Raw genomic sequence first — 56,449 nt, forward strand, 5'->3', positions numbered from 1 at the left:
GTCCCTCCTGTAGTGATTTCTACTACTTATGGATAAGAAAAAATTTCAAAAAGAAGAGAAAGCGGATGAAAGACCCGGAAATCGGAGAAGTAGAAGTATAATTTAGAAAATCGAAATAGACTTAAAAACGCGGAGTGTTTTTATTCCCTTCAAAACAAATATGCAAAAAGAAAATTCAATCAACATAAGAATTGCCAGCCGTTCCGATCTAGAAGAACTTTCGGAATTATTCGATCTTTATCGTAAATTTTACGAATTACCTTCGGATCTTACGGGAGCTAAAAAGTTTTTAGAAGATAGACTTTTACATAAAGATTCCGTTTTGATCGTTGCAGAAGATGGAGGGAGATTACTCGGTTTCGCACAACTTTACCCGATCTTCTCCTCTTTATCCATGAGAAGGGACTATATTCTCAACGATCTGTATATTAGAGAAACGGAACGTAGAAGAGGGACCGCTAAAAAAATCCTGGACGGAGCCGCAAATCATGTAATCGAACACGGCGGCAAGGGAATGGGATTAGAAACTCATCCTGATAATCGCCACGCGAGACATTTATACGAACGTTTCGGATTTAAATTAAACGAGGAATATTTACACTATTATTGGGAGATCCCTAAGCAGAAGTAGGGGTGAAGATTCTTTATCTCTATTTTTTTTGAGCTTTTCTTGGGAGGGCTTTTTTTAATATATTCTGATTTATTTGGAATCTATTTGAGCTGATTTCAGTAATTAATTCTAATCTTAATAATTCCTGAATATCTCGATCAATTGTCTTATCTGACAGGTCTTTATATATTAAGATAAGTTCTCTAGACAATAGTGTCATCTCTTCTACAGATACAGGCCGATCATACGGCATGGATAATACCAGATTTCTTCTTCTTTTATTTACATTTTCATTTTTCGCAGTCAAGGGGCCATGACTAAAGGTATCATGAATATAACCACGCCAAAATATTTCGACTTGGGACTTATTGATAGTTGCCATAACTTTTTTAAGCCCGTCTAAATAACCTTTCACTGCATAAGCTATAAATTCTGATAAGTCTCCGGTCCTAGTGGATTTATCTAAATGCGCATAATATTCCGGTCTTGTTTCATTATAAAAATTTGACAAGATATGAGAGGCGAAATCCGGATTCCCGGCTCTCAATAAGATAAAAAATTCCAATAATCTTGCTGTCCGTCCATTTCCGTCTCCAAATGGATGAATCCATGCAATGTATACATGTGAAACTATAGATTGAATTACAGTTTCAGCAAAACTTTGCCCTTTTTCAAAATGAAAGTAACTTTTCATCCAGTGACAGAGCTCATTTAGTAACGATTCTACATTTTGATAGTCGGGGGGTCTATATTTACCTACGACTACATTTTCTTTCCGAAATTGTCCCGGTATAGCGCGAAAGATTTCGCCTAAATTTTTTCCAACCTTGGTATGTAATTCTTTAATTAGATCAAGTGATAATAATGGCCGATCACCATCGACTACTTGCGTAAGAATGTTATTAAAAGCTTCTAATATGTTTTTTACTTCTTGTGCTTGGTATTCTTTGCTAGGGGAGAGTTCTTTTCCTTCTATCAATTCATTTATTTCTTCTTCGGAAAGTGTATTTCCTTCGATTGCAGTTGTAGATTGAGCTCCTTTGACTAGAGAAACATGTAATAGTTGGCGCCTATAATTGGGGAAGATCGGTGTCTCTGATAATGTCAGAATTAGGGCTTCACATTGTCCCAATTCATAGATTGTTTTCTCACCTATAGTCCATATCGGCTTAAAAGAAATGTGATTATAACTGGACATAAGATTAAGAAAATTATCTCCCCAAAAGATTGGACAAAAATGATACTAATTTTGTCCAAAAAGATGTCCAGTCTTTTGTCTGATTATGAGCCCAGCTTCGTCCATACAACTGGACAGACAAAAAATAATGAGAATATACATTCTGTGAGGAAGGCTAAATTATTATACCTTGTCCCTATTTAAAAATCAGACATAACTCAGGAGTTTAAGAGAATCAACCCTTAGGCGGCAGAGGTCCCAGTTTATCCAACAACATCTGGTTCACTAAATTAGGATCCGCTTTTCCTTTGGAGACTTTCATCACATAACCTACGATCGCGCCGAGGGCCCTGTCCTTACCTGATTTGTATTTTTGGACAGCGTCTTCGTTTGCGGCGATTGCTTCGTCTACGATCCTTTCGATCTCTTTGTCGTCACGAACTACGATCAGATTTTTTTCGGTTACGATTGTTTCCGGATCTTTATCAGTTCCGAGCATTTCTTCGAATACGGTTTTACCGATTTTACCTGAAATTTTTCCGTCAGCGATGAGTTTTACTAGGCCGCCTATTCTTTCAGGTCCAACTTTGAATTCGGAGATAGTAATACTTTCTTTATTAACAATTCCTAATACTTCGTCTTTGACCCAATTGGAGGTTCTTTTCGCGTCCCCGGAAACTTTAAGAGCACTTTCGTAATAGTCTGCGATCTCTCTTTCTGCGGTTAGAACTTCTGCATCGTATTTAGGGAGTCCCAGTTTTTCTACGAATCTGTCCCTTCTTGCGTCAGGAAGTTCAGGAAGGGATTTGCGGATATCTTCGACGGTTTCTTTGGTAAGAATTACAGGAGGAAGGTCCGGATCCGGGAAATATCTATAGTCATGGCTCATCTCTTTGGTTCTCATTGTGAGAGTCACATTGGATGCCGAGTCCCAAAGTTTTGTTTGTTGAGGGAAAGTTTTTCCCTGAGTGTACATATCTTTTTGCCATTCTACTTCGTAATCGATGGCTGCCTTAACTGCCTTGAATGAGTTCAGGTTTTTGATCTCTACTCTTGTTCCGAATTTATCGGAACCTTTAGGACGAATGGAAACGTTCGCATCACAGCGGAGTGAACCTTCTTCCATATTACAATCGGAAACTCTAATATATCTAAGAACGGATTTAAGAGCTAAAAGATAATAGTATGCTTCGTCTGAAGAACGCATGTCCGGTTCAGAAACGATCTCTATCAAAGGAGTTCCTGCACGATTCAAGTCCACATAAGACTGAGGGATTTTAGGATCTGCGGAGTGTATTAATTTTCCGGCATCTTCTTCTATATGAATACGTGTGAGGTTTACGGATCTAGGTTTATCTTCTCCCTTTACCGTAAAATAGATCTTTCCACCTTCGCAGATCGGTCTGTCGAATTGTGAAATTTGGTAACCCTTTGGAAGGTCAGGATAAAAATAATTTTTTCTATCGAACTTAGTATGAAGAGTGATATTGGAACCGAATGCTAGACCTGCCATGATTGCCTTGGTCAAAGCTTCTTCGTTTAAAACAGGCAAAGAGCCTGGAAGTCCCAAACAAACGGAGGAAACCTGGGAATTAGGAGCGGCTCCGAATTTGGAAGGGCTATCGGAGAAAACTTTGGAATCCGTGTTTAATTGAGCATGTACTTCCAAACCGATGATTACTTCGTATTCCATTAGGGCTCCCTTGCCTCTGTTCCGGAAAGACTAGGATTTTTTTCCTTGTCCTTGAAATTTTAGAGGCCTATGGAGTTATTCTTCCAAGAGGACCAGTACCGGCAACGGATTTTTGAATGAAACAAACTCTTTGTATAGCCAATCAAAAAGGGGGAGTGGGCAAAACCACTACGTCCGTCCATCTTGCTGTGGGTCTTGCCAGAAAGGGAGAAAGGGTTTTGTTGATAGACCTGGATGCCCAGAGCAATGCGAGTTCCGTGTTTTCGGAATCTTCTTCCAAAAATGGGTTGGACTCTTTTTTACTTTTTAGTGAGAAGGTCCCTATTCGTGAACTGATCACTCCTACCAGGATCGACGGTTTAAGTTTACTACCTGCTTCTTCTAAACTTTCTCAAATCGATGTTTTACTTTCCGGGAAAATGGACGGATTTTTTGTTCTGAAAGAAGCTTTGGAAACTGTCTCAAATGATTTTGATTGGGTAGTGATAGATTGTCCGCCTAGTCTTTCTTTGATCACCATGAATGCGTTTGTTGCGGCGACCGGACTTATTGTTCCATTGCAGATCTCTAAGTTTTCATTGGATGGGATAGAAGCGATCTTAGAAGCCAAAAACCATACGGTAAAAAGGTTTAATCCTGATCTGAAAATTTTGGGAGCATTATTGACCTTATTCCAACAAAGGACCACGATGTCTCAAACGGTGGTTCCTATGATAGAAGAACATCTTCGTCTATTCGAATCTAAAATTCCTCCTTCCGTTGCAGTAGAAGAGGCGCATCTTTTGAACCAGTCTTTGTACGAATACCAACCCAAAAACAAAACGACCAAAGCCTACCAACAATTCACAGACGAGGTCTATTCTTTTGGCGGGTAAGAAGGACTTACTAAAAAAAGCGGCAGGGGCAGCCGTCAAAAAAACATTAGGGGGAGAAGTTTCAAAAGAAGAAGGTCCCAAGGTTACAACTCCGGAGCAAGATCCCAAACCTGCGGTTGCAGAGCAAATTTCCCAGTCTGCGGCTGCAGGATCAATTCCTGAGACTCCAACTTCTTCCCGATCGTCTCATTCTGTTCCTGAACAAAATCCTAAGTCGGAGACTTATTCCGCTTCTTCAGAAGCGGCCGAAAGCCGGGAAAAACAATTGCCCAAAAAAGAGCCCATTTTCAAGGTAAACAACGGTATGAGGATAGAAGAATACACACAAACGGGACTCCGTGATTCCAGCGGAAATAAAAAGTGGATCCGCATTCTCGGTGTCTTCTTGGTTTTGATCTTTGTTTGGTGGATCTGGCCTTCTAAACACGAGATCTATATGGACGTGGATAAGATGACCCCGGACAAGGTTTCAGGAATGGGTTCCGAAAAAGAATATCATTTCACTCACGGACAGGACTTTTTCATTTATTATAAAAGAGGCGGTTGGTTCTCCCCGGACAAGATCAAACTTACGATCTATAAAGTGGACGAATCCAAGGAAGAGATCAGCGTCCAAGAAAAAGAATTCAAACGCAGATTCGATAAATTCCAAACCTATTATGATGATTCTTTCTTCGACGACGAAGGTTCTTACGAAGCGGAGATCAAAGACGAGAATGGGGAAATTCTCGTATCCAAAAAGTTCACCATCGACTAGATGAAATTTTCAAAATTTATAATATTCTTCGTTTGCCTATTTACGTTCTTTTGTGAATCCGCGGAAAGACCTCAGGGGCTGCCCGCAGGAGCAAAATACGACAAAAACATGAACGCTTATATTTTGAATGAGCCGGGGCTCTCCAGAATATATTACGATAATGGAAAGTTATATTTCGAATGTCCCTTAGACGAGAATAAGCTCTATCACGGGCTGTGCAAATCCTATCTCAGATCCGAAGAAGGGATCTCTTCTATCGGAAAATACGAACATGGTTCTAAGGTAGGTGACTGGGTTTGGTATTTTGCGGACGGCAAACCTTATATCAAACAAAGATTCGGAAGCCAGATCAAAGATGAATTCGCCCAAATTAACGGGGACGAAGGAAATGAAGAAGGTCCGTACGAGAGATATTATCCGGAAGGAACTCTAGAAGTAAAAGGCAATTATAAGAACGGACAAAAATCCGACTTCTGGCAGAAATACTTCAAAGACGGAGAACTGGAATATTCAGGTTATTATTCCAAAGGAAGAAAGATCCGCACTTGGTTCTATTACTTCCCGAACAGACAAACTGAATCTGTCGAAGTTTTCGACGAGAATGGAGAATTCTTATCTAGAACTATCTTTTCGCCCACTGGAAAAGTTCTCTGCGAAGTTCAGAAAAAAGAATCTCGCTGCGGATAATCTTAAATGGATCCTAGGCATCTCAAACTGGAGAAGTTTGCCGCCTGCGGATTTTTTATCATTACAGTCTACTTAAGTGTGTATCTCACATTGAATCATTATGCGGGAGAAGGTTTTATACTTTCTCTGATCGTAACTCATCTAGGAATATTTATCGCATTCAGAAGAGTATTAGATAGATTAAGCTATTCCGGTTTAGCTTTTTCTCATATTATTCTTTGTTATTGGCTGGGAAAGAACGCTTTAGAGATTCTGTCTACTATCGATGGATGGAAACAGGGATTCTAATATTCCAAAGTTGATCGTAAGTAAGTTAAATAAGAAAAGAATAAATACAACAACCAATATCAGGACCAAAAGTATCATCAAAGCGATCCTGATAAATCTAACCTGTAAATAGCTGATCCCTAAAGCCAAGTTTTGATAAGTGCTTAGTTCGGGACTTCTTCCGAATTTAAGATAATTTCGGATATAAAACGCAGAAACGGCAATTACCGCTCCTGCTATTAAGATCCCGAAAGGTTCGGAATAATTTTTTTGGAGAACGAATAGCGGAATATAAACAATATTTCCGATCAAAGTTCCCAATGCCACAATCCCTAAAAAGTGGAGAAGTGCAGTAGCAAAAGAATTGTTCCGATTACTTTCGGATCTAAATTCAGATTCGTCTTCTCTCAGATTTTTAAGAGAATAAAAACGATCCGCATCATCTTTAGAAAAAAGTTTTCCGATGGTGAACATCAGATAAACCATTCCGATGATCCATGCGAATGCCAAGAACAAGGATGGTATCACCCAAAAAAGGTCTTCCGCTTTTCCTGAACTTGCACCTGCCAACGCGATATTCGGCATACTGAAAAGTCCGTGAATAAAACCGAAAAAGTATAAAACCCTATTTAAGAACGCGTAGAAGAACGCTTTGAAATAAAGAGAAAGAAAAGAAGTCAGGGAAAGAACTGCTAAGAATACATAAAAGAAGATCTGTAATCTTTGTCCGAGTAAAACTCTTCCCAATCTGTTTTTGATCTCTTCCGGTTGAGAATCACTCGGAAGACTTGGATCTTCTATCTCTTTTAAGATATTTTCAGTCAGAAGCATCTGAGAGATCGCACCACCCTGGAAATAAAATCCGGAGATTGGTTCTCTTGCAGTCCCATCTAATAACGCTTCCATAGTAGAAGTGTCGTTTGTATTCAGAAATGTAGGCTGTAGGAAAAGTTGAAATCCACTGACCAGTAGAAGAACAAAAGGGATAATGTAAGTGATGGTCAATTTAATGCGAGATTTCATACCTTAATCCGTCGATAGGGCTATGATTTTACTTAGCTGGATTCTCTCCATCCAAAAAGTTACGAGAGAATACCTGACTTAAAGTAAGAATACAAAAATCGCGATCATTCCGATTCCTACAACTCCCAAAGCGATGAGTACAGTCAGAAGTAGACTGGATTCTCCCGCTTCTAAAGAAGCGCTGGAAGCTGTAGAAGTGTTTGAGCCGCTAGATTTAGAAACCGGTTTTTCTCCGGTATAAAGACGGACTTTGATAGAATTTTCTTCTTCGTAAATTTTGCCAAAGACATCATTACCTATTTTGACTATGGTTTCGTTCTCCACACCTTTATTCTCTGTGGCAACAACCGTGGCCGGAATAGGTTTAATACTTCCGTCTTCCGTTTTAAGTTTCATAGAATCTATGATCCCCATAGTAGTAGGATCACTTCCTGTGAGTTGTACTACAATTTGGTCACCAGGTTTGAGCTGATTGACCGGAATTCCGGAAACAGGAGAAAGAATAAATTTGAACTGAACTCTTGCAGCAGTCGGCGGGATAGAAGCATCTATCCCAGTTGGGACTCCGATTGGAATTACGGGAGTTTCCTCCGGTGCTGAATCTTCTTGAGATTCTTCGGAATCCAAAGTCTCGAAGGCAGATTTTCCGGAACCTGCTTCATCGATCTTGTCACGATCGATCAAAGAATACCAAAGGCTGATATCCGGTTTGGAATTTCCCATGGCTTGGTTTTGGATCTGGTTGACCAGATATTTGATCTTATCATCTTCACGTTTATTGATATAATGGATAAGCTGCTCCATAAAATCGTCGGAGCGTCCGCTGTTTGAGAATAATTCCTGAAGTTTATTGGTAAGATTTTTAAGCTGTTTGCCTTCGTATTTGATCTTTTGGCAGACATTGGTGACATCTTTGAAGGTGGTTCCGGATAACGGAATATTGATCAACTCGCTGTTTCCTACGGCGACTACTTCGAATCTATCGATCCGACTGGAAACCGGATCCACGATTCCCCCAAATAAGATGTAAAGAGAGGAAGCCCCGTCCCTAGACTGAAATAATAAGGAATATACTTGTTCGGATGGCATAAAATTTCGAATGAAACACCGATACTACTATGAGGCCAAATCGGTATCGACTTTTTTTTGACATCCTGCATCGGAATCTGATAATTGTCAAACTAAGGAAATTTGCGGATTTGTTTAATTTCAACCGCCCAACTGATGAATTTCTTCTTTCATAGATCCCCCCTAATCCTACTTCTCACTTCTCGCTATATTCGAGGATCCAGAGTCACAGGATTGCTTTCGATCAAGTCCAGGATTTCGTTCATTGTCATGGCTGTCGGAGTCGCCCTTCTGATCGTAGTACTTTCTATCTTTAACGGATTCCAAAGGCAACTTAAGGAATCCTTGTGGCAGGGCGGGGAACATATTACAATTGAAAGCAGTTCCAATGGCGGGGAAATCCGAGATTACCAAAAGATCATCAAATATATACAAAACGATCCGGACCTAAAAGACCGTATCATTTCCGTAGAAGGTGGGATCCAAAGTCATGGGCTCATCCAAAGATATAACGTATTTTATCCGGTTCTTATCAAGGCAGTCGCCGTTCCGAGTGTGGATGAATTGATAGAACATAAACTTCATAATTTCCCGAGAATAGTTCATTACGATAGAGAAGAGCTAAGTCACCTGAATCGAGAGAGCTATATCATTCTAGGAAAAGAGATGGAGGACCTTTACAATTTCAGTTTGGGCAAACAACTTACTTTAGCGGTTCCCGGGGGAAGGTTCTCTCTCGGAAAAGGAGTCGAAGTAAGCGTTCAAAACTTCAGAGTATCCGGATTTTTTAAAACAGGGAATTACAAGTTCGATTCCAGCTTTGTTTACATGTCCTTACCTGTTGCTCAGAAATTTTTCAAAATGAAAGATTCCGTAAATCAGATCACTATCAAAGCAAAGTCATTGGATGATCTTGCGATCAGTAAACGTAAATTGTACAGACTATTTAATAGTTTAGAATTTGAACAAGAAATCGATGCAGCTTCTTCTTTATCCGTTAGAACGATTGCAGAAGAGCAGGAAAATCTTTTGGCAGCACTGCAGTTGGAAAAGACGATCATCTCTATTATCGTTTTCTTATTTATTATCTTGGCAGCACTCGGGATGGTCGCTTCCGTATATTCTCTAGTGAGAGCAAAACGTAAGTCTATCGGAGTTTTAAAAGCGCTCGGACTTCCTGCTTCCGATATTCTTTTGATCTTTACATTGAATGCGATGCTTGTGGGGATCTTAGCTTCTTTGACCGGCGGAGTTGGAGGAGTATTCTTAGCAAACTCACTCGATACTATTATAGGTTATATAGAAGAGATCATCAATCTTTTGGGGCCTTCTTTCACCGGTTCCGATTGGACACCTGTGGAGTTAGTTCCTAAACGAATTTATTATTTCGATAAGCTGCCGGTGGATATCAATATACCTTTTATTTTTATGGTAACTACCGCAGCTACTATACTTTCCGGGATCGCAGGATACTTCCCAGCAAGATGGGCCGCGAGCCTGAATCCTGTCGACACCATAAGGAACGACTAACGTGAGCATCATTAAGATCCGAAATCTGGTCAAAAAGTATCATATCCTGGAAAAGGAATTTTCCGTACTAGATGGATTGGATATGGATGTGGAAGAAGGTGAGATCTTCTCCATCGAAGGAAAATCCGGGATCGGAAAATCCACACTACTGAATATTCTAGGAGCCATGGATAGTTTCGATTCGGGTGAGATCGAGATCTGCGGTATCAATCTAAACAATTTAGATGAGAAAGGAAAAGAAAATTTCCGCGCTGAAAAGATCGCATTCATCTTCCAACATCATCTTCTTCTTCCTGACTTCTCCGCTCTGGAGAATGTGAGCATTCCACTTTTGATCAAAGGTTATTCCACTTCTAAAGCGGAGAAGGAAGCGATCTCCATGCTGGAGAAAGTAGGACTGAAAGAAAGGATTCATTCTCATCCTTCTCAATTGTCCGGAGGAGAAAGTGCAAGAGTCGGTGTGGCAAGGGCATTAGTCGCCGGAAAAAAACTCATACTTGCAGATGAACCTACCGGGAATTTGGACAGAGAAAATTCTAGAAATCTAATGAGTCTGATCCAAGAACTACAAAAGGATCTTAAATTCAGTCTAATACTAGTGACCCACGATATGGAACTGGCAGCACTTGCTCATAAAAGAAACCAGATCTTCCAAGGAAAACTCAAACCCGCAGTGGTCCCACAAACGGTATAAACATTTATGGATGGCTGTATTTATTGCGGCTTATCCCTTCTCGACTGGAAAAATCGGGGAAAGATAGGATGCGCTCACTGCATCCAATTTTTGGGAGAAGAATACACTAAGTTTATTCCGATCCAGGCGCCTTCCGAATGGGAACCACCTTCTCATTTTACTGCAATTGGACTTTGGGAAAAATTCAGAAAAACAAATTGGGAAGAAGGTCTGTCCTATCTAGATTCTCACCGTTTACCTTTCACATATAGGTTTCGTATCGCCAGAAATCCGAAACATTCTACGTATACCAAACGTACCGAAAAAACGGACCAATTCCTAAATTCATTTTTAGAAGAGACTGATTCCCAAACCGAAGATCTAAATTCTGGAAAAAAACATCCGATCCTAGAATTAAAGCAAAGAATTCCCTGGAATTCAGGGACATTAGTGATGGGAGACGAGGATCATATTCGTTGGGAATATGTGACTGATTCCCTGCTTGAGTTAAACTCTGTCCTAAAATCCGATTTTTTAAAGAAATTCGAGGCGGAAGATAAGTTTGATTTTCAAAAAGGGATCGGATTCATCAATTCCTGTCCTACGAACTCCGGTTTTGGAGACAAACTTTCTGTTTCTATTCCGGCAAGACTTGCGGACTCGGGAGAATTAAGGGATTTCAGGCTGCCTACAGACTGGGGCTTCTATCGGGAAGAATTGAAGGGCAGATTGGTCTTTTTCCGAAAAAATTTCGGTCCAAATCGAAAAAATTCCTTTTTCAATTTGGTTTCGTATTTAGCCTTACTGGTAATAAGCGGAAAAGACGGGACAAAAGCCTCATTTGCCCCGTAATCCTTTTTGGTTAACTAGTCCGATATATTCTTTAAGGGAGATTCCGGCTCCCAGTTGGAAATTGGATGCGAATACAGTCTAACCTACAGAACCCATCAGGAAGGGCGTGCAATTATGTTGGAATTTACTAAAAGAGCAAAACGAGTAATCAACGAGATCGCGCAAGACGAAGCAAAACGTCTTGGTAGCGAATTTATCGGCCCTGAGCATATCTTATTAGGATTGTTAAAGGAAGAAGATTCGGTCGCGATAAAAATACTGAATAACCTGAACATCAACCTGAACGAACTTCGTAAAGAAGTAGAGCGCAGGACCAGGGAGAACTCCGGCACATTGTTGATGGACATGGCCCAAGGACAGGATCGATACCAAAAAATTATCGAACTATCTAAGGAAGAAGCCAAACGTCTGAAACACAACTATGTTGGAACCGAACATATCCTTCTAGCGTTATTAAGAGATAATAATAATATCGCAGGCGGAGCGTTATACTCCTTTAGCGTGAATTATAATGTGATCAAGGGAGAGATCTTACGTTTGTTAGGAGCTCCTCCTACAAGCACAGTAGGTGTATCCAGCCAGCCGACCGCTCAACCTGGAACTCCTCGTGCTGAAAAAACGAAAACTCCAATCTTGGATGAGTTCGCAAGAGATCTTACTCAACTAGCCAGAGATAAAAAACTGGATCCGGTTGTGGGGAGGTCCAACGAGATCCAAAGGGTGATCCAAATCCTTTCTCGTAAAACTAAGAATAACCCAGTATTAGTTGGAGAGTCCGGAGTTGGTAAAACAGCAATCGTAGAAGGACTCGCGCTTGCGATCGTAGAGAAGAATGTTCCGGACCTTCTATTCGATAAACGTGTACTTTCCTTGGATCTAGCAAGCTTGATCGCAGGAACCAAGTATCGCGGAGAATTCGAAGAAAGATTAAAGAAGATCATGAAAGAAATTTCTTCTTCTAATAATATCATCATATTTATCGATGAGTTGCATACTCTGATCGGAGCTGGTGCGGCAGAAGGAGCGGTAGACGCAGCAAATATCCTGAAACCTGCACTTGCAAGAGGGGAATTGCAATGTATCGGAGCTACTACCAGCACAGAATACCGCAAGTATATAGAGCGTGATTCTGCATTGGAAAGAAGGTTCCAAGTAGTAAAAGTTGCAGAACCTTCCGTAGACGATGCTATCCAAATCCTTACAGGACTCAAAAAAGCATACGAAGCTCACCACAAGGTGCGCTACTCTGATCGTGCTTTGGAACAATCCGTTAAGTTATCACATAGATATATCAATGATAGATATTTACCTGACAAGGCGATCGACATCATAGACGAAGCGGGTGCAAAAGCAAGACTTGCAAATTGCGCTCGTCCTCAAGCGGTAAAAGACTTGGAAGAAGAGATCAAATCACTTTCTCAAAAGAAAGAAGATCTGGTCCGTTCTCAAGAGTATGAAAAAGCTGCTGGAGTTCGCGACGAAGTAAATCGTAAGAAACAAGTTCTGGAAGAAAAGATCAGATCTTGGCAGGAGAAACTGGACGATTTCGCGGTTTCTATCGACGAAGACGATATTCTTTCGGTGGTTTCTCAGTGGACCGGAATTCCATTACAAAGAATGGAAGAGAACGAATCTTCTAGACTACTTCGTTTGGAAGAAGAGCTTAAACTAAGAGTTGTCGGTCAGGACGAAGCTATCGAGAAGATCGCAAAATCCGTTCGTAGAGCACGCACTGGATTCAAAGCAGAGCGTAGACCTACCGGATCCTTTATCTTCCTCGGACCTACCGGTGTAGGTAAAACCGAGTTAGCGAAAGCGCTTGCTGAGTTCTTATTCGGAGACCAAGATGCTATGCTTCGTGTGGATATGTCCGAGTATATGGAACCGCATGCAGTTAGTAGATTGATCGGTGCTCCTCCAGGTTATGTTGGTTATGATGATGGCGGACAATTGACTGAGTTCGTTCGTAAAAAACCGTATTCTATCATCTTGTTGGATGAGATCGAAAAAGCTCACCATGATATTTTCAACGTTCTTCTCCAAGTAATGGAAGAAGGGAACCTGACCGATACAAAAGGTCGTAAGGTAAACTTTAGAGACGCGATCATCATCATGACTTCTAACATCGGTGCTAAGGAAATTTCCAGCACAGTTCGTTTAGGATTCGAAGATCGTTCCGGAGAGACCGACAAGTACAAGTCTGACCAAGCTCGTGAGCAGTTGAAAAAACATTTCAACCCAGAGTTCTTGAACAGGGTGGATGAGGTCGTTTACTTCAAACCTCTCAGAAAAGAAGAGCTTATGGCGATTATGGATATCATGATCAGAGACACCAATAAGCGATTATTGGATAAAAAGATCAAGATAGACCTGACTCAAGAAGCGAAGGATCACTTCATGGATATAGGCTACGACGAGAAGTTCGGAGCACGTCCATTACGCAGAGTATTCCAACGCGAGTTAGAAGATTATATGGCAGTTCAAACTTTGAAAGGCGCTTACAAAGAGCCTACCAAGATCACAGTTGCCTTCAAAGAGGGTAAACTGGACTTCTTGGAAGAAGTTTGGACAGATTATAAACCTGCAGATCAAGGTTCCGACGGAGGAAATTCTCCGAACAATCCGGAGCGTTCCGAAGAACCTGCGCTAGTGTAAAAGATCTTTGCCCCCTGCCGGAAACGAAAAGGGGGCTTTTGATCTAAAAAGGGAGACTTTATTGGAGAGGGTCTATGCCGTACCTGATTCCCATTATATTTGTGCTCCTTTACCTTCTGGTCCGTAAGGTATGGTTCCATTTACGCAAGATCAGAACCGTAGCAGGGATCGAAAAAATTTCCCTATGTGTTTTCCAGCCTGATTTATTTCTTCCCGAGGTACGCGTCCTCTACAAATACTACTTCCAAGGCGGGGTCTACTTCGGATCCGGTTATATGCTGTTGACTGATTTCCTCGACCAAGAGGAATACGAGATCTACAGAAACTTGGACGGTTTACCTGTTTTGGAAACCGGGGATTTTCAGATCGTATCTGAGGAAAGAATAGAACATTTCCTTTCCATACGATATCCGAGTATAATCGTTTTCATCGACCCGGTGGAGCCATTTCATTCCTTAATTGATTGTCTAAATACAAAATCAATGGGGGTCCCCACCTAAAATTTTTCCCGCCTATAAAAAGTGACCAAAAGATGCACAAAGGAAAATTACTCCTACTTACACTGATACTATTTGTTTTTTCCGCGGGGAATAGTTTCGCTCAGAGCGAACCGGATTATCAAACAGCATTAGCGGAATTCCAAAAAGGAAATTCAGAAAAAGCTCTAGAGATCATTCGTGTACTTCACGAACAGGGAAAAAGATCTTACGATACTCATTATTTAGCCGCCTTCTGTCATTATAATGCGGGAAGAAATAAATCCGCAGCCACTCATTGGTCCGAAGCATTAAAACTAAAACCTGGAGATCCCGCCGTAAGTGTGGATTTTGCCAGATATCTGATCCAAGCAGGTAGGAATTCCGACGCATTAGAGATCATTTATAATTCTTACCAAACGAATCCTAAAAATAGAGAAGTAAGATTATTATACGCGACTGCCTTATTATATAATAATAAAGCTCGAGAAGCATTATATATTATCGAAAAACTAAAAGCGGAAGATGGGAACGATTACCGTCCTTTAGTTTTAGAAGCTCAGGTGTACTTCTATTTAGGAAGTGCGGAAAAAGCGGAAGTCAGTTTGAAATGGGCTCAGTCCTTAGTTCCTAATAATCCGAATGTATTGAACAACCTTGGATTAGTTTATGAAAAAGCAGGAAACCAAGAAGCAAAAAGAGGGAATATCAAAAAGGCTCTCGAACAATTAAGAAATGCAAAAGAACAATTGGAATCCGCGCTTAAGTTAAAACCTGACGATGAAAAAATAAAAGGTAATATCAGAAGAATAGAGGCAAGGATCAATGCCCTTTCCGCCGGCTGAAAAAAAGGTATTATTCCATACCTTAGGTTGTAGGCTCAATTTTTTTGAGTCTGACGGTTTATTCTCTTCTTTGAGTAAACACGGATATTCCGTGGCCGCAGGGGAAGATATCCCTGATGTGGTGGTGGTTAATACTTGCACTGTCACAAATAAAGCAGATTCAAGAAATCGTAATATTATTCGAAATGCGATCAAAAGATATCCAGGCGCTCAGGTCTGGGTAACAGGTTGTTACGCGCAAACCGATAAAGAATCTATAGAATCAATCCCTGGTATCGCAGGTGTGATCGGCAACGAGAACAAATCCGATCTGCCTAGGTTGATCTTAGAAAAAGAAGGCGCAGATCCTTCTCATATCCAAACAGTTTCAGATAGATTTGCATATTCGGATGTTCTCCCCAACGGACATACCAGAGCTTATTTAAAGATCCAAGACGGCTGCGATCGCCAATGCTCTTATTGTAAAATTCCCCAAGCGAGAGGAAAAGGTGTCTCTCGAAATTGGACGGATGTGCTAGATCAGGTTTCCTTCTTACAAGACAATGGAGTAGGAGAGATCATACTTACAGGTGTGAACCTTGGCTGGTATAGAGATGGAGAAGGCAGAAAGGCATTTCCAAAGATGCTTGAGGCAATCTTGAATAAGTTGGAATATTCCAGACTTAGACTTTCTTCCATCGAGCCGCCTGATGTAGGTGTGGAACTTGCCGAATTATTAACTCATCCTAGATTTACTCCATTCTTACATGTTCCTTTACAAAGCGGAAGTAAAGAGATCCTGAAAAAAATGAAACGCAGTTATACTCCTGAAACTTTCCGTAAAAGGATAGAACTTGCCAAGTCCAAAGTCCCCGATCTGTTCTTAGGAACCGATGTAATCGTAGGTTTTCCTGGAGAAACGGAAACTGACTTTGCGGATTCCACTTCTATTTTGGAAGAATTAGGTTTTTCTAAAATACATGCGTTTCCTTTTTCTGTTCGTAAAAATACTTCTGCGGAGCAATTCCCGGAAACTGTTTCGAAAGAAACTAAAAAGGAAAGAGTTCATTCTCTCATGGATCTTTCCCAAAGGTTACATCGTAAATATGCAGAAAGCCAATTTTCTAAAAAGAGAGAGGCGGTTTTGGAAGGTGGCGGGATTGCAGTTACCGATAATTATCTGAAAGCGGTTATCCCGGAAAACGATCTGAAAAGTTTAAGCCCAGGGCAATTTTTGACTGTAGAGATCGGAGAATATATCCCGGATGCTTCCGACAAAGAAGGCAAGGTTTCCGCGAGAATATTGGCCGCGATCGGTTGATCCGGATAAAGAATATTTCGATTTTATAAAATTCTAACCTATATTTATAATGTGCCGAAGCCCTGAAAAACGGGAAATTTTATTGCCTTAGTGATCCTGTATAAAAATGTTTCTCAAACGTTAGTATACCTTTCCCTTTTTCGGGTAGGTCTGCCCCTAAATGAGTTAGGTTTTTATTTGGATGAAATTAAAATTCTTAGTATTCTTTTTCTTTCTAACACTGGTTTCCTGTATCACTATTCCGGTTCAGGTTTCCTTAAGTGACCCACCGGATCAAAAACAACCTCTCCCATTAACCGTCTTTATCGAAAGAGTGAGTCTACCTTCCGGAATTAATTCGGTGCAGACTAAAGAAGATAATTTGACTCTTGCAGTTATCGAATATGCTCGAAAAGCGAATTATTTTCAAAGGGTATCTTACGTTAGTTATAAAGAACCTTCCGATAAGAATTATAAAATTTTTAATATTTCCTGCTCCAGTTTCGAGGAAATTAGAAAACCTCATCCTGCTTATTTCCCTTTAGCGATTTTGACTTTCACAATTTATATTTGGGCGGGAGGCGCAATTGCAACGGATTCGGCAAGCTATGATTGCGATTTAACCGTTAAAAATCCTAATAATAAGGTTCTATTCAGGAATGTTAAGAAATTATTAAATACTCGCGACGTAAATCTTTACAGTAAATATTATGTGTTCCCGAGCGGGATCGAGGATAGGACCGAAGTAATATCCTCATTGATCGACTCATATTATAACGCCCATCGATTCATATTAAAACATAGTAATGGAGACAAAAATAAATGAAAAAAATAGGATTGGTTATAGCTTCTTGTGCAGTAATTGGACTGTTCAATTGCGCTACTTTCACTAAGTATCCGGAAGGATTTCAAAATCCGACTTACCAAAAGCCTGAAAAAGCTTCTAATAAGACTATATCAGTGACTTATACTCAGAAATCATTTTCTGACAGCGGACAATCGTTAGAGGTAAATGCCAACGCTCTGGAAGCAATGCAGAAAGAGTTTGAAAAACATATTTCGGAATCCGGTTACTTTAAAGGTACTACAACCGCATTACAGCCTTCTGACTTGAAATTACAGATTGAAGGAGTTGACCAAGGTGGCGGCGGCGGTCAGGCCCTTGCTTTTATCAGCGGTTTGACTCTTACTGTTCTACCTGCTTGGGCGAAGGATGATTTTACGATTACGTATACTTTTAAAGATAAAAAAGATAAAGTAGTGAAGCAGTACATTAGAAACGTTACATTCAACACTTGGATCCAGCTTTTACTTATTTTCGCGTTCCCTTTCAAATCTCCCGGTTCGGAAATTTCAGCGGGTTTCAAAACCACTACTTATTCCGTATTAGAAGAAGCTTCTAAAGACGGGATTTATAATTTAAAATAGACCATATGAGCGATTTTAAGGGTATGTCCCTTAAAATCGTTTCTTTAAGATCTGATCAATTCTTCCGAATAAGTTTCTTCTTCTCTTAGATCATAATAACCATATTCGAATTCAGGACCGGATTGGATCTCTAAGCCGTATACGTTCTCACTGATACGAACGGTTTTAATGATCTCTAATTTATATTGTTCCGCTAAGAACTTCATCTTATCTAAAGAGATCTTATCATTGATCCTAGGCCCGACAGGATATTCGTTTTTGACCCAGTCTAGAACGATCAATTTGCCACCCTTCTTCATGGAACGAATTAGTCCGTCCATTGCTTGCCCAGGGTCGGCAAAAGTAGAAAGTACTAAAGAAGCAAAGATGACTTCGGGTACAGGGATCCATTCCGGCAATAAGGGGCGATCCGCCTTCTCCATATAAAATGGCGTAAATCTTTGGATATCTTCTCTGTTTTTCCAATGTAATACTTCGTCCAAGAAGTCTTGGTTACATTCTGCACCCCAAACCCATCCCTCTTTATGGATGGATTTCAGAAGAGTTTCCGTCCAGAAACCTAAGCCCATCCCGAAATCCACGATATTCTGTACATCCTTCAGGGAAAAATGTTTCAAAACGGTTTCTGGAGGAGTAAGCTCACGTCTCTTACTTGAGAGGAGAAAATTCTGATATTCTGGGTCGTAATAATATTCTATATCGATCATTTATATGCCGGAAGTCGTATTATGTCTTATGAATGCTTTCATTAGTCAAGATCAAACCAAAGGGAGAAGTTTCCGTATCTTGTGTATTTTATATTATTTTCCCCACATTCTCCTAAAAACCGAAGTAAAAATTTGCATTGTAGCAACCGATAATCTAGTTCGGAACCTTATTTCCAGATGAAAATTCGACTCCGGATCCTATCTATATTCTTCCTGATGGCATTAGGAAATTCTATCTATGCCCAGGATACCTTTCGTCTGGACAATGATAACGCAAGTGTCGCAAATTCTATCAATGTAGAAGTCCTTAAGGACGGTAGATCCGTTCGTATCTCTTGGGAAGCTCCTAGAGAGACAGGCGAGATCATAGTGGCTCGATCTTCTTCTATCATTGATAATCCTGAAAAATGTTATATCTCCGATTCTTTGGGAAAATTTCCGAGCGGTGTAGCTAACGGAGTGAATCAGATCTATGATTATAATCTGAAACCGGGAACTTATTATTACGCGGTTATATTAGCGAATCATGTAAGGAAGAAGGATGTAAGATTAGTCGCGAATCGTAACTATACTACGATCCCTATCGTGATTGAGAACAATCCGCCGCCTCAAACAAATAATTATCCGCCGACCAATACTCAGAATAATTATCCTCCTTCTACGAATACAAATCAACCTCCACCCGAAGAACAGAAGTATCTTTCGGATAACGCTAGAGTCACAGATATATCGGTAAAAAGAGAAGGTCAGTTCTTGCGTATTTCCTGGGAACCTTATCCGAAAGGGATCCAAGGCGAGACTATTTACACTATCTATAAATCCGCGGAACCGATGTCCAGTATGACATTGATGAGAAAAGCGGAGAAGTTGGCGGAGGTTTCTCATCCGGAGAATACTTTCTTGGATCAGGATCTGACCAAGTCTCAAACTCTTTATTATGGTGTTTCAGTAAAACAAGGTTTGAAGGAAGTTTTACCCTTAGTTCAGAACCAATCTTTCATTCGTCAGTTCTATGTTTATGATCAGGACAAAAGAAAACCTCCTAAAGAAGATGAAGTAGTTACTAATCCTCAATTCGCGTACGATGAAATGCACGTGAAGGATCTAAAGGCGTCTGTCGTTGACGGAGGAGTTCGTTTAGATTGGAAATCTCCCGATCGCGCAGATGAAAATACTGTCTATTCCATATACCAAGCAGGCAAACCTTTGTCTGGAGGAGTTTCTACCTTCTTAGGCGGCAATGTTAGAAAGTTGGGAGAAGTTTCTCATCCGGATACTAACGTTATGGTTAAGATGAAACCGTACTCCGGAACCATGTATTTCGGTATTACGGTGAAACGTGGAGACATGGAAGATTTCACTCTGACCCAAGACCAATCTTATGTTGCGATCGGCGGCGCGGGTCCTGCTGATAATACTCAAACTGCAGAGAACGATAAACCTAGTAAGCACGATCCGAAAGAAGAAGAGCAAGCTCCTCAGGACAACCAAAATGTTCAGAATAATGAAAAACAACCTCTGATCGTCGAGCAGGAAGAACCTAGCGATGAAGAGATAGACCGAGTATTGAGATCGACATATTGGAAAAACGAATACGGAGAAGCAGTAAAACAGTTGGCTCCTTATGCGGGCTCGAACGATATCGATATAAGAGGAAAGGCCAAGTTTTTCCTTGGAATGTCTTTTTATAAAAAGGGTGAATATAACAAAGCCCTAAAGTTCTTCGTTCAAAAGGAAACGAAGAACTATAATCCGGAACGAACCGAGTTCTGGACCAAACAATGTCTGGCCCGGATCGGCGGAGGAAGAAGATGAACCGTTCCATCATATTAGTCACAGGATTTTTATTCGTATGCGCAGGTCTTCTTACAGGGATTTATACTGCGGTGATCCAAGACACGGATTCCACAAATAAAGGGATCCTGGAAAAAGTAAGAGAAGGGGAGGAATTCTTAAAACATTCCAATCCTAAATCCTCGGAAAAGGCTTTGGATATTTTTGCGGAATTATCTTCCAAAGATGTGGGTTCCGATCTTTCTTTCCGTATCCAATACGATCTTGCAGCCTCTCTGGACAAAACCGGAGATAAGATGAGAGCACTTGGTATCTTCAGGGAGCTGAACCAGAAAGAAGGTTTGGCTCGCGAAGAAAAGGCTCGGGTCGCCTACGGCCTTGGGAATCTTCTTCTTTTATTGAACAGAGACGAGGAAGGTAAGGGTCATTTGGAAGAAGTTCTTAGAACTTCCGGAGACAATAAACTTAGATCTAACGCGTTATCCGCAATTGCCGATTATTATATGAAAAAAGGTAATTACGATCAGTCTAGAAAGAACTACGTATTGGCCTTACAAGAAGACCCTGAAAACGTAAAAGCCAGGGTAAGATGGGGAAAATCTTTACGCAGAATGGGCAAAGACTGGTCCGCTTACGATGTATACGAGGATTACGTTCAGTCGGATGCTTACTTCGATCCGGACAAGGTTTCTGTGGATAAAGAATTCCGTTCCGGGCTTTTGGAGAAGGGTAGAGAATTATACGTACGTAAAGAATATTACTCCGCTATCGAAACCTTGAAAAAGGCATTGGACATCGGTGTCAGCGAAAGAGCAAGAGAACAAGCTTGGTATTATATCGCGGAAAGTTATGATGCTTTGGGAAAATCAGAGCAAGCCATCCAATACCTAAACAAAATGTTAGAGAATTCGGATGGAAGTATGGACCAAGCAGCTATGTTCAGAAAGGGAACCATCTATTTCAGAGGTGGAAAGTATGAGAAAGCCGCTGCGGTTTTCCAAGAATCTGCTGATAGAAATCCTGATAGTCCTGTGGGTAAAAAATCCGCTGCTTGGAAGAAGGAAGCCTTGGATCAGATTGAAGACGATCTAAGATACAAGGACGGAGAAGGCGGCGGAAAAGCAAAACCTTCCGACGACGATCGCCAAGACGACGACTGGAAATATTAAGAAATTTTAATTAGAAGAAGTCTGAACGAATTCCTGTTCGGACATTTGGATCCGTATCCCTAAACAATCATAGATTGCATGCGGGATATCTTTCAAAGCGTGGATTTTGTCCTTCATTTGATCCGTGTATTTACCATACAGAATGGTCGGCACAGGATTTACCGTATGAACATCCACGGTCAGGTCTTCCAAGTTTCCATGATCGGAAGTAATAATGAGTTGGTCTTGTTCCGGATCCATCGCATCCAAAACTCCTAACAAAAAGTTCTCCAAGTCGGAGATACATTTTTCGGCGCCCTTCCAATTCATCTTATGACCTACCTTATCCGTGATAAAGTATTCATAGATACATAACGTATGTCCCTTCATTGCAGGAATGATATCTTTCCCGGTTTTGTACGGGTCTTGGATCTCTAAAACCGGATCATCCTTATCTATAAAATCCCTTCCGAACTTTCTGAGAAAATCTCGGCTGATGTCCATATAGAGACCTTTGCCGTCTCTCAGATCATCCATATCTTTTAAAGGTTTGTCCGCAGCCATTTGGATGAGAGTAGAAGCGGATACATGCCTAGGATGTTTTTTTATATGATCCGCAAATCCGGGAGTATAACAGTTCAGTAAGTCGGCTTTAAATCCGTTCTCCTCTAAGATACGAATAATGGAATATTTAGCGATGATACGTTTTAAGGTGAACGTAGGAAATCCACTCATATGACGGTTCAGCACCTGGCAGGCGTTGATCCCGGTCCAAAGAGAAGTTTGTCCGGTCGCACTTTGGGGAAGTCCTTTGATCCCCATACTCGCATCCGTTTTGAGATAAGTGAGTTCTTGGAGGCGGGAGGGAGAATTTTCCGGGATCGATTTGCCTCCCAAGGGTAGAAAGATCCCCTTTGAATACTTGGAGAACGGATTTTTATCCGGGTCGTTTTCCCCAAAGCCTATCCCGTCTATAAACACATAAAATATCATTTTATTGAGCCGAGAACTATCGATTATCCCATTGAATTAGACTGATTCTTTATGATGGAATCGCCGATACTAGAAAGGTGAACCCGCGCAAACATAGCAAGAGATCTCGAATTCTAGCTCTGATACTGCTATGTATCGTATTGATTTCCATCCCTTTTTTCCCGGGAGCATGGAAGGATTCGGTTTTCTTCTCACCTATCCAGATTCTTAGTTTGTACCCTAAACTGAAAAAGGAATCTTTACTAGACTCCATCCTAGAAAGACTCCAAAACAAATATTATGATCTGGGTTATAGATTCGAATATTTGATGAGAGAATTTCCTAAACCTGAAACAGATAAGGACGCAGAAGTTTTAGGAAAACTTTTTATCTCTTCTATTAAATTAAAACAGATCCGTATTTATGATTATAATTATAGGACCATGTATTCTTCCGATCCGAAAGGCCCGGGGTTTCATAAAGGGCTCAGACTACTCGGAATGCAGGTACCAATAGCAAGTTGGGTAGAAGACACGGATGGATTTTTATTATACAGAAATTCTTTCGGAGATCTATATTTTCAAATTTTAAAAGAAGATGGAGACAGAATTGTTCAAGAAGCAGGCGGTACTAAAAAGTCGTTTTTGCCTCGGGACTTTTCGGAAGGGATCTTATATTGGGTCTATAAGAAGAAGGAAGAAGATCCGGAACTCCTAGAAACAAATTTGAATCCGAACAGCACATTACTTCCTGATACTGAAATTTCTAACTCGGAAGAATCAAAGGCGATGATACATGCACTGCTGGATAAAAATTCCAAATCCCAAAACATAATGGTCCGTCCTGTTTGGGAAAAAACAATCGCAGATGATCTAGAAATTTTTCTATCACAACCCAGAAAGACAAGAGCAGAAGAATTATTATTGATCTTGAGTGCCTTGGGAATTTCTTTGATCGCTTTGATCTGCGGAATACTCGCTTCTAGAATTTTATTCACAATCAGAATGGAGAACCGCTTTTCTGAAAGAGAAGAAGTGATCCAAGTGAAAACCGAGCTGATCCGTCTACTCGGACAATTTAGGGAAAAGACAAAATGATCGGCTTTAAATTCAGACTTATACTCGCTCTATCTTTTATATTTTCCGTTTCAGTACTTCTTTTAGAGCCTTATTTTCCTTCCGGGATTTTTTATAAGTCCAGATTGGAATCAGTATTTTCCTCTTTTAATAAGGAGATCCTAGAGTTAGAAAAAAAGATCAGAGAATCGGATCCGGAAGAATTGGACACGAATCATCTGTTTCTTCCCGTTCGGAATTTTTTGTCCTGGGATCCGAATCTTAAAAATACTCCGAACCTGGAATTTTCAGGAGATAAAGAAAGGTATCTATTGTCCCAAGCATGGGAAGGAAAGACTAGCCGTTTTCTCTCTTTAGAGAATGAACCTGTACTATTTGTTCCATTATATACAAAGTCGGTCGCCGTACTTGCGGTGCTTGATAAGGAAAAATTCAAAATTTCCTTAGATGATAAGATAGAATACTTTGTTCCAGAACCAAGACTTGGGACTTTCCAAGATTGGGAAGAAAAAGGAGACAAGACAGATCCAAGAAAAATTTCGGAAGAAGTTTTAAAGTCCATGAAGGAAGGGGGAAACGACTTCAAAGAGATCCGGCTTGGAGATAAATTATACAGAGCTTATTACGCATTCTATCCGGAAGAAAAAATAGGTTTTATCCAAGGGATCTTACTCTTAGTTCCTTACGAACGTAATATTTTCTTAATATTATTCCCCGTGTTTTTCGGGTTATTATTCCTATTGGATGTATGTATTCTTCTGGTCAGAAAGAATAAATCCTCTTCTTCTTATGCGAGATCGGATGTGTCTAAACTCATCCAAACTCTATCTCAGAGAATAGAAGAAAGTAATTTTAAACATGTAGAAGCCGCAAAATTTCCCGAACTTCAAACTGTACCTGAAATAGTAACTATTCCTCCTGTTTTGGAAACGAAATCGAATGCAAGCGGCACATTCTATGTTCTACCTTTCGATCTGCCTGGAGATTCTTTTTTAACTCCTAAATTTTTAAGAGAGAAGAAGGAGCCGATCCATATCGAAAGAGAAGCGGCATCCGCTCCTTCTGCCGTATCCGTTGTGGAAATGCCGGAAGCTCTCCAGAAAAAAAGAGATTCTATTTTTACGGATGAATTGGCAAGGCTTGTTGAAAAAGTAAAAACAAGCAGTCCTGAAATTCCTCAGATAGAAATTTCGGATCGTCCTAAGGATTCAGGTCTTTTAGCAAAAGCGTTGAGAGTGACTGGACTTGCGGAGATCGGTCTCAAGGCAGCGAGAGGCCTTGCTCCTCAGCATAAGTCTAGATTCTTCCTTTGGGCGAGAGCTTGGTGGGGAATTCGTAAAACGGATCCGAATGAAGAACTTCCTCTATCTGAAAAATTCAGAGGATGGTTGGATAAACAACCTATCCGTGAAAAAAGAAAGATCCTAGAAGTTTTAGATGAGATCCACCAGGGTCTGGATACTCCCATTTCTTCCTTACTAAAATATTATCTTACGATCTTCTCTTCTCTTCACTTGAAATCTTTTAGTATTCATTTTTATGACAGAAGAAGAGGTGCTTATCTTCCTGTAGTGTCTTACGGTTTGCAGCCTTATAGCCGTCAGAATATGATCTTTTTATACGGAGATCAGTTTTTAGGAAAAGAAGTTGGAGATGTTTCTATCATAGACGTTACCGAGGAAAGACGTAACGATCATTTCTTCCGTAAAAAATTCGATTCTGCGGACCTGGATGGAGTTATGAGAATTATTTCCTTCCCGCTTTTCAGGTCAGGTTTGGATTTTAGATTTTTCCTGATGTTCCCGGATCCACCTAATAATGATTTGGCGGAACAGATCAGAGAGAATGTGGAAAATTCCATAGAACCGGTGGAAGATGCGTTTTTACAATTGGAAATAGAGCAGGCTTCTCATGCCATCCAGGACAAAAGAGATTTGGTCCAAATCCAATTCTTACTTCTCCGTTGGGCGACCCACGGTGAAAGAAGCAGATGTAATCTGTACAAGATCAAATGTACAGGCGACTTGGATTATCCTTCTATAGACAAATGGAGAAAGGACGTTTTGGATGAGATCCAGCCTAAGCTCGGAGCGGAAGATTACGGATTCGGGGTTTCACCTTCCGAAATTTTCGTTTTGTCCAGAGAAGAAAGAGAATCAGAACTGAGACTGATTTTGGATTCGATAGGCAAAGAGTATAAGATCACTCCACTTCCTTATCCGGAAAATGGAAAAAATTTATACACTTATATTTAATATTTTCCTAAATCGGATAAGATCTAACCTGAAATGCGCGCCTTCTGTTGTATCATTTTTTTTTGTGCAAGTGTAACTTCTTCTTATCCCCAAGAAGAAAATAGAAGAGAATGGAATAAGGCGGCAAAACAAAAAGTTTTACTTCTCCACCAAAGCGGAAAAGAGGCGGAGAGTCTTCCCTTCTTAGAAGAATACGTCAAAAAAAATCCGAATGAGTTGATCTATAAACTCTATCTGGCTCGTGCACTTTTTTGGAGAGCGGACTTAGAATTGCCCGGTCATTCCGAAGATGTATTTTCCAGAATGGAGAAGGTCCGAAAGATCAGGGACAATTACCTCCGAGCGGCGAGTCTTTTCGAAGAGAATGTAGGCTATTTGGAAAAGGTAAGCCCAAGAGATCCCGATTTAGGAAAGTGGACCTTTTTATGGGCCATGTCTGAGTGGTATGCCGGCAGGGAAGATAGGGCCATCCAGCTATTTAAAAAGTCCTTTAAGCATGATTTTCGTTTGAACCAGGCAAATTATAATATCGCGGCCATTTATGAAAGCCTGGGACAGATACTAGATTCTCAAATTTATTACGGAACCTACTTGAAAAACGAAAAGGAACTGAAAGAAGAGGAGTAATGGCCCGTGTCGAAAGAAGATTTCAGATGCTCCTCACAGAGGAAGAATTCGAATTGTTAAGGACCGAGGCGGAAAAAAGAGACCTCTCCGCTTCCGAACTGCTGCGCTCCTGTTTTAGGAACGAAGTTTTCAAATCGGATTCTTACCAAAGACTAGAAGCATTGAGAGAATTATCCAAAATTTATCCGGAAGCAAAAGTTTGAAATTATTAGTTTCTTCCGATTGTTTTAAGGAATTGGTGCTTGGAAATCCCTCTTCTCGCCGTTCCGTATCGAACGCGATCGAATCACTTACCAAAAAGAATCATATTTTCGTTTTAGCTCTTTCTAGTTTGGACTCCGTTCTTGAAAAAGAATCCGATCCTTTAACAAGAGAGATCATCTGGACCCAATCCAAAAATCTATTCTTGGATTTTCTTCCCATAAGAAAGGAAGAGATCTCGCTTGCGATACGACTTTCTTCTTCTAAAAACTTAGAATGGAAAGAATGGTTGGAGATCGCTACGGCCTCTTTGGCGGATCTGGATGGGATCTTGTGCACAAATCCTAAATGGAAAGAACAGAATCTGGTAAAGATCCTACTCGCTCAGGAAATAGACCTCGACGGGGTCGCTTAAAGGACTCAGTTGGTCCGGTCCGTTCTCAGGATCGTAAACCGCGTTATAAGCGGCAACTTTGAAATAATACGTTAGTCCCTTTTGGAAGAATAAAAGTTTTTTATCGTAAGGGTCCTTACGAGGTTTCGGTCTTTTCTTTTTGGACTTTGGACTTTCATCCTCGTCTTCATTTTCTTCCGGTTTTTCCGCGTTCAAAGAAATAAGCCTATTGTCTATACACTGACAAAGTTTAGGACCGCTCATATCATTACGCTTGGGACAAGTGGGATCATCGCCCAAGATCGGATCCAAATATTCGCTCATCGGATGTTTGGTTTTTCCCTTGGTAGTCAGAACAGGCATTTTTCCTTTTGCCAATTCTTTGCTTGTACCTTTTAATATACCAACCATACGATTCGGACCGACTCCGTAGTGGATTACATAGCCGCCTTTTTGCTGTACGTTCCGTTCCGGGTTTTGGGTCCAACTCAAACAAACGCGAGGACCCTGAGCTTCGGGATCATAATCATCGAAGTTCACTATTTTCAGACCGGCAGGTCTGACAGGAGGAAGGGTTTCTCTATAAGAAAATGTTAATGCTTCTAATTCGGGACTGGACTTGGAACCAGAGTCTGTCTTAAATTTGACCTTTACTTGGTAATATTTAAAATAAGAAAGTTTGTTTCCCCAAACCTTATCAAGAGGAATACGATAGCTGGAAGATTTTCCTTTAGGAGAACTTTCTTCTTCCGTTTCTCTGTATGGATCATCTTCTTTAAATTCTTCTTCTATCTTTCTGAGATCGATCGATTTCCAAGCAGGATATTCTTCCGTTTTGGAAAAAATTTTAGGAGAAGATCTGAAGTATAATTCTAGGACGGAAGATTTAGGGACATTCGCTTTTAGCAATACTGCTTCCGGTATAGAATTCGAAAATTTGGTCTTATAAACCGGAGAAACCGCAGTCCCGAATTTTGCATCCGCAGTAAAAGAAGAAGGATCGTATTTTTGTCCGTCGTATTGAGTGGATAAGACCTCCGGATCCGGACTTCCTTTGGAGACTAAAAAGTCATCCAACCAGCCGTAAAAACTTTCACCGATCTTAAATGGAGTACTGTCTTCCGGATGAAAACCGATACGGATAATAGGTTCTTTAGAGGAAACGGATGCTCTGTCTGTTTCTTTTCCGTTGATATATAATACGATCTCTCTCTGAGCAGGTTTGAAATGGATGATAAAATGGTTCCAGTCAGATCTGGAAAGTCTGGAATTCCCCGCGAGTTTGAGAGATAGATGTGTTTTGTCCGCTTTTTGGAAAAAATTACGAAATTCTAATATTGGTATTTCGTCTTTGATCCTGAGATCCCAGCCGAATTTTTTTCCTCTAGTATATAGGTCCTTAGAGAGCAGGACAGCTTCCTTGTCCAGGTTTCCGGGCAATAAGAAAAAGGAGATATAAAATTCTTCCTTTATATCCGGACTTGTAAGAATTCCTTTTGTTTTTCCGGAAACCTTGATGCCGGATCTTTTACCCACAAAACCTGCTGATCTTTTTCCTGAATGTACTTTTGCTGCATCAGGAAGATAAGAAGAAGTTAATATTCTGTAACCGCCTGCCTTGTCGCTAAGATCGGCGGCTTCCTTTTCTTCGAAATCTAAAAATAGATCGGAACCTTCTTTTCGATCGCGGGGACTTAATTCTAATTTGGGAGCTCCATTCTCCGTACTTCCCAAACGAACATATTTAAGAACGAATGCGCTTAGAGAAAATGAATTGGATTCGGCTGAAATAGGGCCGGAGAAAAAGGAAACAAGACCGACCAAACCTAAGAGATAGACCGGATAAAGGATCTTGTTTCGCATTCTTAAAGGTATTTTTCCGTTTATTAAACGATGGTATCTAACTGACCCACCCTTCTTTCATGACGTCCAGCCTCGAAAGAAGTATTCAGCCATTTCTGAGCGATGCGGGTAGCAAGTTCTTTGCCTAAAACTCTTCCGCCTAATACCAATACGTTTGCATTGTTATGGCGGCGAGACATTTCTGCAGTGAATTCGTCATGGCAAAGAGCAGCTCTGATCCCCTTATGACGGTTTGCTGCGATAGAAGCTCCGATCCCTGTCCCACAAAGTGCGATCAGTCCATCCACTTCTTTAGAGAGTACTTTTTTGCAGGCGTCTGCGATCACCAAGGGATAATCCACAGAAGTCTCGTCCTTTACGCCCAAGTCCAGGATCTCAATCGAGTCCGCTAATTCTTTGCGAAGGAATTCTTTAAGTTCGAATCCGCCGTGATCGGAAGCGATGCCAATTTTTTTCATGTTCTAAAGGTACCGTACCTACGTGAATTCTCCGATTCAAGCAATTTACAGCAAGTATCGGAAAATAAGGAAAAGTTTCCTATTCGAAGAGTCCTTCTTTCAGGAAATCGGGAGCGGTCTGGTAGAATTCCCAATGTTGGAAGAAGAGGGCCATATAGGTGTTTTGGAAAGTGGATAAGGGAAGAAGCTTTTCGGACAAGGATTGAACCTCTGCCTGATGAAGCCTTGTTAAAAGTTCCTTTTTAGACTCTATAAAAGTACGTAGATTTTTCTCTTCGTAAGCGGAGAGCCGGATCGTCTTTTCGTCGGAGAGCAAAAAGTTTTCGTAATAAGAAAACATAAGCTCTTCAGTTTGCCTATGATGAGAATGGTCTGCGAGTAAGGTCTCTTTTTCTTCCTTAGTTAGTCCGGACATACGGATACATTCTAAACTTTGGTACGCGGACTTTGCTTCTTGTAAGGCAAGTTCTTCCGCAATCTTTGTTCTTTCTTCCGGAGAAAGTTTAGAAGTGTAAAATTCCTTTAATTCTTTATGGCTCCCGCCTTGGGATAAACAATGGCCGATTTTTAATTTCGTGGGAAAGAATAAAGGAGAAGCGGATATCTGAAGGATACCCGCGCATATAAGAGTTAGGATCAGAAGAATGTGTTTCATTCTATTTTTCCGGAAGATTTAGGCCTTCTTCTCGAATTCCTTCATGTATTCTACAAGGGCAATCACACCTTCTTTAGGCATAGAATTATAGATGGAGGCTCTTAGGCCGCCGACTAGTCTGTGACCCTCTAATCCGTGAAGTCCTCTTTCTTCTGCTCCTGCTAAAAACTTAGATTCTAAATTTTTGTCATGGAGAGTGAATACGACATTCATTACGGATCTTGAATTCGGTTTTACCGGAGCATTATAGAAGGAAGTGGTTTCCAAATAATCGTATAAAATTTTGGCCTTCTCCTCATTGATCTTTTCGATCTTCTCCACTCCGCCTAGATCCTTTAACCATTCGAATACTAGTTTGGCCATATAGATAGAATATGTAGGAGGAGTATTGTACATGGATCTATTTTTTGCGGTAAGAGCATAATCCATCAATATCGGAACGGTTCTACCGGAACGACCGAGCAGGTCCTTGCGGATGATCAATACACTTAAGCCGGATGGTCCGATATTCTTTTGCGCTCCCGCGAATATCGCACCGAACTTGCTCACATCTATTTTTCTAGAAAGAATTTCGGAAGTCATGTCCGCTATAAGAGGAGCCTTGGTGATAGTAGGAATCGTTGCATAACGAGTTCCTAATAAAGTATTATTAGAAGTGATATATACGTAAGCCGCTCCAGGATTTACCAGGGAGTCATTCAGTTCGGGAGACTCTGTATATTTATGATCCTCTCCATCATAAATTTTTTTGACCGGGTTGAACCTGAGGGCTTCTTCCATTGCCTTCTTTGCCCAGATACCTGTGACCGCGAAATCGGCGGACTCTCCCTCTTTCAGAAGATTTAAGGGCAGGGCGGAGAAGTGAAGGCTTGCTCCTCCGGAAAGAAACATAATTTCGTAATTTTCCGGAACAGATAATAATTCTCTGAGCAAGGAGAGAGATATGTCCAGGACTTCTTCAAAAAGTTTTCCCCTATGACTGTCTTCCATGATGGACATACCGGACTGGCGGTAGTTCAGAAACTCGGAAGCTGCCTTCTCCATGACTGGAGTGGGAAGCATCGCAGGACCTGCGCAAAAATTGTAGATTCGGCGCTCAAATTTGCTCATGAGGTTAGGGTAAAAACCAGGTCTTGGGAGGCAACTTCTTACTGTTCCAACATTCGAGAAGAATTGAAAAATCCTTGGCAGAGTCCTATCTAGAATCGTAAGATAGCCATTCGTCTCACCCAGTTAAGGGGGATTCGTATTTCTAAGGAGTTCCATAATGTCACGGATTCGACTGGCCGTATTTCTAATCTTCTTCGGAAGTTTTAGCTTTCCGATCTTCGCCCAAGAAGGGCCCAAACTTGGAGAAAAGGAAGTTCGTTCTTCCGGAAAAGTGAACTTCGTCAACAGATCTGCTGCAAGAGCGGACGAAGAGACAAAAGGAAGTAATGCAAGAACCGGAGCCGGGTTATCCGAGGCATTAAAAAAAGATCCTAAATCGGCAGCTTCTGCAGATGGGATCACAGCGATCCGAATTCTTCCCGATGAGAAAGAAAAAAAGTTCGGAGCGGATCTGATCAGCATCGGTAAGGACGCGGATTACGGACATATCAACTCCATCCAAAGGATATTATCCGGATATGTGAAAGCAAACTTCGGATATTCGGAAGCAAACTCCGATACATTAGCGACTTATATACTTTATTATAATGCGATCCATCGTAAAGGCGCAGATTATGTTAAACGTAAATACAATACCGAAGTCGTAAAGAACGCACAAAACGATAAGATCGGTATCGGTAGACGTTATACGGAATGGCCTGGAAAAACCCAGATCATTATCCCTATCGTCTTTAACGTTCTTTCCGGTGACGGAAAAGATCTGGATACCGACGAGCTGGAGAAAGAAGTCAATAAGGACCTGGATAAAAAGAAAGAAGGCCAAGACGATAAGAAAAAAATGAACGACCTTCAGAACGAGAAGGCTGAAGAAGAAAAACGTAAACTCCAGGACAAAAAAGAAGAGAATAGAAAAAAACAAGAAGATGCATCTAATAAAGAAAGAGATGCAGAAAGAGAGATCCAGGAACTGAATAAAGATCCTGTTAAGAACAAACAAAAGATCACTCAAAAACAAGAAGAGCGTAAACAGGCCCAACAAGAGCAGCAAAAGGCCAAAAAAGAAGAACAACAATTAAAGGAAAAAGAGAAGGAGATCGCTAAAAAGGAAGAATCTCGTAAATCCGATTCTAAGTCTTCCTCATCTTCTTCCGATTCCAAAAGTTCTTCATCCGGAGACTCTAAAAAATCGGAAGCTAAGTCCGACGACAATAAGTCCAAGGAAGAGATCAAACAAGAACTGAAAGAAACTAAAAAAGAGTTGGAAGCAGTTAAAGAAGAACAAAAGAAAAAAGAAGAATTCGACAAGAACGTTGTCGGAGGAAAAATTTTGTTCCTTAAAACCTTAAAGTACACTTCTGACGGACATTATAGCAATGAGCTGCACGCGTTAGATCCTGCTAAAGATGATACAATTTTCAAAGGTGACTTTAATAAGATCTGCGGACGCACATTCGAAGTAGTGGATGGAAAAGCTCTAGTAGTCGGTTACGAGTCCGATCACTCTGCTGCTCACAAACTCATCCTGATCGATCAAGAAACTTTAAAACCTGCGGTTTGGTCCGGAGACTCGGTATTCTGGCGTTCTCCAATGATCATCAAAGGAGAAGAGATCTATGCCTTTGAAGAAAGGAACGGAAAATATTATTTAAGCCGTTACGACAAAGGATTAAAGAAAACTGCAGGAACCGAGGAAGAGATCAGTCCGAACTCAAACGTTACTTTCTTCGGTGAAAAAATTTACGTTACCGGTAAAGAAGAAGGTTCCGGAAAAACGGAGATCGCAGTATTCAGTAAAGCGGATCTGAAATTGATCAAGAAGATCAAACCTTAAGATCAGCTAGTTGTTAAGAAGAGAAGGCGGGCTTGCATCCGCCTTTTTTATTTCCGGAGAAGGTCCGTTTGTTTTAATTTTTTCTTAAAAGCCAAGCTCCCAAGAATACGGAAACAATTTCAGTAGCCATGCTCAAGTAGATATATTCGTTTCCCGGTCCGTCCAAGAACAGAGTGTATAATCTTGCTACTAACAATCCTCCTGCACTCGCAACGGAAAGAAGAATTGCCTGGGTTTTGAACTCCGGCTTTACTAAACCATAATATACAATCAGCCCGACTCCGAAACATAAACCGGAATACATTGCTCTGAAATCTGCAAGTGCTGCGCTGGAATGGATCGTATATCCGATCGCATTCGCTAATGGAACCGGGAATAGAAGGAAGGCTATCGTAAATCCTGCATACACCGCCAAGTTTAATGCCAGAAAAATTTTAGTGATCCAGCTTATAAGTGAACCGGTTTGATCTGAAAGTGAATGAGTTTGCATCTTTGTCCTCTCGTTTGGGATGAGTAGAAGATACACCGTTTCCTGGGACCGGTCGTCCGGCGTTATAAAGGTTTACACATTTTTCTGTAAGAAATAGGGGTTTTTTGAGTAAGTTTTAAAAATGCCTCATTAAAAGAAGAACGATTATTAAAACCTACTGTCATTGCGATTTCCAAAACGGTTTTATCCGTTTCTGAAAGCAGCCTTTTTGCGTCTTCAATCCTATGATGGTTGATGAGTGCAAAATATCCTTTTCCGATCTTATTATTGATCAGTTCCGAAAACTGATGGGTGGTCAGGGATAATTCTTTTGCGAGCTCTGCCAAAGACAGATCTTCTCTACGATGGATCTTTTCCGACTCGAATAGAAGGTTTAGTTTTTCTAATATAGGATCGATTTTCAGACCGTCTAATCTGGTCCTGGAATATTTTACCTTTGCCAGATCGGAACGGATCGTTTCCGGAAAATCGAAATATTTCCTGCGGATATAATATACAAGTGAGACTGCAAGAGTCACAGTCAAAAGTGCAAGTTTCAAAAAGATAGGATTGAATATCAGTCCGATCATCCCGAAAACGGAAACGATCAAACAATCTAGAGCAAATATCCCGAATAAGATCTTAAATTTCAGTTCGGAGATTTGGGGGAGTATCTTGAAGATCGGAAAAACAAAACTCAGGGCGAAAATCCCCGCACCCAAGTATAAGATCCCTGTTCCTGAAATCGGATCTTGTACTTTCCAATGGATCTCTGCAGAAGGGGATGGGTAAGGTCCGGCATATTCTACCAATCTAAAAAATAAAACGGCTCCCAAACAAATTAAGAATGGAAGGAAGAAGACCGAATGTACCGCTTTATATCTGAAGTCTTCTTCTAAAAAAGCTAGAAGAGCTAAAAACGCAAAAGCAGGCGGAATATATAAAAGAGGAAGATTCCAGAGTTTTAGGTTTAGATCCTGCCCTGCATTCGGATTTAGTACCAAGGATCCGGAGAGCTGCATAAAACCTAAGGAGACCAGAGTAAGAGAAAGTAAAACTTGGAATCTATGTTTTCTGTCGGAAGGAAATTCTCCGATTGCGAGTAAAAACGAAAGAAATCCTCCGAAGAGGATCATCCCGTCTGAAAACCATCCGAGTAACTCAGGCATGGTCTTATTATATTTTAGGAATAGATTAGTCTAATCGAAATTCGAATTAGAAAAATTATCTCATGGAAGTAAGATCTCTATAAGCTCTTACGACTCCATCAGCTAGAGTTTTAGTGAATGTAAGTGCTACTCTTGCTTTTTCAGAAGCGACCATTACTTCGTGAGCATCCACACTATTCGGATCATATACCATTTTTTGAGTGAGTTCGTCCGCTTCTACTTGTAGATCGTTTACGGATTTGAATGCGTTTCTCATTGCTTCTGAAAAACTTTCAGCAACATAGTCCGGAGCAACAGGCTCTTTTACGTCTCCGTAATGACGCTGGTCTTCTATTTTTACGGAAACCTTGTCTCCTTTAGGAGAGAGAGGATAACGAGAATCGGAATATCCTGAGTTATAGGTGTACCAAAGTTTAGAATTAAAATCTACGTTCATTCTTTTCTCCTATTAAGCTCTTCCGATCTCTAAGGCCTTGTTGAACATCGCCTTGGAGCCGTTGATCATCTGGACGTTTGCCTCGTACGATCTGGAGGCAGAGATCATGTCCGTCATTTCGGTGACTATATTTACGTTCGGCATTTCTACATAGCCTTTTTTAGGTCCGATCTGTATCGCGTCGGGGTGAGTAGGATCGTAAGTTAATCTTAAAGGACTCATATCCTTCTCGATTTTCATTACTTTCACACCTTTACCTTCTCCAGGAGAAAGACCAAAAGGATAAACAGGACTTTTCCATTTGGTTCTAAGATTTACAGGAGTTAGGATCACTCTGTCCCTGCGGAAAGGACCGTCTCCATTCGTATTTCTGGTCGTCGTTGCGTTCGCGATATTGTTCCCGATCACATCCATACGGAGTCTTTGAGCGGAAAGTCCGGTTGCTGAGATATTAACTGCGCTAAATAGTCCCATCTTCTTCCTCTAAATCTTAGCTATGTCTCTCTTGAGATTAAGCCAATCTCATCACATTCTTCAAATCGCGGAAGTTCGCATTCAGTCTTTCGACCATCATCATGTATTGCATCTGGGAATTGGAAGCTTCCATCACTTCTTTCTCAGGATCCACGTTATTCCCATCGGCTCTGACCGTGGTCAGATAATCTATGTTTGCCTTAGGCTTTACGGATTTATAATCTAATGGAGTAAAAAAGGAGATATGACGTTCGTCTTCTATCCTGGTTGGGATCGCTTTAGAAGCTTCTATCTTTTCGGACTCCAATGCTCTTTTGATCATGGATTCGAAAAGTACTTCGCTTCTTTTAAAATGGGGAACATCCGCATTTGCGATATTGTCAGCGAGGACTTTTCTTTTCATAGAGGCGGCGTTCATTCCCTTCTCTAGTAAGTCCTGAGTCTTCATGAAATGTGTTTTTTGGAACATAAAGCTCTCCCGTATAAAATTTCGGTTGAATTTCAAAATTCCCAAAGATAAAAAAAGAAATCCGGCCGAAAATTTCTCAGAAAAGGCCAAAAAAGGACTCAAATTGAAAATGGGTGAAAATTCGGAGATTATCGAGATCAAGCCGGAGCTGACTGCCCTTTTTAACGACTATTACGCATTTCGCAATCAGTTGATGGACGCAATCGCCAAAAAACCGGTTAAAATCGTCTTGGATCTGGGCAAAATTCCAGTGATGAATTCCATTTCGATCAGTTCCCTGGTTTGGTTTTGCAAAAACGCCAAGTTAGAAGGGATTGAGATCGATATAAGAGAGATACATCCGGATTTGATGAAAACTTTCGAAGTTCTCAAGATAGACGAATACTTTCAACGAATCTAAAATTTGTAAGGCGGGGTGTTCACACTACCCGAGGCTTATAGACTTAAGGCCGTCGGGAATTCCCTGGACATCCTTACTACGCAGTATAGCTTGGCTTCCATGAAAAAAATTCTTTTTTCCTTAGCGGTCTTATCCTTACTCATAGGCTGTCAACCTCCTCTACAGGAGAGAATCTTAGGGATATGGGAAAGAACTGCCGTTTGTACAGCAGACGGACAGTGTAAAAATTCGGAGCCCGGTAAGGCTCCTAAACTTTCTATTTTCAGACCTGGACTTGCGATCTACGAAAATCCGGAAGATCCGGAAAACCAGCGCAAGATAGAATATGAATTTTATGAAAAAGAAACTAAGTCCAGAGAGCCTGAGCTTATATTTAGGTTTTTGAATCTAGGATTCGATATTCGTTATATCGTGAAAAAAGCGAATAAAGAAACTTTGGAGTTATCCAATCCGGATCTGAACAATACCGAAATTTATAAAAAATTAGGTCCTGCTCCCGAATGATTATTTGTCGGAAGAATATTTCCGTAATCCTCCTAGGTTCTATACTCTTATTCGGAGCCAACCTAGGGTCTAAGGAAACCGAAACTTCCGACGAAAACCAATCCATACTTGCCCCTTCTCCTGAAGGGGAGCTGCCTCTTCCCCCTCAACCCGCAGACCAAAGCGAAGTTTCCAGAAGAAAATACCAGATCCTGGCTTTGAACACTGAGACAATCAATCTATTAAGATCCAATGCTCTCGTTCGGGCCCAAGCGAATATAGAACGTTTGAAAAAATTGGATCCGGACTGTTTGGAATATCATTATCTGAACGGTGCGTATTTGTACGTGATCGGAAGATACCCACAATCCAAAAAAGCGTTATTGAAAGCTGTGGAGATCAATCCAAGTCATGATCCATCTTATTATCTTCTTGGAATGATATTCGTAAGAAGAAGTAAATGGGAATCTTCAGTTCAGTACTTCCAAAAAGCGGTGGAGCTTGCGAATTATAATCCTTTTTATAGATTGAATATGGCTCTGGCTTATTTCGAAACAGGGCAGTATCTAAAAGCAAAAGCGGAAGCGGAGAAGGGAATAGAGCTCAAGCCTAATTATAGGAACTTAAAATTAATATTGCTAAAAGTGAATTTTCTTTTGGGAAATAAAGCGGATGCTCTCGCTCAATGTAAGGAATTCGCGAAAGAAGGTTTTATCCACAGGGAATTTGCTTATATCTATGCTAGACTTGCGATGGATATAGACAAAAATTTCCGTAAGGCCATCAAACTTTATAATCAATTTCCTGATCTTCCTTTTAATGAAAAAAGATTTTTAGCCCACGCATACTTTCATACATCTAATTACAGAGCTTCCGCAAATCTATATTCTATAGTTTCAGGTTCTAAAATATTTTCGGAAGAGGATAGGATCAATTATCTCAGATCTTTGGTGTATATTAAGGATTATAGAAGATTAGAAACTTTTGTAGCTTCTTGGATGTTAGAAGAGCCCGAAAAAAAATTAAAGATCCAAGAGGCGCTGGATACTGCGGAACTTCTGAGAGAGAACGATCCGAAAGTGTATCATATGCTTCCTTCGAGATCTCCTTATAATAACTGATTATTCTGCGACTTCTTCCTTTTTCGTAGGGAATCGTAGTATATAAGTAATCACACATATTCCTATTACTGCCATCCCGATTCGGACCGGCAAAAGAGGAGCAAATATCGCACTAACTGTCATAGTGATCACAATTGTGGAAACGGAAATGACCTTTGCCTTAAGAGGGATCGCTTTATGGATTCTCCAATCTCTGATAAAACTTCCGAAATATTTATTATTCATCAGCCAATTATAGAACTTTTGAGAAGCCCTTGCATAACAAGCAGCGGTTAGAAGTAAGAATGGAGTAGTAGGAAGGACCGGAGTGAAGATCCCGATAATTCCCAGAACTAATGATATGGTCCCTATTATGATCAGCAAATAACGAACGAATCCATATCTATGAAGTTTTACTTCGTGGCTATAATCCTTTTGTTCCGCCAATGGAATACCTCTCGCTTATGTTTCGGGACTTATAATAGTCGCTTCGCTCTTGAAGCCCGGACCTAATTGTTTAAGGTAACCTATGCTTTTGAGCGGACTATAAAAAAGGGAGGCTTAAAGCCTCCCTTTTGCAAGGATCATTTTCTGTATTTTCGGAAAATTCTTATCAGGTATCCTTGAGTGCAGTCACGATTTCCTGGGTGGCTTTTTTACCATCTTGGAAATACATTAAGCAGTTTTCTTGGATGAAGAGCGGGTTAGGAACTCCTGCAAATCCCGGGCTCAAGGAACGTTTGATCACGATAATGGTTTTTGCTTTATCCACATCTAAGATCGGCATTCCAGCGATCGGAGAACCTGGATCCGTTTTTGCCAGAGGATTCACCACGTCGTTTGCACCATTGATAATTACTACGTCTACAGTGTTGAAAGTAGGATTGATCTCATCCATTTCCTTCATTTTGTCGTAAGGAATATCAGCTTCTGCTAATAGAACGTTCATATGACCAGGCATCCTTCCTGCAACCGGATGGATCGCGAATTCAACTTCGATATTTTTATCGGTAAGTTGGTTGTAAAGTTCGCGAACTGCGTGTTGAGCTTGAGCAACTGCCATTCCGTAACCAGGAACGATAACCACTCTTTGCGCCATATCCAATAACATTGCCACTTCTTCTGCGGAGGTAGCTTTTGTTTTTCCTGCGTAAATATCTCCAGTGTCCGCAGATGAAGTAGCGGCTCCCAGTCCTCCGAAAAGAACGTTTGGAAGAGAGCGATTCATCGCCTTACACATGATCTGAGTAAGTAGAATACCGGAAGCTCCTACTAGAGATCCTGAGATGATCAATACATTGTTCCCTAAAACGAATCCAGTAGCAGAAGCAGCAAGTCCTGAATAAGAGTTAAGAAGAGCGATTACCACAGGCATATCCGCTCCACCGATCGGAATTACCAATAAAACTCCGAGGATAGAAGCTACGAGTACGATGTACCAGTACCAGTCGATCTTAGTAGGCTCGGTTACGTTTAAATAACCTAAATAAAGTGAACCGATCAAAAATAAAACTTTTACGATCTGGTCTCCGAAGTAACGAACCGCTTTTTCAGAGATTAAACCTTGTAGTTTTCCGAAAGCGATCAAACTTCCTGTAAGAGTCACAGCTCCGATAATACCGGTTGCCGCAGTGGAGATAGTGAACTGAAGATCCGCAAGTTGTTTAGTGTCATGACCTGGTTGTAGAATTTCCATTAAGGAGTTTCCACCAACTAAGAAGGAAGCAAGTCCTCCAAGTCCGTTCAGAAGCGCCACTAGCTGAGGCATTCCGGTCATCTCTACTTTAAGAGCGATAAAGGTTCCGATTGCAGTTCCAACTAGAAGAGCTGCACCGATGATGATGATATCACTTTGGTTGATGGTTCCGTATTCGAAGAATACTCCTACAACCGCTAGGAACATACCGAATGCTCCGGTAAAGTTTCCTTTTACTGCAGTTTTAGGATGGGAAAGTAACTTTAATCCAATGATAAAAAGGATACTTGAAACTAGATAAATGAGGTTGATATACGCTTTTTCCATTTATGGTTTAATCCTTTTTCTTGAACATTCCCAACATACGGTGAGTTACTACGAACCCTCCGATCACGTTGACGGTTGCCGCAACGATTGCGATAAATCCTAATACTTGAATAATCCAATGATTTGTAGTATGAAGAGTTAAGATCGCTCCGATGACTGTAATCCCCGAAATGGCGTTAGAGCCTGACATAAGAGGGGTATGTAATAAAGGAGGAATACGGTTGATGACCTCGATTCCTACGAACACTGCGATTAAAAATATCGTCAGGTAGCTTACGAACTGTTCCATATTAGCTTCCTATGGACGGCGGCAGGGGAAAATTCCTCAAAACCGATGCCTTAAAATCTGTTCGTTCACTTTTCCGGGACGCCTGCTTCCTGAAAACCCTTTTTTCGAAGCAAGCAGGAGTCGCATTTTCCGCAGGGTTTGCCTCCGACGGGATCATAGCAAGAATGAGTCATAGAAAACGGAACACCTAGTTTAGAACCCAATAACACGATCTCTTTTTTATCTAAGAACTGCAAAGGTGTGCATATCTCGAGAGGATGACCTTCCGATCCGGTTTTCGTTCCTATACGGACCGCGTCCGAATACGCTTTAACAAATTCAGGTCTGCAATCCGGATAACCGGAATAATCCAAAGCATTCACACCGATATAGAGTCTTTGGGCTCCGATACCTTCTGCTAAAGAAACTCCGAAAGATAAGAATAAAATATTCCTACCGGGAACATAAGTGTTTGGGATCTCTGAATGACCCAAAGAATTTTTAGGAACCTTGATCTTCTTTTCAGTAAGAGAAGAACCTTGGAAAAATTCAGGATTCAATTTTTGGATCAGATGAGGAATATCCAAAAGTTTTGTGATCTTTTTGGCGGATTTGAGTTCTTGTTTATGTTTTTGATTATAATCGAAGGAAAGAGCAATAGGAGAATAACCGTCTTGGATTGCCTGGTACAAACAAGTGGTAGAATCTAATCCGCCCGAGAATAAAACGATAGCTTTTGGATTTTTAGAATGAGATTTCGTTCGAACACTGTTCGACTTAGAAGAAGGACCCATCTTTTATTTCTCGGAAGGTCCGTTATAAACGCATGCGCTAGTGCAGGTTTCGTTTAAAGTGATCTTGTGTAAAAGAGAAAGTTGAGGTTTAAGTTTTTTCCACAACCAGATGCTGATATTCTCGCTAGTCGGATTTTCTAGACCTTCTATTTCGTTTAGAAGATAATGATCCAAATAGTTTTCGAGTAAAGGTTTCACAACCTTGCTGACTTCTGCGAAGTCCATCAACCAACCTGTTTTTTCGTCCACCTTACCTTTCAGATGTAATTTGAAACGAAAGCTGTGGCCATGCATTCTTCTACACTTATGACCTTCCGGAACGTTCGGTAAGAAGTGAGCTGCATCGAAACGAAATTCTTTGGTAAGTTCTATTTCTTCCATTTAGATGTTGGACGAATGATCGATTCTGAAAAATGAAAGTCCGGTTTCGTAGCACCGATCCGGAAATACGCGGACCGACCTGCGAAGTCGGTCTTAAAAAAGATCAGGAGCGGATTATTTTTTAACCAGTTCTTTCAGGATTTCCTGTTTTTTCTGGTCCTTCTGAAATTCGTTTAATACCAGCCACTCACGTTTGATTTGTTTCTCGTTAATACCTTTTGCTTCCGCGTATTTTTTGAGAAGTTTAGCTGTTTTTTGGTTCATACCAACCAAAATCCGGGTCGTTTCCCCACTGTCAAGTATAGAAGGTCCGCTGGTGCCAGGTTGCCACCGCTGACGCAGGATTATGTCACGTCAACATTCTTGGTAAGGACATTCTGCGCCTTCGGGTTCAACTTCCACAGTTGCATGAGGGATATGAAATTCTTGAGTGATATTGCGGATCTTCTCCTTTAATACCTGAGCTTGAGCGATAGAAGTTTCCTGAACACCTACATGAAGAGTTAGAACATGATAATCTCCATCCATGGACCAAAGATGAAGATCATGAACCGAACGGACACCTTTCAATTTCAAAATACGATTTTCTAATTCTTTCGTATCGATACCTTCCGGAGAAGATTGAAGATGTAAAAGTAGTATCTTTCTTAAATTGCGGAAGGACTGGAATCCCACCCAAAGAGAGATCGCGATGGATAATGCAGGATCCACCCAGGACCATCCGAATACGATCAAAGCGATACTACCGAAGAATACTGCCACCCATCCCAATACATCTTCCAAAAGATGAAGGAACGCAGTCTTTGCATTCAGACCGGAACTATTCTTTAATTTAAATAATGCGGCTCCGTTTACGACCACGCCTAAAACGGAAAGTCCTAACATTCCCCAGCCGTTCGGAGAACCTGGCTCATTCAATTTAGTAACAGCAAAGAATAAGATCCCGAAAGATCCTAAAAATAGAACAAAAGAATTTACTAATGCAGCAGAAAGACTTAATCTTCTGTAACCGAATGTGAAGGTCTGGGTCCTTGGTTTTGCAGCGATCTTTTGGAAGATCCAAGCAAGAGCTAAGAATCCACTGTCTCCCAGATCATGGAGAGAATCGGAAAGGATTGCCAAACTTTCGAAAAAATATCCGCCTATAAATTCTATCCCTGCAAATCCGAAGTTTAATAGAAATGCGAATAAGAATGCGCGGGAGTTTTCGGGCATAGAACTAGAATGAGGATCACCCGAATGGGAATGAGAGTGTCCATGATGATCATCGTGAGAATGATGATGATGCCCGTGCATGGATCTAAAATAAAGAACATGTGAAAATTCTTCCAGTCACTTTTTTAGAAATTGGTTGCAGGATAACGGGTTCTCTTTATCGATAAGAGCTGGTATGAGTGAAACTTCAAAAGAACAAGAGCTTGCGATCATCGCAGGAGAAGTTGCTCCTTGCGTTCGATGCAAATTGAGTACGACTCGGACCCAAACCGTTTTCGGAGAAGGGAATCCGAACGCAGAAGTCATGTTCATAGGAGAAGGTCCGGGCAAACAAGAGGACCTGACTGGCAGGCCATTCGTAGGAAAGGCGGGAGAATTATTAACTAGAATTATTGAAAGAGGGATGGGAGTTCCGAGAGACAGTGTCTATATCGCGAACGTAACTAAATGTAGACCAACGGTAGATCTAAAATTCGAAAAAGACAGACCTCCCGAAGAAGATGAAGTGATCGCATGTTCTCCTTTTTTACTCAGACAAATTTCTATCATACAACCAAAGGTGATCATCACCTTAGGAAATCCTTCCACTAGATTCATTCTGAGAACAAAAGAAGGGATTACCAAATTAAGAGGACATTGGGGAGATTTTCACGGGATCCCTGTGATGCCTACTTATCATCCCAGTTACGTAATCCGTAACGGTGGAGAGAATAGTCCCTTAAAAAGAGATGTCTGGGAAGATATAAAAAAAGTCTTAGAACGACTGGATTGGAAACGTCCGGGATAGTATAAATAGATCCGATCCTAAGTAAAAAGAAGTCTCTTGTAAATTTGTTTCTTGCAGATGGGAAAACTCGGATCTAATCTGACCCTCTATTTGTAATCATCGGTATAATCGCCTGATCTTCGAATAGGGAACTTTTCAGGAGAATCGAATGGAAAATTCAACGACTCGCGCCAAATTTGACGGGGCCGGCTGGGACCTATTTAAATTATATCTTTTTAATGCTTTGGCTACGATCAGTACCTTAGGCATTTATTCTTTTTGGGCAAGAGTAAGGGTAGAAAGATATTTAAGACAACATACAGTTTTTTTAGGACAAAGATTCGATTTCCACGCTACCGGTCTGGAAAGATTTATAGGATTTTTAAAAGCTGCTCCCATCGCGATTATCTTATTTTGTGCGATTAAATTCCCTTTAAAATGGTGGGTATTTTCTGCAGAGCTTGAGCCTCTTTCCAACGTAATTCCTATCTTTCTTCTTTTATATATACTCGGGCCTTTTATCTTTGTAGGAAGATTAAGATTCCATTTAAGCAGGACCTCCTATAATAATATTAGATTTCATTTCGCGGGAAGAGTTCTGGAACTTGTTAAAATTTTCCTGGTAGGGCTTCCGCTTACGATCATAACTTTAGGATTTTATTCTCCTTGGTTCACGATCCGTCTGAAAAGATTCCAAATAGAGAATACATATTACGGTAACGCAGGATTTAAGTTTGATGGAACTGGAGGATCTTTGTTCTGGATCCATCTAAAAGGTTTCCTTCTTCTTTTACCTACATTAGGATTTTATGCTTCTTGGTGGCAGGCAAATGTTTATAATTATTATTGGAATCAAACTACCGTAAACGGGATCAGATTTAAGTCCAATTTAAAGGGAGAAGATATACTTGTTTATACGATTCTCTCTTATATGGCGATCTTGTTCTCTTTAGGTTTGGCATTTCCTTGGATCGCGGTAATCTGGTATAAATTATTTTACGAAGCTATCTCCTTAGAAGTGGAGCCGGATCTGAGCCAGATCCAGCCTGAATTTGATAAAGGAGCTTCCGCATTGGCAGAAGGATTCGAAAGTTCCTTGGAAGCCCTCGCGGATATATTCGATTAATTCCAGTCCAATATACACATGAAAGATAAACTATACGATGGAAAAACCGCTATTCCTTTTGAAGGAGATCTTGTTCCGGAGAAAGACAGACTAATCTTTCTTTCGGAGCAGAAGTCCTTTAGTTTCCAATATTCTGATATTCTAAATCTAGATCCCGTAGGCAGAGAATTCAGATTAGAGATCCGGAATCCGGAAAATCCTGCGTATAGTTTCATGATAGTATTCTATTCAAAAGAGAGTTATAGTTCTGTTCTTGCGGGTAGAAAGTCCCAGAATAAATTCCCTCTTTTGGATTTATGGCAGAATACCAACTTCGCCCTTAAGTTAGGTGCCTTGGCGTTGACTGCATTTTTAGCTTTTTCCGTCTATAATGCAGGACTTTCTTATGCGTACTTTTTCGTTCCAACGAGCTACGATAAAAAACAATCGGAGGTAATGTCCGGATGGGTCCGAGATTATTTTTCTGAATGTTCTTCTCCTTCTTTAAAATCTACAATGAAGAAGATCAGCAAAAAGCTGAAGGATGCGGACGATCCTTTTGATTACGATATTATTGTGATCGATGACGAGGTGTTTAATGCGTTTGCTATGCCTGGCGGGACCATAGTAGTCTTTACCGAGTTATTAAAAAAGACCGAAACTCCTGAAGAACTTGCGGGAGTATTGGCTCATGAGATGGCCCATATCCATAAAAGGCATGGGGTTCGCAGGCAAATCCGTTCCGCCGGAAATGTAGTTTTATTATCTTTAGGGATCGGTTCCGGTTTCGAAGGAGTGGACATGTTGGAAAACATGGATTCTCTTTACGAGGTCTTAAGCGTTACCATCTACGACCAAAAATTTTCCAGAGAATACGAATCGGAAGCGGACGAGATCGCTTTGGAAAAATTAAAAAAATCGAATCTAACCGGAGAAGGGTTTTTAAACTTCTTTAAAAGGATCCAAGAAGAATACGAGGTTCCTCAGCAAGAAGAAGGCGAAGAGTCTGCGGGCGACGGTGCAGTAAAAATCCCTGATTTTTTAAGTTCTCATCCTGCCACGGAGGACAGGATAGAATATGTGAAAAATATCATTTCTCATCCGAATTACCCTAAAGGAAAATTAGGAATTTCTAATAAGGAATGGAATCGTATTAAAGAACTTTGTTCTCCTGTGAAACCCAGAAAAGAATTTAAGAACCCTCTGGGTTTGTAGCCCGTTCCGAGCGAAGCGAGGAGCCGCCCTTATTCCCCTTTTTTCTTAGCCAACCAATCTGCGATCTTTTGGTAGATATCGGAAGGCGCGGACTCATGTGCGAATAAGGAAAGGTGATCGTAATCTATCTTTCCACCGTTATCGCGTCCAGCTTCTAAGAACTGAGTGAATCCTCTTTTTCTGCGATACACCGGATGAATAGATTCGGAAGTAGAGATATTGTCTAACTTACCTGCAACAAATAGAGTAGGGAAGTCCATCAGCTCGAAGTCCACCCAAACTTTCGGATTTTCTTCTAAGGAAGGAAGATAATTCCATAATGTTTGGTAAAGATATAAAGTTGTAGGATTGTCTTCGTCCAAAGAGATAAATCTAGAACAGAAACTATCCTTATTCTTGCAAGAATTGGAAAGATCAGTCCCGAATCGTTTCTCTTTTTTCATATCATCTATGAAACTATCATTGTACTTATAATCCATTCCGGTCCCTAAAAAGAAAACCTTAGAGATTGCAGGATCTTTTTTGGATCGGATATAATGAAGGATCGCTTGGCCTCCTACGGAGACTCCGCCCAAAATATAATCCTTACGATTGCTTAAGCCTTGGACTTGAGAGACTGCTTGAGGGATCAGCTTTTCTCCCACTTCTTTCAGATCTAATCCTGGATATACTTCGAAATGTAATAGGAATACTGAGAAGCCGTTCCCGCTTAATACTCCGATAAGACCGTTATAATCCCCAAGATACAAAGACTTTTTGTTCACAAGGATCGGATCCAAAAGTAGAACAGGCGGATAATCGGAGCTATGTTTTAAAAAATTTGTGAGATATACGTTAGATGCAATATTTGCAGTCTGATTTTTAAATGCTTCTTCCGTGATCACTGCATATCGAGTGCAGGAGAAAAACAGAAAAGTGGAAAATAAGAAAAGTATGATTTTATTTTTGAATTTCATTTTATGATCCGGAATTAATTTCTTTTGTTTAACCAGTGGATGATCGTTGGAAATACTTCGTCATCCGCCTTCTTTCCTACTACTAGGTCAGTGTGACCATAGTCTTCCGAAAAACCTTTTCCTTTAGAAAGTACGAATAAGGTTTTATCTGCAGAGCCTAATTGATCGTAAACATATCTGAGAGAATATGTGAATCCTAATTTGTCTCTTCGGCCTGCGACTAATAGAACCGGGATCTTGATATTTCCGAAAGCTTGTGAGTAGATCAGCTTTCCGTCTTCGGAACGGAATTGTCCTGTTTCAACGATCTTATCCATCTGTCTTGCTTCTCTTTTGGAAACTGTAGCAATGGAGTCGGTAAATATCCCGGAAACAATTTTAGGCTCTATATTTGGTGCGTGCCAGAATACTTCTTCGAAACTTCTTTTAGGAAAGATAGGCAGCCCTGTTCCTCCTCTGACCCCAGACCAAGTTTCTGTAGGAACTGCAGGCCATAAATTTAACGCCCAAGTAAAACTGGACCATAATTTTAAAGCATCAGATGGAGGATCCATGATTGCAGGAGAACCGATCGCTACAAAGTTAGCTACTCTGTTCTCACCTAAACTTCCGAGTCTTGCGTATTGGATCATTCCTCCCATACTATGACCGATCCAGTTCACTTTTTCTTTGCCGGTGGTTTTGAGAACATATTGGATCGCAGCGTCCGCATCTTGTTTTATATAATCATCGATGGAATAATCAAAAGTTTTATCCCCCCAGAATAAAGAAGGAGATCCTGCTTCTTGTTTTCCTCTTAACTCTAAAAGCCAAACATCGTATCCTTCTTTTTGAAGATTTGCTACGATGGATGACTTTTCATTGATCTTAAGATAGATTCGATTCGCTATGAATCCGTGACACAGTATCACAGGATATTTTTTATTAGCGGTTCCTTGCAGAGGAGGAAAATGTTCCAGAGTGATGTCCCAGCCATCGGAGGTTTTAGGGTGAAGTATCTCACCTTTTAACGCGATATTCGCGGAACAAGAAACGATTAAAGGTACGCATACGAAGAATGCGGAAAGAAAACGAAGCATACCCGCGATCCTCCTCCTTGCCGAAATGGAATCAAGGAAAATTCAAAACTAAATTTGAAGTAAAGAACGATGTTCGTATTATCCGATATGGAGAAAATCTAGAAAGGAGTCCACCGACTTCTTCACGGTTGGAAAAAATCGGATCTTATGAAGTAGCGGATTCCACCAGCCGGTCGTAATACAAAAATATGTATCGTACGGAGCCGTATGATGTATTTTATGATGCTCAGGAGAAAGTATCCAACGCTTTTTTTGCATGTATTTGATGAGTTTGTTCGGTTCGTCTTGGTGTGCCCATTTATGGATTTGATTAGTGAAGAAGATCCCGACTAGAACAAGTATCCAAAATGTTCTGGCCCAAGGAACATCCCCGTTTTCCAACGGAGCAAAAAAGCAATATAGAAGAATGGGAAGTGACACTAGACAATTATTCCCGTTAGTCTCCACAAAATCATGCCGAGTGATACCTTTAGGGTCTACATGATGGTCCCTAAAAGGAAAAATAAAAGCAGGTCCGATATAAGGAGTGAATTCGTTCCCGAAACTATCTCCTAAAAAATGAACAAAGCCGGAAAGAAAGTCGGCGGTAATATAAGCTAAGAATAAGAGAGCTACAAGTTCAGCTAAGAAAATCCAGGGAGAATCCCGGAGGGCCGGCGAGAATAACGCTCCGAACTCATACAGACATAGTCCGGCAAAAAGTAAGAATAAAAGTATACTTAGAACTTCCACTAGCCTATGGAACTTAAAGGGAGAGGGGAATAAAATTTTCAGGAAGTTCATAGTTCTTATATACATCTCGAAACCGATACATAAGAGATAGATCGGTCAAGAATTTAGATATTTCGGATTAACGGAATGTTCTCGCGCCCTTGAATTTTATTCGGATTTTTAAATCCCGCTTTTCAATCCCGCATAAGAAATTCTTATTTGAAAGTCCACAGCATTAAGAATGAATCTACAACGTCTTAAAAGATCGATTTATCCTCCATTATCCGCCGACCCCGAAAAAGACGTTTCGATCAAACTTCTTTACGGTCTGATGTATGTCACCTTTACGGTTGCGGTCTTATATCGGATCATTCATCCTATAATTTCTGAAAAACCTAAGAACGCTTATTATTCTTTCTATCTAATTCCTACTGCAGTGATCTTATGCCACATTCTCGCAAAATCGGGAAGGATAAAACTAGGCGCACATATCATGATCTTCTTACAATGGCTGGCACTTTGTATCGTGTCTTTGAGAGAAGGTGGAGTCTACGCTACATCATTCTCTCAATTTATGATCATTATAGTGCTGGCCTCTTTGATCTTGGGGCAGGTTGGATCCTTATTCTATGCGCTTCTTTCCTTTTTTGTGGGGCTCTTGAGCATATATCTAAAATCGAAAGGAATGATACCTGCTCCGAGTTATCCTGCGGGAGAATGGTCCGCGTTTATAGGAAATTCCGTAGGCTTTTTTATGTCCTGGATACTGATGAAATTCGGTTTATCAGGATTATCTAAAATACGAGAAGAATTATCCAGAGCACAGATCGACGCAAAGTTAGGTGCAATCATTCTGAATTTGGAAACCAAGGAAATAACCTTATCCAAAGAATACAGGATCATGTTGGGAGATAAAACCGCTAAAGGGTCCACGACTATCTTTATGGACCAATTTTTAGAACAATATGTAGAAGGAGAAGATAAACAAAGAATACCCGTTATCCTCGCTGAAGGAGCAAGACATTTCAACGATCCTTCTTATTCCACTGAGTTCGTTTTTAGGGCGAAGGGGGACGATGGAAAAACCAGGTATATTTTAGCCAAAGGTAAATATAAAGATTCCATAATGGCTTATGGAACAGGACAGGATATCACTGAAAAACATATAGCGGGCGAGGAGATCAAAGCCAGTCAGGAATTATTTTCTAAGGTATTCAAATTAAGCCCTTATGCAACTTCCATTTCCAATTTCGATGACGGAAGATATGTGGATATCAATGATGGATTTACCGAGTTACTTGGTTATACAAGAGAAGACGTGATCGGCCGGACTAGTGTAGAGTTAGGCATTTGGTTAGATGCGGCTGAAAGAGAACATTTTAAGGAAAAGATCAAAAAAGACGGATTCTTATATAATGAAGAAGTAACTTTCAGAGCGAAAGACGGGCGTATGATCCAGGTGGAATTTTCCACTAGATTCGCGATGATCGACGGAGAAACACGTATGATCAATATGGTGAAAGATATTTCTTCCAAAAAAGAAGCGGCTGAATTAAGGATCTTGAATAACGAGATCTCCGCTCAGAACGAATTGATCGCAAAACAAAAAGCGGAATTAGAATCCACACTTGATTATCTTCAAAAGACACAAAACCAACTGATACTTTCGGAAAAGATGGCTTCTCTTGGACAGTTGGTCGCGGGGATTGCGCATGAGATCAATAATCCGATCGGAGTGATCCGAGCCGCAAACGAGTCCGTCAAAAGCCATTTTGATCGCGTATTGGATAGAATGCAGGAAGCGGCTTCCGTATTAGAAAATTTAGGCAGCGAAGCTAAGATTGAATTCCAAACTTTATTAAAGAAAGGAAGAGCCTACCAAGAAATTATCCCTCCTAAAGAGGTAAGAGCTAAAACTAAAATTTTAGAATCTAGATTAAAGGAACTTGAGATTTTCGAAGCTAGAAATTTAGCGGAAGGTTTAATTGAAGCTGGATTAGAAACGGCGTTAGAGGATTTCCCGAAATTATTTATGGGAGAAAAGATCCAACAAGTGATCCAATATGCCTTGGATGAGATCCAGGCAAGCAGAAGTTCCAAATTAGTGGATATGTCCGTGGACAGAACTTCTAAGATCGTATATGCACTTAAAAATTTCTCCCATTTTAGTAACGGTGGGCCTAAAGCTCCCGTAGATATAAGGGAAAGTATAGATACGGTCCTTACGATCTACCAAAACCAATTGAAGTCCGGCATTGAGATCATAAAAGAATACGAGGTGGGAACTCCGATCGTTCCGGGATATTCGGATGATCTATTGCATGTATGGACCAACCTGATCTATAATGCTGCCCAAGCAATGGGCTTCAAAGGAATTCTAAAAATAAACGTAGGTAATAGGGAAAAAGACAAGATCTGCGTTAAGATTTCGGATAACGGGCCCGGTATTCCGGAATCGATACAAGAAAGGATTTTCGAACCGTTCTTTACGACCAAAGCCCCCGGAGAAGGTTCCGGACTTGGGTTGGACATAGTAAAACGTATCGTGGAAAACCACGGTGGAACTATAGGATTCGAAACTTCTTCCGATGGTACCGCGTTTTTAGTGATCCTGCCTCAGTGAGTAGTTTTCTTTTTCAAAAATTTTTCGATCTTAGGGCGGATCACATAATGACAGTAAGGCTGTCCTGGATTTAGCCTGAAATAGTTTTGGTGATAATTTTCCGCCGGGAAAAACTTTTCTAATGCAATAATCTCCGTCACGATAGTAGAAGCAAACTTAGGCCCAGCTTCTGTTCTGGAAGCTTCAGCAATTTCTTTCTGAGTTTGGTTTTCGTATAAGATGATACTTCTATATTGAGGACCTTCGTCGTTGCCCTGTTTATTCCTGGTAGTAGGATCGTGTGCTTCCCAGAAAATTTCTAAAATGTTTTTGTAGGAGATCTTACTTGGATCGAATCCTACTCGGATCACTTCCGCATGCCCGGTAAGTCCCGTACAAATTGATCTATAATTCGGTGCAGGGTCATGTCCTCCCGCATAACCGGAGACGATGGATTCTACTCCGTCCACCAATTGGTAGATCGCTTCTACACACCAAAAACATCCTCCACCTAAAACTGCGTATTCCAGATCTTTTTGTTCCGACATTCCATCCTCCTTTCTTATTAGATTTGATTCAGGTCAGAAAGTCGGATCTCGGAAACATTTTTCCGAATTTCTCGCTAAAAAACGTAAGCATTAAACCAGAATTGAGACCGGGACGGGTATGAAGTTGAAACTAATATTAAACCCCAAACCGATCAAAAGTAAATCTTGGAAGGCTAGGTCTCCCAGAGAATCCATGCCGGTCTGTACCTTGATCCTGCCGGATAATTTGTATAAAAATTATCTCAAAAACTGGAACGGATCTAGACCGGGAGCCACATGTCTAAAGGACTTATTGGAACTATACGGACCTGATTTGCAGTTCCAAGAGAAATTAAATCCTGACTCCGTTCTGATGATGTATCAAAAAAAGGAAGAAGGCAGGCAGAAAAACTGGAATCGACTGAATTTCAGACCTGATCTGGAAGATTGGAATCTTTTAGGGAACTACGCAAGAAAACACGGAGTTTCCAAGTGTTACTTGTTTACGTTTTTGTTAAGCAAATACTTTTCCGATACTCCTTCTCCCGAGTTTTCTAAAAAGAAGAAGGTAGCCTGATCGAAAATTAATCTCTGCTGCGGATCGGATGAATAGGTTGTCCTGAACTTAATTTTGCGATCTCATCTTCTACGGAAACCAATCTTTGGATTGTAGTGTTTAGAAGGAGTGAGAAAAATTTAGGATTCGTTTGTCCGATCCGATAGAACATTTCCTGGTCCAAGATACCTATCTTTGCTTTTTCAGTGATGACTCTTGCGGTTGCGGCTCTAGGTACGTTATTGATCAATGCGATTTCTCCGAAAAAGGATCCAGGTTCTAAATTTCGGATCACTCTTTCTTCTCCATCGTAGGACTTTCTGATCTCCAGAGCGCCTGTGAAAACAAAATACATCATTCCGTTGGAAGGATCTTTTTCTTTAAAAACATCTTCTCCGGCAAGATAGGTCTTAACTGATACGTTATTTATGAATTCTAAAATATTAATTCCCATCTTATGATTCCTTGTTTACTGCAGCTTCTGCGGGAGCTTCTTCTTGAGTAGTTTCAGTGTTTGTTACTTCGGAAGTTTCCGAAACTTCTGCTTCTTTTTCGGCCGCCGGTGATTCTGTAGCCTTGGACTCTTCTTCTTTTTTATGGATCTCGGTATAAAGAGCTTCTAGTTTCATCTCAGCTCTATTCAATTTTTCGAAAGTGTTTTTGAGAAGTAAGAGTAAAAATTGAGGACTTGTTTTTTCCAGTTTTTCGAAAACACTCTTATTTAGAACTCCAAGTTTGGCGGAAGGAGAAAGAACTTGGACCGACATCGCTCTGGCTCTTCCTGAGATTAAAGCGATCTCTCCGAAAAATTCTCCGGGGAAAACTTCCTTGATGGATTTCTCTCCGGCGTCCGGGCGATTCTTGCTGACCTTTAAATGCCCTTGGAAAAGGAAATACATGTTTCCGTCGGATCCTTCTCCTTCTTTGAATATGAAGGAATCTTTCGGATAAACCCGGGTAAAAACGCTGTGAACGAAATCCAGAATGGTCGGCATTTTATGTAAGACGGGGAAAAGTCTTTAGATCCGACGGGATCTGATTTTTTTCAAAAATCAATTTTGATGAGTCGTTCTAAAATAAGTTGGACCAGGTTTCAGTCGAATCCGTCCAAACTTGCCAGAGTAAGAAAAGAGAGCATAAAACTTATATAAACTATAATTTGGAATATCGCCGTAAAGATCAGATAAACGGACCTGAATTTTAAACCGATCGTTTTAGTCAGAAAATTTTCCCAGGCTGCTACTAATATAATTGGAACTGACATTAGAAGTTCCGGAGTACTTATATCCGTCTTGAATAAACTTCCTAGTTTGGAGCCGATCAGAAATAATGCGAGACTCACAACGCTAAAAAGCAAAGCTTTGAGACTTCCTAAACCTTCCTGCGTTTCCGAAAATTTTTCCAAAAATAGATTCCGAAAAGAAGCAATTCCAGCATTATATAAAACTAATACAGTAATTACTAGCCAGATTAAACCGGCGATTTCCGTATTTGTTGCAGATGCTTGGCTTCTCACCGCAGGAGAAGAATAAGTCATTACAAAAATGAATATCGATACTGCGGAAATTATGGATAGAATGAAAAGAATTAGAACAGGATTTAAAATTTTAGACTTCAAGTGTGCCTTCCGGTTTCGCAAAGGATCTGAACCTCCGTATTTTCAGGCAAGGAAAAGAAAGGCAATCATATAAAGTAAAACCGCCTATTCTTAGTAAGGTGGTCTTACGCGAATAACGTTATCGAGAAATTGAACTCTTATTACTCAAAAAAAGTTATACTCGGAGTATAGTTTTTTCCAAATTTAGATTCGAGTTTTAATTCCCTTTTCTTAAGATCAGAAAAGAGAGTCCTTGCCTATCCAATAGAACGGAGTGAAAGGATTTGTACGTACTATAATCCAAAATCGCCAGGTTCTTGGTTTGGTCCGCTGCTGCGTTTAAAGAAAATGGGATCCAAGGTTTGAACTGATCGGTTTGGTTCAGTCCGAACTCGGATTGGTTGACTCCTGAAAGAACAGGGATCGGTTTTTCTATAAAAGTAGAAAGACCGGAAGAAAATGGAAAGAGGGGAGCAGAATCCAGACCGGGAGAGTAGATAATCGGTTCTATCGGAGCGACTAACCCGTTATCTGCGAGAACCGCTATGTCCAATTCGGACAAATGTCTAAGCACATCTCCTACTTTTCCCCCGAGCAAATTGTCGGAGAACAAAGAACGTGCAGCACCTAACAGAAGTAAATCGATCTCTTTACTTTTTGCGATCTCTACGATCCCTGGAACAATCCAGTCGGAAGGAAATCCTACTGTTTCAAAACTGAATTCCGAACCGGCGGCTTCTTCTCTAACTGCTTGGAAAATTTCATCCTCTTCTAATATAGGAAATCCTTCCGATTTAGATTCTACTGAAACGACGTGTAACGCTACTATGGAAAGATTTTCTTTGGATTTAGAGAATAGGGCCCTTGTCAGCCCGAAAAGTTTTGCTCCCATCTTGGGATTGGCAAACGAAATTAGAACTTTCATTTTCGCCTCCTAGGTTATAATTTCCCCGGAACTATTTCGCTGGATGAAAAAATCCCAAGGCTAGAATGAGCCGGGAAGATTGGAAGGAAACTCCTGTCTTCTCTCCATGCTTACGAAGTTAGCTGACGGGCTAGGAAAGAGAGATTTCCCCCGTAAGAAACGGTTAGCCCCAAAATTTGGTTCCTCCGCTCCGATTTCTGTCGGATTAAGCAGACTCTAAACGAAGTGTAGCTAGAAAAACGAATTTGTCAAGTAGTAGATTAAAGTGATTATATAACGACCACAAGACAATTAGAGCAAATAAACTTAGGTTTATTCTAGCTTTCGTTAATTACTTAAGATAGGAACAGCAATAGTCGCTTAGCTTTTTTACGTTCAGTTTGAATTTGGAATTTGCAGGAACTTCAAAAGATTGTCCACCTTTGATCTCTTTCCATTCGGGATTTCCAGGCAGTTGTACCAAAAGATCTCCATCCAGAATTTCCATAATTTCTTTTTGGTCTGTTCCGAACTCGTATTCTCCGGGCATTAAGATGCCTAGTGTCTTTTTTTCTCCATTGGAGAATAATACAGTCCTACTGGTGACTTTGCCGTCAAAGTATACGTTCGCTTTTTTAATTACTGTTACGTTATCGAATTGTTGCATTATAGAATCAAGCTCCGAAACTAAAATTTAAAACGGAGCTTAGAACGATACCAAATAATTTCTTATTTGGAGGTCAACCAACGCATTCCATCTTCTCTGGAAGGAGTATTGATCAGATCTATATTCCCTGCTTTCATAGATTTAGTATCTATTGAAAGTTCGGACAATACCGATTGAGGGATGACGATAGCGATCTTTTTTAAAGTAGAAGCGATCGCTTTAGGGAACCATGTTTCGTTTACCCAGGTTTGTGCTTCCGCAGAAACGATCCCCATATTAGAAGTATCCGCCATCCATTTGGTAACTTGCTTTTCTCTTACAAGTTCCAGGCCCTTCTCCAGCATCTCTCTGTAACCTTCGTAGCTGAAGTTTTCAGTCCATACGATCTCAACTAGATCATACTTTTTAACGTAATATAGTTTTCCGATCGCGGCCGTGAATTTGAGTTCGTGAGTCTTGGGATCCAGTAACTTCTCGGCTGCTTTTTCCTTTGCGGCTATACGGAACATTTCCACCGTATTTCCTAGTTTATCCGCAGTATTAGAAATTCCTAAAATTCTTTCCGCTAAAGTATCGCTGTTCTCCGAGTTATTCACTGCCAAAGCGCTGATAGAAGAAACCGAATCCACAACTTCTCTTGTGGCAGTATTATGTTCTGTAACTGCATTTCTGATCTCGTCGGAACGTTTGAATACGAAGTCAGCTTCTTTTAATACCGAATTTCTAAGTTCTTGCTGGGAATTTACCGCGGCCCGAACTTCTTTGATCTGTACGGACATTCTGTCTATTGTTTCTATAATTTCTTGGATCTCCTTTGTAGTGATCTGTATCCTTTCCAAACCTTGGTTCATATCTTCTTGGTTTTTCTTTACCAATTCGTTGATACTTCTTACACTTAAAGCGGTTCTTTCTGCAAGTTTAGAAACCTCGTCCGCAACTACTGCAAAACCTCTTCCTGCTTCTCCCGCTCTTGCAGCTTCGATGGACGCATTCAGTGCCAGCATGTTTATTTTTTCGCTGATATCTGCGATATTCCCGATGGTTTTAGTGATCTCTTTGGAACTTTTAGAAAGATTATCTATTGCTTGTCCCATATA

General features: G+C 40.6%; 62 protein-coding genes and 1 riboswitch (1 of these 63 running past the window's edge). Of the genes, 30 read left to right on the top strand and 32 right to left on the bottom strand.

Annotated features, from left to right (window positions below; genetic code table 11):
* Positions 1-160 precede the first annotated feature (160 nt).
* On the top strand, positions 161-631 hold the full coding sequence (locus EHR06_RS01535) for a GNAT family N-acetyltransferase (RefSeq protein ID WP_135755408.1): 471 nt from the start codon (positions 161-163) through the stop codon (positions 629-631).
* Between the two features lie 19 nt (positions 632-650).
* Here EHR06_RS01535 and EHR06_RS01540 read toward each other — a convergent pair whose 3' ends face one another.
* Both EHR06_RS01540 and gatB read right to left on the bottom strand, forming a co-directional pair.
* Complete coding sequence (locus tag EHR06_RS01540) at positions 651-1,808, bottom strand: Fic family protein (protein WP_135755409.1); 1,158 nt, start codon at positions 1,806-1,808, stop codon at positions 651-653.
* Positions 1,809-2,022: 214 nt separating this feature from the next.
* Positions 2,023-3,480, bottom strand: coding sequence for an Asp-tRNA(Asn)/Glu-tRNA(Gln) amidotransferase subunit GatB (gene gatB, locus EHR06_RS01545; RefSeq protein ID WP_135755410.1), 1,458 nt, complete (start codon positions 3,478-3,480; stop codon positions 2,023-2,025).
* 116 nt (positions 3,481-3,596) lie between these two features.
* Between gatB and EHR06_RS01550 the strand changes: the two genes are divergently transcribed.
* From EHR06_RS01550 to EHR06_RS01565, 4 genes are read left to right on the top strand one after another with little or no spacing between them, the layout of a single operon-like run.
* Positions 3,597-4,355 carry a ParA family protein gene (locus tag EHR06_RS01550; RefSeq protein WP_135755411.1) on the top strand — a complete coding sequence of 253 codons (759 nt, stop codon included), beginning with the start codon at positions 3,597-3,599 and terminating at the stop codon, positions 4,353-4,355.
* On the top strand, positions 4,345-5,112 hold the full coding sequence (locus EHR06_RS01555) for a hypothetical protein (RefSeq protein WP_135755412.1): 768 nt from the start codon (positions 4,345-4,347) through the stop codon (positions 5,110-5,112). Before EHR06_RS01550 ends, EHR06_RS01555 begins: the two co-directional genes overlap by 11 nt.
* Complete coding sequence (locus EHR06_RS01560; protein WP_135755413.1) at positions 5,113-5,799, top strand: toxin-antitoxin system YwqK family antitoxin; 687 nt, start codon at positions 5,113-5,115, stop codon at positions 5,797-5,799.
* Positions 5,800-5,805: 6 nt separating this feature from the next.
* Positions 5,806-6,087, top strand: coding sequence for a hypothetical protein (locus EHR06_RS01565; RefSeq protein ID WP_135755414.1), 282 nt, complete (start codon positions 5,806-5,808; stop codon positions 6,085-6,087).
* Here the strand turns inward: EHR06_RS01565 and EHR06_RS01570 are convergent.
* Both EHR06_RS01570 and EHR06_RS01575 read right to left on the bottom strand, forming a co-directional pair.
* On the bottom strand, positions 6,043-7,089 hold the full coding sequence (locus tag EHR06_RS01570; protein WP_135755415.1) for an LIC_10230 family protein: 1,047 nt from the start codon (positions 7,087-7,089) through the stop codon (positions 6,043-6,045). The genes EHR06_RS01565 and EHR06_RS01570 overlap by 45 nt on opposite strands.
* Positions 7,090-7,167: 78 nt before the next feature.
* The gene (locus EHR06_RS01575; RefSeq protein WP_135755416.1) at positions 7,168-8,178 is read right to left on the bottom strand and encodes a hypothetical protein; all 1,011 of its coding nucleotides are present in this window, start codon (positions 8,176-8,178) and stop codon (positions 7,168-7,170) included.
* Between the two features lie 135 nt (positions 8,179-8,313).
* Between EHR06_RS01575 and EHR06_RS01580 the strand changes: the two genes are divergently transcribed.
* The 9 genes from EHR06_RS01580 to EHR06_RS01620 all read left to right on the top strand — a co-directional run bounded on the left by EHR06_RS01580 (position 8,314) and on the right by EHR06_RS01620 (position 17,895).
* Complete coding sequence (locus EHR06_RS01580) at positions 8,314-9,687, top strand: ABC transporter permease (RefSeq protein WP_135755417.1); 1,374 nt, start codon at positions 8,314-8,316, stop codon at positions 9,685-9,687.
* Position 9,688: 1 nt separating this feature from the next.
* Positions 9,689-10,381, top strand: coding sequence for an ABC transporter ATP-binding protein (locus EHR06_RS01585; RefSeq protein WP_135755418.1), 693 nt, complete (start codon positions 9,689-9,691; stop codon positions 10,379-10,381).
* 6 nt (positions 10,382-10,387) lie between these two features.
* Complete coding sequence (locus EHR06_RS01590) at positions 10,388-11,212, top strand: ATP--guanido phosphotransferase (RefSeq protein ID WP_208757729.1); 825 nt, start codon at positions 10,388-10,390, stop codon at positions 11,210-11,212.
* A gap of 114 nt (positions 11,213-11,326) precedes the next feature.
* Positions 11,327-13,867 carry an ATP-dependent Clp protease ATP-binding subunit gene (locus tag EHR06_RS01595; protein ID WP_135755419.1) on the top strand — a complete coding sequence of 847 codons (2,541 nt, stop codon included), beginning with the start codon at positions 11,327-11,329 and terminating at the stop codon, positions 13,865-13,867.
* A 74-nt stretch (positions 13,868-13,941) separates the two neighbouring features.
* Positions 13,942-14,367 (top strand): hypothetical protein, encoded by a 426-nt coding sequence (locus tag EHR06_RS01600; protein ID WP_020769211.1) that lies wholly within the window; start codon positions 13,942-13,944, stop codon positions 14,365-14,367.
* A 32-nt stretch (positions 14,368-14,399) separates the two neighbouring features.
* Positions 14,400-15,188 (top strand): tetratricopeptide repeat protein, encoded by a 789-nt coding sequence (locus EHR06_RS01605; RefSeq protein WP_135755420.1) that lies wholly within the window; start codon positions 14,400-14,402, stop codon positions 15,186-15,188.
* A complete protein-coding gene (gene mtaB, locus EHR06_RS01610) occupies positions 15,169-16,488 on the top strand; it encodes a tRNA (N(6)-L-threonylcarbamoyladenosine(37)-C(2))-methylthiotransferase MtaB (RefSeq protein WP_135755421.1) in 1,320 nt (439 codons plus the stop codon). The genes EHR06_RS01605 and mtaB overlap by 20 nt, the downstream gene beginning before the upstream one ends.
* Positions 16,489-16,669: 181 nt before the next feature.
* The gene (locus tag EHR06_RS01615; RefSeq protein ID WP_135755422.1) at positions 16,670-17,293 is read left to right on the top strand and encodes a hypothetical protein; all 624 of its coding nucleotides are present in this window, start codon (positions 16,670-16,672) and stop codon (positions 17,291-17,293) included.
* Positions 17,290-17,895 (top strand): hypothetical protein, encoded by a 606-nt coding sequence (locus EHR06_RS01620; RefSeq protein ID WP_135755423.1) that lies wholly within the window; start codon positions 17,290-17,292, stop codon positions 17,893-17,895. The genes EHR06_RS01615 and EHR06_RS01620 overlap by 4 nt, the downstream gene beginning before the upstream one ends.
* A 44-nt stretch (positions 17,896-17,939) precedes the next feature.
* Here EHR06_RS01620 and EHR06_RS01625 read toward each other — a convergent pair whose 3' ends face one another.
* Complete coding sequence (locus tag EHR06_RS01625) at positions 17,940-18,602, bottom strand: class I SAM-dependent methyltransferase (protein ID WP_135755424.1); 663 nt, start codon at positions 18,600-18,602, stop codon at positions 17,940-17,942.
* Positions 18,603-18,779: 177 nt separating this feature from the next.
* Here EHR06_RS01625 and EHR06_RS01630 point away from each other — a divergent pair, with 177 nt between their 5' ends.
* Both EHR06_RS01630 and EHR06_RS01635 read left to right on the top strand, forming a co-directional pair.
* Positions 18,780-20,417: a hypothetical protein gene (locus EHR06_RS01630; protein WP_135755425.1), complete on the top strand. Its 1,638-nt coding sequence runs from the start codon at positions 18,780-18,782 to the stop codon at positions 20,415-20,417.
* Complete coding sequence (locus EHR06_RS01635; RefSeq protein WP_135755426.1) at positions 20,414-21,565, top strand: tetratricopeptide repeat protein; 1,152 nt, start codon at positions 20,414-20,416, stop codon at positions 21,563-21,565. The genes EHR06_RS01630 and EHR06_RS01635 overlap by 4 nt, the downstream gene beginning before the upstream one ends.
* Before the next feature lie 6 nt (positions 21,566-21,571).
* Here the strand turns inward: EHR06_RS01635 and EHR06_RS01640 are convergent, their stop codons facing one another.
* Positions 21,572-22,537 carry a metalloenzyme gene (locus tag EHR06_RS01640; protein WP_135755427.1) on the bottom strand — a complete coding sequence of 322 codons (966 nt, stop codon included), beginning with the start codon at positions 22,535-22,537 and terminating at the stop codon, positions 21,572-21,574.
* 212 nt (positions 22,538-22,749) lie between these two features.
* On the opposite strand from EHR06_RS01640, the gene EHR06_RS01645 reads away from it, so the two are divergent.
* Genes EHR06_RS01645 through EHR06_RS01665 form a run of 5 tightly spaced genes read left to right on the top strand, consistent with a single transcriptional unit; the run spans position 22,750 to position 27,090 of the window.
* Positions 22,750-23,613 carry a hypothetical protein gene (locus EHR06_RS01645; RefSeq protein WP_244288463.1) on the top strand — a complete coding sequence of 288 codons (864 nt, stop codon included), beginning with the start codon at positions 22,750-22,752 and terminating at the stop codon, positions 23,611-23,613.
* Positions 23,610-25,847 carry a hypothetical protein gene (locus EHR06_RS01650; protein ID WP_135755429.1) on the top strand — a complete coding sequence of 746 codons (2,238 nt, stop codon included), beginning with the start codon at positions 23,610-23,612 and terminating at the stop codon, positions 25,845-25,847. Before EHR06_RS01645 ends, EHR06_RS01650 begins: the two co-directional genes overlap by 4 nt.
* 33 nt (positions 25,848-25,880) lie before the next feature.
* A complete protein-coding gene (locus EHR06_RS01655) occupies positions 25,881-26,474 on the top strand; it encodes a tetratricopeptide repeat protein (RefSeq protein WP_135755430.1) in 594 nt (197 codons plus the stop codon).
* The gene (locus EHR06_RS01660; RefSeq protein ID WP_036089237.1) at positions 26,474-26,677 is read left to right on the top strand and encodes a hypothetical protein; all 204 of its coding nucleotides are present in this window, start codon (positions 26,474-26,476) and stop codon (positions 26,675-26,677) included. The genes EHR06_RS01655 and EHR06_RS01660 overlap by 1 nt, the downstream gene beginning before the upstream one ends.
* On the top strand, positions 26,674-27,090 hold the full coding sequence (locus EHR06_RS01665; RefSeq protein WP_135755431.1) for a hypothetical protein: 417 nt from the start codon (positions 26,674-26,676) through the stop codon (positions 27,088-27,090). Before EHR06_RS01660 ends, EHR06_RS01665 begins: the two co-directional genes overlap by 4 nt.
* Here EHR06_RS01665 and EHR06_RS01670 read toward each other — a convergent pair.
* The 4 genes from EHR06_RS01670 to serC all read right to left on the bottom strand — a co-directional run bounded on the left by EHR06_RS01670 (position 27,052) and on the right by serC (position 31,155).
* Positions 27,052-28,932 carry a hypothetical protein gene (locus EHR06_RS01670; RefSeq protein WP_135755432.1) on the bottom strand — a complete coding sequence of 627 codons (1,881 nt, stop codon included), beginning with the start codon at positions 28,930-28,932 and terminating at the stop codon, positions 27,052-27,054. The two genes, EHR06_RS01665 and EHR06_RS01670, sit on opposite strands and share 39 nt — an antisense overlap.
* Before the next feature lie 23 nt (positions 28,933-28,955).
* Positions 28,956-29,390 (bottom strand): ribose 5-phosphate isomerase B, encoded by a 435-nt coding sequence (gene rpiB, locus EHR06_RS01675; RefSeq protein WP_086447827.1) that lies wholly within the window; start codon positions 29,388-29,390, stop codon positions 28,956-28,958.
* 79 nt (positions 29,391-29,469) lie between these two features.
* Positions 29,470-30,045: a hypothetical protein gene (locus EHR06_RS01680; RefSeq protein WP_135755433.1), complete on the bottom strand. Its 576-nt coding sequence runs from the start codon at positions 30,043-30,045 to the stop codon at positions 29,470-29,472.
* Positions 30,046-30,063: 18 nt separating this feature from the next.
* Entirely contained in the window at positions 30,064-31,155 is a 1,092-nt protein-coding gene (serC, locus tag EHR06_RS01685; RefSeq protein WP_135755434.1) for a 3-phosphoserine/phosphohydroxythreonine transaminase, read from the bottom strand.
* A gap of 157 nt (positions 31,156-31,312) precedes the next feature.
* Here serC and EHR06_RS01690 point away from each other — a divergent pair, with 157 nt between their 5' ends.
* A complete protein-coding gene (locus tag EHR06_RS01690; RefSeq protein WP_135755435.1) occupies positions 31,313-32,986 on the top strand; it encodes a P83/100 family protein in 1,674 nt (557 codons plus the stop codon).
* A gap of 73 nt (positions 32,987-33,059) precedes the next feature.
* Here EHR06_RS01690 and EHR06_RS01695 read toward each other — a convergent pair whose 3' ends face one another.
* From EHR06_RS01695 to flgB, 5 genes are all read right to left on the bottom strand, one after another.
* Positions 33,060-33,476 (bottom strand): DUF4345 family protein, encoded by a 417-nt coding sequence (locus EHR06_RS01695; protein ID WP_208757730.1) that lies wholly within the window; start codon positions 33,474-33,476, stop codon positions 33,060-33,062.
* 62 nt (positions 33,477-33,538) lie between these two features.
* Entirely contained in the window at positions 33,539-34,624 is a 1,086-nt protein-coding gene (locus EHR06_RS01700; RefSeq protein WP_135755437.1) for a helix-turn-helix domain-containing protein, read from the bottom strand.
* 55 nt (positions 34,625-34,679) lie between these two features.
* Entirely contained in the window at positions 34,680-35,060 is a 381-nt protein-coding gene (gene fliE / locus EHR06_RS01705; protein ID WP_020769365.1) for a flagellar hook-basal body complex protein FliE, read from the bottom strand.
* Between the two features lie 12 nt (positions 35,061-35,072).
* Positions 35,073-35,534: a flagellar basal body rod protein FlgC gene (gene flgC / locus EHR06_RS01710; protein WP_008594730.1), complete on the bottom strand. Its 462-nt coding sequence runs from the start codon at positions 35,532-35,534 to the stop codon at positions 35,073-35,075.
* 37 nt (positions 35,535-35,571) lie between these two features.
* Positions 35,572-36,003: a flagellar basal body rod protein FlgB gene (flgB, locus tag EHR06_RS01715; RefSeq protein ID WP_100767186.1), complete on the bottom strand. Its 432-nt coding sequence runs from the start codon at positions 36,001-36,003 to the stop codon at positions 35,572-35,574.
* A 109-nt stretch (positions 36,004-36,112) separates the two neighbouring features.
* On the opposite strand from flgB, the gene EHR06_RS01720 reads away from it, so the two are divergent.
* The 3 genes from EHR06_RS01720 (at position 36,113) to EHR06_RS01730 (ending at position 38,007) form a co-directional block, all read left to right on the top strand.
* A complete protein-coding gene (locus EHR06_RS01720; protein ID WP_036089317.1) occupies positions 36,113-36,403 on the top strand; it encodes an STAS domain-containing protein in 291 nt (96 codons plus the stop codon).
* Positions 36,404-36,502: 99 nt separating this feature from the next.
* Entirely contained in the window at positions 36,503-36,907 is a 405-nt protein-coding gene (locus EHR06_RS01725; protein ID WP_244288464.1) for an LIC10301 family lipoprotein, read from the top strand.
* Positions 36,904-38,007, top strand: a complete 1,104-nt coding sequence (locus EHR06_RS01730) for a tetratricopeptide repeat protein (protein ID WP_135755439.1) — start codon at positions 36,904-36,906, stop codon at positions 38,005-38,007. Before EHR06_RS01725 ends, EHR06_RS01730 begins: the two co-directional genes overlap by 4 nt.
* On the opposite strand, the gene EHR06_RS01735 is transcribed toward EHR06_RS01730, so the two are convergent.
* From EHR06_RS01735 to EHR06_RS01760, 7 genes are all read right to left on the bottom strand, one after another.
* Positions 38,008-38,433 (bottom strand): YbaN family protein, encoded by a 426-nt coding sequence (locus EHR06_RS01735; protein ID WP_135755440.1) that lies wholly within the window; start codon positions 38,431-38,433, stop codon positions 38,008-38,010. It lies immediately after the preceding gene.
* Between the two features lie 166 nt (positions 38,434-38,599).
* Positions 38,600-40,009: an NAD(P)(+) transhydrogenase (Re/Si-specific) subunit beta gene (locus tag EHR06_RS01740; RefSeq protein WP_135755441.1), complete on the bottom strand. Its 1,410-nt coding sequence runs from the start codon at positions 40,007-40,009 to the stop codon at positions 38,600-38,602.
* Between the two features lie 7 nt (positions 40,010-40,016).
* The gene (locus EHR06_RS01745) at positions 40,017-40,298 is read right to left on the bottom strand and encodes an NAD(P) transhydrogenase subunit alpha part 2 (protein WP_008594681.1); all 282 of its coding nucleotides are present in this window, start codon (positions 40,296-40,298) and stop codon (positions 40,017-40,019) included.
* A 65-nt stretch (positions 40,299-40,363) separates the two neighbouring features.
* A complete protein-coding gene (gene queC / locus EHR06_RS01750; protein WP_135755442.1) occupies positions 40,364-41,071 on the bottom strand; it encodes a 7-cyano-7-deazaguanine synthase QueC in 708 nt (235 codons plus the stop codon).
* Positions 41,072-41,074: 3 nt separating this feature from the next.
* Positions 41,075-41,452: a 6-carboxytetrahydropterin synthase QueD gene (gene queD, locus EHR06_RS01755; protein WP_135628148.1), complete on the bottom strand. Its 378-nt coding sequence runs from the start codon at positions 41,450-41,452 to the stop codon at positions 41,075-41,077.
* Between the two features lie 114 nt (positions 41,453-41,566).
* Positions 41,567-41,716, bottom strand: a complete 150-nt coding sequence (locus tag EHR06_RS19095) for a hypothetical protein (RefSeq protein ID WP_008594055.1) — start codon at positions 41,714-41,716, stop codon at positions 41,567-41,569.
* A gap of 90 nt (positions 41,717-41,806) precedes the next feature.
* Positions 41,807-42,667 (bottom strand): cation diffusion facilitator family transporter, encoded by an 861-nt coding sequence (locus tag EHR06_RS01760; protein ID WP_244288465.1) that lies wholly within the window; start codon positions 42,665-42,667, stop codon positions 41,807-41,809.
* 175 nt (positions 42,668-42,842) lie between these two features.
* Between EHR06_RS01760 and EHR06_RS01765 the strand changes: the two genes are divergently transcribed.
* The 3 genes from EHR06_RS01765 to EHR06_RS01775 all read left to right on the top strand — a co-directional run bounded on the left by EHR06_RS01765 (position 42,843) and on the right by EHR06_RS01775 (position 45,753).
* Positions 42,843-43,454: a uracil-DNA glycosylase gene (locus EHR06_RS01765; RefSeq protein WP_135755444.1), complete on the top strand. Its 612-nt coding sequence runs from the start codon at positions 42,843-42,845 to the stop codon at positions 43,452-43,454.
* Between the two features lie 148 nt (positions 43,455-43,602).
* Positions 43,603-44,559 carry a YjgN family protein gene (locus tag EHR06_RS01770; protein ID WP_135755445.1) on the top strand — a complete coding sequence of 319 codons (957 nt, stop codon included), beginning with the start codon at positions 43,603-43,605 and terminating at the stop codon, positions 44,557-44,559.
* 18 nt (positions 44,560-44,577) lie between these two features.
* Positions 44,578-45,753 carry a M48 family metallopeptidase gene (locus EHR06_RS01775; protein ID WP_135755446.1) on the top strand — a complete coding sequence of 392 codons (1,176 nt, stop codon included), beginning with the start codon at positions 44,578-44,580 and terminating at the stop codon, positions 45,751-45,753.
* Positions 45,754-45,782: 29 nt separating this feature from the next.
* Here the strand turns inward: EHR06_RS01775 and EHR06_RS01780 are convergent, their stop codons facing one another.
* The 3 genes from EHR06_RS01780 to EHR06_RS01790 form a co-directional block, all read right to left on the bottom strand.
* Entirely contained in the window at positions 45,783-46,709 is a 927-nt protein-coding gene (locus EHR06_RS01780) for an alpha/beta hydrolase (RefSeq protein ID WP_135755447.1), read from the bottom strand.
* A gap of 14 nt (positions 46,710-46,723) precedes the next feature.
* The gene (locus EHR06_RS01785) at positions 46,724-47,788 is read right to left on the bottom strand and encodes an alpha/beta hydrolase (RefSeq protein ID WP_135755448.1); all 1,065 of its coding nucleotides are present in this window, start codon (positions 47,786-47,788) and stop codon (positions 46,724-46,726) included.
* A gap of 78 nt (positions 47,789-47,866) precedes the next feature.
* Positions 47,867-48,571, bottom strand: a complete 705-nt coding sequence (locus tag EHR06_RS01790; RefSeq protein ID WP_208757731.1) for a fatty acid desaturase CarF family protein — start codon at positions 48,569-48,571, stop codon at positions 47,867-47,869.
* 169 nt (positions 48,572-48,740) lie between these two features.
* On the opposite strand from EHR06_RS01790, the gene EHR06_RS01795 reads away from it, so the two are divergent.
* Complete coding sequence (locus tag EHR06_RS01795; protein ID WP_135755449.1) at positions 48,741-51,122, top strand: PAS domain-containing sensor histidine kinase; 2,382 nt, start codon at positions 48,741-48,743, stop codon at positions 51,120-51,122.
* Here EHR06_RS01795 and msrA read toward each other — a convergent pair.
* A complete protein-coding gene (msrA, locus tag EHR06_RS01800) occupies positions 51,116-51,649 on the bottom strand; it encodes a peptide-methionine (S)-S-oxide reductase MsrA (RefSeq protein WP_135755450.1) in 534 nt (177 codons plus the stop codon). The two genes, EHR06_RS01795 and msrA, sit on opposite strands and share 7 nt — an antisense overlap.
* Before the next feature lie 118 nt (positions 51,650-51,767).
* On the opposite strand from msrA, the gene EHR06_RS01805 reads away from it, so the two are divergent.
* Complete coding sequence (locus EHR06_RS01805) at positions 51,768-52,205, top strand: DUF1564 family protein (protein ID WP_135755451.1); 438 nt, start codon at positions 51,768-51,770, stop codon at positions 52,203-52,205.
* Positions 52,206-52,212: 7 nt separating this feature from the next.
* Here EHR06_RS01805 and EHR06_RS01810 read toward each other — a convergent pair whose 3' ends face one another.
* From EHR06_RS01810 to EHR06_RS01835, 6 genes are all read right to left on the bottom strand, one after another.
* Positions 52,213-52,638 (bottom strand): cyclic nucleotide-binding domain-containing protein, encoded by a 426-nt coding sequence (locus EHR06_RS01810; RefSeq protein ID WP_135755452.1) that lies wholly within the window; start codon positions 52,636-52,638, stop codon positions 52,213-52,215.
* Position 52,639: 1 nt separating this feature from the next.
* Entirely contained in the window at positions 52,640-53,179 is a 540-nt protein-coding gene (locus EHR06_RS01815) for a Crp/Fnr family transcriptional regulator (RefSeq protein WP_135755453.1), read from the bottom strand.
* A gap of 98 nt (positions 53,180-53,277) precedes the next feature.
* The gene (locus EHR06_RS01820; protein ID WP_135755454.1) at positions 53,278-53,802 is read right to left on the bottom strand and encodes a hypothetical protein; all 525 of its coding nucleotides are present in this window, start codon (positions 53,800-53,802) and stop codon (positions 53,278-53,280) included.
* 196 nt (positions 53,803-53,998) lie between these two features.
* Entirely contained in the window at positions 53,999-54,706 is a 708-nt protein-coding gene (locus EHR06_RS01825; RefSeq protein ID WP_135755455.1) for a universal stress protein, read from the bottom strand.
* A 93-nt stretch (positions 54,707-54,799) separates the two neighbouring features.
* A riboswitch (cyclic di-AMP (ydaO/yuaA leader) is annotated at positions 54,800-54,928 on the bottom strand.
* Positions 54,929-55,037: 109 nt separating this feature from the next.
* Complete coding sequence (gene ppnP / locus EHR06_RS01830) at positions 55,038-55,352, bottom strand: pyrimidine/purine nucleoside phosphorylase (protein ID WP_135755456.1); 315 nt, start codon at positions 55,350-55,352, stop codon at positions 55,038-55,040.
* Between the two features lie 62 nt (positions 55,353-55,414).
* Positions 55,415-56,449 carry the 3' portion of a methyl-accepting chemotaxis protein gene (locus EHR06_RS01835; protein WP_135755457.1) on the bottom strand. Its footprint extends 660 nt past the window's final position, so 1,035 of the gene's 1,695 nt are visible here — the last part of the coding sequence; its start codon lies beyond the right edge, outside the window; the stop codon is at positions 55,415-55,417.

The organism is Leptospira dzoumogneensis (assembly GCF_004770895.1).
GTDB lineage: Bacteria > Spirochaetota > Leptospiria > Leptospirales > Leptospiraceae > Leptospira_B > Leptospira_B dzoumogneensis.

Bases quoted from the DNA above. Each gene is read 5' to 3' on its own strand.
- EHR06_RS01745 (WP_008594681.1), bottom strand. From the start codon at position 40,298: ATGGAACAGTTCGTAAGCTACCTGACGATATTTTTAATCGCAGTGTTC.
- msrA (WP_135755450.1), bottom strand. From the start codon at position 51,649: ATGTCGGAACAAAAAGATCTGGAATACGCAGTTTTAGGTGGAGGATGT.
- EHR06_RS01780 (WP_135755447.1), bottom strand. From the start codon at position 46,709: ATGAAATTCAAAAATAAAATCATACTTTTCTTATTTTCCACTTTTCTG.
- EHR06_RS01795 (WP_135755449.1), top strand. From the start codon at position 48,741: ATGAATCTACAACGTCTTAAAAGATCGATTTATCCTCCATTATCCGCC.
- EHR06_RS01765 (WP_135755444.1), top strand. From the start codon at position 42,843: ATGAGTGAAACTTCAAAAGAACAAGAGCTTGCGATCATCGCAGGAGAA.
- EHR06_RS01775 (WP_135755446.1), top strand. From the start codon at position 44,578: ATGAAAGATAAACTATACGATGGAAAAACCGCTATTCCTTTTGAAGGA.
- EHR06_RS01605 (WP_135755420.1), top strand. From the start codon at position 14,400: ATGCACAAAGGAAAATTACTCCTACTTACACTGATACTATTTGTTTTT.
- EHR06_RS01615 (WP_135755422.1), top strand. From the start codon at position 16,670: ATGAAATTAAAATTCTTAGTATTCTTTTTCTTTCTAACACTGGTTTCC.
- EHR06_RS01730 (WP_135755439.1), top strand. From the start codon at position 36,904: ATGATTATTTGTCGGAAGAATATTTCCGTAATCCTCCTAGGTTCTATA.
- EHR06_RS01825 (WP_135755455.1), bottom strand. From the start codon at position 54,706: ATGAAAGTTCTAATTTCGTTTGCCAATCCCAAGATGGGAGCAAAACTT.
- EHR06_RS01620 (WP_135755423.1), top strand. From the start codon at position 17,290: ATGAAAAAAATAGGATTGGTTATAGCTTCTTGTGCAGTAATTGGACTG.
- EHR06_RS01625 (WP_135755424.1), bottom strand. From the start codon at position 18,602: ATGATCGATATAGAATATTATTACGACCCAGAATATCAGAATTTTCTC.
- EHR06_RS01760 (WP_244288465.1), bottom strand. From the start codon at position 42,667: ATGCCCGAAAACTCCCGCGCATTCTTATTCGCATTTCTATTAAACTTC.
- EHR06_RS01805 (WP_135755451.1), top strand. From the start codon at position 51,768: ATGAAGTTGAAACTAATATTAAACCCCAAACCGATCAAAAGTAAATCT.
- serC (WP_135755434.1), bottom strand. From the start codon at position 31,155: ATGAGCAAATTTGAGCGCCGAATCTACAATTTTTGCGCAGGTCCTGCG.
- EHR06_RS01550 (WP_135755411.1), top strand. From the start codon at position 3,597: ATGAAACAAACTCTTTGTATAGCCAATCAAAAAGGGGGAGTGGGCAAA.
- queD (WP_135628148.1), bottom strand. From the start codon at position 41,452: ATGGAAGAAATAGAACTTACCAAAGAATTTCGTTTCGATGCAGCTCAC.
- EHR06_RS19095 (WP_008594055.1), bottom strand. From the start codon at position 41,716: ATGAACCAAAAAACAGCTAAACTTCTCAAAAAATACGCGGAAGCAAAA.
- EHR06_RS01650 (WP_135755429.1), top strand. From the start codon at position 23,610: ATGATCGGCTTTAAATTCAGACTTATACTCGCTCTATCTTTTATATTT.
- EHR06_RS01580 (WP_135755417.1), top strand. From the start codon at position 8,314: ATGAATTTCTTCTTTCATAGATCCCCCCTAATCCTACTTCTCACTTCT.
- queC (WP_135755442.1), bottom strand. From the start codon at position 41,071: ATGGGTCCTTCTTCTAAGTCGAACAGTGTTCGAACGAAATCTCATTCT.
- EHR06_RS01810 (WP_135755452.1), bottom strand. From the start codon at position 52,638: ATGGGAATTAATATTTTAGAATTCATAAATAACGTATCAGTTAAGACC.
- EHR06_RS01690 (WP_135755435.1), top strand. From the start codon at position 31,313: ATGTCACGGATTCGACTGGCCGTATTTCTAATCTTCTTCGGAAGTTTT.
- flgC (WP_008594730.1), bottom strand. From the start codon at position 35,534: ATGGGACTATTTAGCGCAGTTAATATCTCAGCAACCGGACTTTCCGCT.
- EHR06_RS01640 (WP_135755427.1), bottom strand. From the start codon at position 22,537: ATGATATTTTATGTGTTTATAGACGGGATAGGCTTTGGGGAAAACGAC.
- EHR06_RS01785 (WP_135755448.1), bottom strand. From the start codon at position 47,788: ATGCTTCGTTTTCTTTCCGCATTCTTCGTATGCGTACCTTTAATCGTT.
- fliE (WP_020769365.1), bottom strand. From the start codon at position 35,060: ATGAACGTAGATTTTAATTCTAAACTTTGGTACACCTATAACTCAGGA.
- EHR06_RS01570 (WP_135755415.1), bottom strand. From the start codon at position 7,089: ATGAAATCTCGCATTAAATTGACCATCACTTACATTATCCCTTTTGTT.
- EHR06_RS01660 (WP_036089237.1), top strand. From the start codon at position 26,474: ATGGCCCGTGTCGAAAGAAGATTTCAGATGCTCCTCACAGAGGAAGAA.
- EHR06_RS01575 (WP_135755416.1), bottom strand. From the start codon at position 8,178: ATGCCATCCGAACAAGTATATTCCTTATTATTTCAGTCTAGGGACGGG.
- EHR06_RS01635 (WP_135755426.1), top strand. From the start codon at position 20,414: ATGAACCGTTCCATCATATTAGTCACAGGATTTTTATTCGTATGCGCA.
- EHR06_RS01695 (WP_208757730.1), bottom strand. From the start codon at position 33,476: ATGCAAACTCATTCACTTTCAGATCAAACCGGTTCACTTATAAGCTGG.
- EHR06_RS01790 (WP_208757731.1), bottom strand. From the start codon at position 48,571: ATGAACTTCCTGAAAATTTTATTCCCCTCTCCCTTTAAGTTCCATAGG.
- EHR06_RS01680 (WP_135755433.1), bottom strand. From the start codon at position 30,045: ATGAAACACATTCTTCTGATCCTAACTCTTATATGCGCGGGTATCCTT.
- EHR06_RS01535 (WP_135755408.1), top strand. From the start codon at position 161: ATGCAAAAAGAAAATTCAATCAACATAAGAATTGCCAGCCGTTCCGAT.
- EHR06_RS01725 (WP_244288464.1), top strand. From the start codon at position 36,503: ATGAAAAAAATTCTTTTTTCCTTAGCGGTCTTATCCTTACTCATAGGC.
- EHR06_RS01595 (WP_135755419.1), top strand. From the start codon at position 11,327: ATGTTGGAATTTACTAAAAGAGCAAAACGAGTAATCAACGAGATCGCG.
- mtaB (WP_135755421.1), top strand. From the start codon at position 15,169: ATGCCCTTTCCGCCGGCTGAAAAAAAGGTATTATTCCATACCTTAGGT.
- EHR06_RS01565 (WP_135755414.1), top strand. From the start codon at position 5,806: ATGGATCCTAGGCATCTCAAACTGGAGAAGTTTGCCGCCTGCGGATTT.
- EHR06_RS01540 (WP_135755409.1), bottom strand. From the start codon at position 1,808: ATGTCCAGTTATAATCACATTTCTTTTAAGCCGATATGGACTATAGGT.
- EHR06_RS01700 (WP_135755437.1), bottom strand. From the start codon at position 34,624: ATGCCTGAGTTACTCGGATGGTTTTCAGACGGGATGATCCTCTTCGGA.
- EHR06_RS01770 (WP_135755445.1), top strand. From the start codon at position 43,603: ATGGAAAATTCAACGACTCGCGCCAAATTTGACGGGGCCGGCTGGGAC.
- EHR06_RS01815 (WP_135755453.1), bottom strand. From the start codon at position 53,179: ATGCCGACCATTCTGGATTTCGTTCACAGCGTTTTTACCCGGGTTTAT.
- gatB (WP_135755410.1), bottom strand. From the start codon at position 3,480: ATGGAATACGAAGTAATCATCGGTTTGGAAGTACATGCTCAATTAAAC.
- flgB (WP_100767186.1), bottom strand. From the start codon at position 36,003: ATGTTCCAAAAAACACATTTCATGAAGACTCAGGACTTACTAGAGAAG.
- EHR06_RS01630 (WP_135755425.1), top strand. From the start codon at position 18,780: ATGAAAATTCGACTCCGGATCCTATCTATATTCTTCCTGATGGCATTA.
- EHR06_RS01655 (WP_135755430.1), top strand. From the start codon at position 25,881: ATGCGCGCCTTCTGTTGTATCATTTTTTTTTGTGCAAGTGTAACTTCT.
- EHR06_RS01590 (WP_208757729.1), top strand. From the start codon at position 10,388: ATGGATGGCTGTATTTATTGCGGCTTATCCCTTCTCGACTGGAAAAAT.
- EHR06_RS01740 (WP_135755441.1), bottom strand. From the start codon at position 40,009: ATGGAAAAAGCGTATATCAACCTCATTTATCTAGTTTCAAGTATCCTT.
- EHR06_RS01600 (WP_020769211.1), top strand. From the start codon at position 13,942: ATGCCGTACCTGATTCCCATTATATTTGTGCTCCTTTACCTTCTGGTC.
- EHR06_RS01720 (WP_036089317.1), top strand. From the start codon at position 36,113: ATGGGTGAAAATTCGGAGATTATCGAGATCAAGCCGGAGCTGACTGCC.
- EHR06_RS01560 (WP_135755413.1), top strand. From the start codon at position 5,113: ATGAAATTTTCAAAATTTATAATATTCTTCGTTTGCCTATTTACGTTC.
- ppnP (WP_135755456.1), bottom strand. From the start codon at position 55,352: ATGCAACAATTCGATAACGTAACAGTAATTAAAAAAGCGAACGTATAC.
- EHR06_RS01670 (WP_135755432.1), bottom strand. From the start codon at position 28,932: ATGCGAAACAAGATCCTTTATCCGGTCTATCTCTTAGGTTTGGTCGGT.
- rpiB (WP_086447827.1), bottom strand. From the start codon at position 29,390: ATGAAAAAAATTGGCATCGCTTCCGATCACGGCGGATTCGAACTTAAA.